Raw genomic sequence first — 56,105 nt, 5'->3', positions numbered from 1 at the left:
GTGTCGCCGATATGCAGGTCGTATACGGCCTTGATACCGGCATGGGGTTTGTCAACACCCATACGACTGTCGCACCGGCGACGCCTGATCTGATCAGGCAGCAGCTCAGGGAGATACGAGTTTACATTCTCGCCCAGGAGGGGACGAAGGATCTCTTCTTTACCTATCCCTCCCAAACCGTTGATGTGGGAGAATCGTTTGACGGCGGAGCAACGATCATGGGCAGAAGGTTCGATCTGCAGGCTCGGATCGGCGCGGGCTGGCAGAATTACCGGTGGAAAGTCTACACCATAGTCGTTCGCCCCAAGAACCTGATTCAATAACCGGCAGGCGGTGATCTATGAAACATCTGCGGAATCAAAACGGAATAGCGCTGCTTACGGCATTGATGTTTACCATGCTTATCCTCGGGATCATAATGACGCTCTTATACTACGTGCTGATCGGAACTAAAATGTCAGCGGCCCAGAAAGTCTATCGGAACTCGCTGGAAGCATCCTATGGGGGGGTCGAGGTCGTGACCAAGACAATTCTTCCTCTCTTAATGGCGAACTATTCGAGCAACCGGATTGTCCTCGCGAATAATCTTGGTGCGGCCGACAAACTCGGTTTGGTACTTGGGCCTAATCTCAGGGAAAAGCTTACCAAGCCCACTGCCGCTTGGGTCGATCCTGCCGGGAAAAGTGTCGACCCCAAGGTATCTCCTGATGCCGTTTTTACCTTGCAGGGAGCCAATCAGGGGGGGAATTTCAAGGTGTATAGCAAGATCGTCGATACTGTGCCTGGAGTAGGCCTCATTGACAGTAGTGGAATCGACTACCTTGATCCGGGAATTGGGGTAGCCGGGACGAATTCGAGTACGCAGACGCCAAGGACTCCAAGTCTCTTCACTATTGAGGTTCAGGGCGAGAAAGCCGTTAACCCGAATGTGAAGGCAGGGCTTTCGGTCCTTTATGCTTACTGATGTCATCTTGAGAATTGTCAAAGAACTTCAAATGGTTACAGCGGGCAAATTTAAATTGCTGAATTTGCCGTCACGGAGTCAGGTTATCGTCAGTTGCCCCAGCCGGAAAAAGCGAAACATCTTGATAGACCATGAGCACCTCCCGCATCTTCTGCTCGAACTCGGGATCACCTTTTTCAAGATAATAGCGAATCCGATGAGGTTTTATGTCGTGCTCATTCAAAATACGCCAGATGGTAGCCTTGACTGCACTCGTCAAGCGGGGAAATCCTGCTTCTGCGGCATGATTGGCCACATAGCGTGCAAGTGCAGATAGTGTCCATAACTCAGAAGCAAGCCCATGATCCTGGGCGTTGTGCATGCCAAGTTAACAACCCATGCTTTGGCGTCATCCAGAATTTCAGGCTCTTTGGGGCTGTGATATGTATCTTTCAACCCAGCTTGGGCTCCGGCAGCAAGAACCTTGTCAATGCATTTGTAAATAGCTGGTCTACTGATTCCGACATGGCGCTTAATGCTACTGATCTCAGCACCATTGGCATAATGGAGCAGCACTTTGGCACGAACTACTTCTCGTGCTGGTGCCGTCATAGAGCCTGAAAGCTCGGTAAGTAATTTTCTGCTTTCGTCAGAGAGTGTCAGTGGAGCCCGCATTGTTTTTTGTGCCATGATCGCCACCTCATGTGATTTGGGGCAATTATGGCAACATGGCATTATTTGTAAATAATTAGTGAAACGAACTACTCGCTATCCCGTCCAGCAATTGCCTCAGCCAGAAACTGAACAACTCAACCGCCCAGTGGACTGCGTGCACCGGGGCAGTTCTCAGCTCCGACCCGAAGCAGTCTCCTGACATTACCTTCACACTGGCAGGGGCCGGAGGCTCCGGTAATTACAAGGTCTACTCCAAGATTGTCGACGCGACACCGGGGAACTCCGATTCGTCGGGAATCGACTATCTCGAATCCGGGAGTGGAGTGACGGGAACCAGTTCAGGGGTCTCCCCCAAGCACATGCCCGGGATGTACCGGATAGAAGCGGCAGGAGAAAAAGAGGTTAACCCGAACGAGCGTGCTCTCCTCTCGGTTTTGTATGCGTACTGAAAAAAGTTACTTAAGTTCGGCCCAGACTTGACGAAGAAAAGCACATTAGATTTCTCATTCCAATTTTATTGATCAGGAGGTTCGGTAGCGCGTAATGCTCCAAAAGTATTACGTTTTTTTGTGTTAGTTAAATGTAGTTTTGCTTAATTTCTTGACAATATGTTTAATTACTGTAAATTTTGTGGAACTATCCAAAATTTCAATGGAAATTGCATGAAAACTAAGAATAGCCTAAAGAAAATCCGTGAGGCTAAGCTCATAAGCAAGGCTGAACTTGCCCGACTGGCCGGGGTTTCGGCTGTTACCATTGACCGGATTGAGCAGGGAGAAAATTGCCGGCTGGAAACCAAGCGGAAAATAATCCTTGCCCTCGGGTTCACCCTTGCCGAAAAGGAAAAAGTGTTTCAAGACCATTAACCAGGGACAGGGTCACACATGTTTTTTGCCAAGAAAAAAGAACTGGTTGGAATAGATGTGGGGTCTAGTTCGGTAAAGCTCGTCCAGTTGAAAGAGCAAAAAGGCAGCTATTCCCTGCAGAATGTCGGCATCTGGCGTTTGCCACCCGAGGCTATCGTCGACAACGCTTTGATGGACAGTTATACGGTGGTGGAGGCGGTGAAAGGACTTCTGAAGAGTCTCGCCGTCAAGGAAAAGGAGGCTTCAACATCGGTTTCCGGCAATTCCATTATCATTCGGAAGATAGCTCTCCCTGTAATGCAGCCGGAAGAGCTTGAAGAACAGATTCATTGGGAGGCGGAACAGTATATTCCCTTTGACATAAACGATGTTCATGTGGATTTCCAGGTTCTGGAAAGCGACGGGGTCGATCCTTCCAAGATGAGCGTCCTCCTTGTTGCAAGCAAGAAGGATATCATCAATGACTATCTATCGGTGTTCAATGAAGCAGGCATAAAGCTGGTGGTCATTGATGTCGACTCCTTTGCAGTTCAAAATGCTTTTGAACTCAACTATGAAGTGAATCCGGATGAAGTTTGTGCCCTTATTAATATAGGGGCAAGTATCATGAACCTGAACGTAGTTCATGCAGGGACATCGCTCTTTACCCGCGACGTTCAAATGGGAGGCAACCTTTTTACTGAAGAGATCCAGAAACAGTTTGGCTTGAGCGGGGAAGAGGCGGAGAGACAAAAGGTGACCGGTGATGCTGTCTCCGGGTCACGACTTCTGGATGTAATCGATAAGGTTAATGAAAATTTGGCGCTGGAAATTCGTCGATCCCTGGATTTCTACAATTCCAATGCTATTGAAGGAAAGATAAGTCGAGTGCTTATCAGTGGTGGTGCTGCAAAGACTCCACACCTGATTGACGCGGTAAGTCATAGACTCGGACTGCCTGTTGAAATCATGAACCCGTTCCAGAAGATAACGTTCAGCGAAAAGGAATTTGATCCCGAATACCTTGAGCAGATCGGGCCTCTGATGGCCGTGGCGGTTGGATTGGCGATAAGGAGGCTCGGCGATAAATGATCAGGATAAACCTTTTACCTGTCCGGGCTGCAAAAAAGAAAGAAACCGCCAGACAACAAACCACTATTGCCCTCATGTCGATAGCTGGCGTTCTCTTGATCTTCTTTGCCCTCTATTCAGTAACGCTTGGCAAAATCAGCGGCACCAAAAACGAAATAACCTCTGCGGAGAACGATATTCAGCAACTAAAGAAGAATATTGGTGAAATCGACAACATTAAAAAGCTTCAGGCTGAAGTGAAGAAAAAGCTCGATATTCTGGCCCAGCTCCGCCATGAAAAAACCGGCCCTGCGATACGGCTGGCGACCTTGAGTGGTGCTGTTCCGGAAAAACTTTGGTTGACCAAGTATTCTGAAGGGACCGGGACGGTATCTATCTCGGGAATTGCTTTCAGCGAGGAGCTCATAGCCGATTTCATGCGTCGTCTTCAGGCTTCTGCTGACTTCACGAACGTTGAATTGCAGGTTTCCGAGCAAGCTGAGGTAAGCGGCGTCAAGCTGAAAAGATTTGATATCACCTGCGTGTTGAAAAGTCAGAAGAAAGAGGACCCTCCCAAAAAGTAGTGAATTGGCACATTGCAGGACACCATTGAGGATATGGCATGGATCCACGTATTGATAAAATTCTGAAGTTGCCGACCCGACAAAAGGTCATGATCCTGGTTGCCGTGGTGCTACTGATTGGAGCGGCTCTTTACTTCAGTCTGCTGCAGCCCAAGATGCAGGAGTTGAAGGATCTGCAGACTAAGTTGGATGGGTTGCGGTCCGAGGTTCAGGAGAAGAAGCAGGTTGCCGACAATCTGCCAAAATTCAAGTCTGAGTACGATAAGTTGCAAAAGGAGTTAGATAGCGCTCTTACCGAGCTTCCCAACCAGAAGGAGATTCCGTCCCTGTTGACCAGCATCACGAGTGCCGGAAAAGGTGCAGGGCTCGACTTCTTACGATTTGCACCCAAACCGGAAGTGCCCAAGGATTTCTACGCTGAAGTGCCGGTGGATATCGTTGTGTTCGGTTCGTACCTTAGCCTTGCCAATTTCTTCACTACCGTTGGTAACCTGCCCCGGATCGTCAATATGCAGAATGTTACTTTTTCAGACATCAAGACGGATAGGGGGCGTACTCTGGCAAAGGTTACCTGTCTGGCGACGACCTTCCGCTTTCTCGACAAGAAAGAGATCAAGGATGACAAGAAGAAATAATGTTGCGGTATTCTTGCTGACCTGTTCCCTTGCGTTCACTCTGGTGTGTGGATGCAAGAAGGAAGTATCGTCTCCTCCTCCCCAGCAGGCGCAGCCCGCCAAAACTGCTGCGCCTGCGTCTGCCGTTCACAAGTCTATGACCAGCACCAAGTCGGGTGTCCAAAAAACGATATCGGCTGCTCGCATCGCAACCGTCGGCTCAATTGATTTCACAAGCAAAAAAGATCCTTTCAAGCCGGCAGTTACGGCTCCTTTGCCGACAGACAAAAATAGTGAACAGGTAGTAAAAAAATCCGGTGATCTGTTGCCGATTCTAAGTTATGAAACGGAGAAGTTCAAAGTCGTTGGAATCATAACCGGCATCAAGGAAAACAGGGCACTCCTGATTGATCCTGCGGGAAAGGCCTATGTCGTAAGGCAAGGGATGGCTGTTGGGAGTAACAATGGTGTCGTTGCAAAAGTCAACCTCAACTCTGTGGAGATTGTGGAGAAGTTTCGGAACGACGACGGCCGCGTACGAAAAAGGACCGTAAAACTTACCCTGACCAGGAAAAAGTAAGGAGATTTACAGATGAGAGTGCACTGGTCCAGAATACGTCAGGGGAGCATGCTCCTCATATTGCTGGCAGCGCTTACCGGTTGTGCCGAGCGCATGGCGGCCGTCAAGCCGTCGGTTGTTGCGGCGCCGGACGAACCGGCTGAAATCAAAGCCATCAAGGTTTCTGATGACGGCAAACAGGTGGAAATTACTGCCAGCAAGCCTCTGACCTATACATTTTACCGGACGGCAAATCCCGCCAAAGTGGTTGTTGATCTGGCCCAGACTATGCCCGGTGCTGCCAAGGGCATTCAGGAGGTCAACAAGGGGGAGGTTAATAAGGTAGACGTGACCAGTCACAGTTTTGGGACCGGCTCACTCAGCCGCGTTGAGATTTTCCTGGCCCGGGATGCCGAATTTACCGTATCCGCAGACCCGGTTGACAAGAGCAGGCTGGTTGTATCATTGTCGGCTCCGCCAGCAGCGACGTCGATAAAGACGGAACAGGTTTTGACTCCGACGGTAGCCCCAGAAAAGGTCGCAACAGGTACGGTCCCGGCTCCCCAGACGGAAGCCAAAGCGGAATCGGTCGCGCCTGCTGCGGCCAAGGCTGAGGTGCCGGCAGCGCAGCCCACTTCCGCCCCCGTAGCACAATCTACTCTGGTTCAATCGGTTGAAAAGCCGAGTGAACCGGTACACGCTGAAAAGGAGAAAACGCCGGCATCTGAGGGTAAATCGTTAACAGCCATAACAAAGGCCTCTGATGGCATTCTCGTTGAAGTAAATGGTGGTGTCGAAGCCTACAACTCGTTTAAACTGACCAAGCCGGACCGTTTAGTCATTGATATTCCCGGCGTGAAAAGTGGTCTGTCATCCAAGACAGTCGATATCAACGGTTTCGGACTCGGCAAGGCACGGCTGGGACCTTCTGCGGAAAAGGTCCGGATCGTATTCGATGCGTCGCAGGGAGTTCTGCCCCACTATCAGATCAGTAAGAGCGCTACGGGTTTGAAAATCGTTTTTGGCGACACGCCGGTTCCCAAAAAACAGGAAGCAACCGCGGCACCGGTGGCACCGACGGTCGAAGCACCAAAGGTTGCCGCGGCCGCTGCTGAACCATCTGCTGCTCCAGTGGCAGCCGAATCTGAAGCAACTCCGGCGCCGGTCAAGAAGTCCGTTCACCCCGGAGTTGCCACTGTAGAAGCGATCGACTTCTCGCAAAAGGACGGTAGCGCCCGTCTCGCCATCAGGGTCAGCGGAGATTGTGTCGTTGGCAAACCCTCAAAAGTTGCCAAAGGGGTTTCCCTTACACTGAAAAACTGCCAGCTCCCGAAAAAGCTGCAGCGATCACTTGATACAAGCGGGTTCACCAGCGTGGTTCAGGGCGTAACTCCCTATGCAGTCAGGGTCAAGGGGGGAACTGATGCACGGTTTCTGGTAAAGCTCCGTAGCGAGGCCCCTGCTACCGTAACGCGCGACAATGATCGTGTTATCCTGAGCATCAAGGATACGTATCAAGCCGAAGAGTCCCCCATGGCTAAGGCCGCTCCAAAGGCCAAAGAGGAGAAGGCAGCCGAGGAGATGTCGCTCCCGGACAAGACGGCACAGGATTCGGCACCTGCCGCTGGTGCGAAAAAATACACCGGGCGTCGCATCAGTCTTGAGTTTTCGGATGCCGACATCAGGAAGATTTTTCAACTGATTGCCGAAGTGAGCAACCTGAATATCCTGGTTTCCGACGATGTCAGCGGAACCATTAGCCTGAAGCTGGTGAACGTGCCATGGGACCAGGCCCTGGATGTAATCATGGAAAACAAGGCGTTGGCCATGCAGCGGGACGGTAACATCGTGCAGATCCGGCCAAAGTCCAAGATAAAGTCTCTGGATGAAGAAGAGAGGGATCGGATTCAGGCTGAAGTGCGGAAGATGGATCTCAAGACCGTCATCTTCGATGTCAATTTTGCCAACATCGCCGATATTGAAAAGCAGTTCAAGGCCATCTCATCCGCCAATTTTCGGACCGATGTGACTGTTTCTTCAGATGCCCGTACCAACAAGGTGATCGTTGTCGATGTGGAACCGGCCATCAAGAAAATGAAACTGCTGCTGGAATCCCTGGATGTGCCGGAGAAACAGGTAATGATCGAGGCGCGCATCGTTGAGGCCTCGTCCAACTTTACCCGGGATATCGGAGTGCAGTGGGGCTTGAGCTATAAGGACGGCTCGGCCAGTTTTGCCAACCTCAATTCGGTCACCACTTCCCTGGGCGGTGTTGTGTCGACGGTGCTGCCGACAGTCACTACCGGCGGGATGGCAACCGGCATGTCGTTCGGCAAGCTGACCAGCAATGTACAGCTGGACCTGCGTCTTTCGGCGGCGGCCACCATCGGTCAGGTGAAGATCATCTCCACGCCTAAGGTGCTCACAGTCAACAACAAGGCGGCCAAGATATCCCAGGGCCAGTCCGTTCCGTACCAGACCGTGTCGGCGGAAGGAACCAAGACCGAGTTCGTTGAAGCGGCCCTGACCCTGGAAGTAACCCCGCACATCACTGCCGATGGTAGTGTTTCCATGAAGATCAAGGCCTCCAACAACTCGGTGGGGAGCGGCACACCGCCGCCGATCAACAAGAAGGAGGCAACTACCGAACTGGTGGTGAAGAATGGTGAGACCACGGTCATTGGCGGTATCTATGTGGATTCGGATACGGAGACCGACACCGGCGTGCCGTTCCTTGCTGACATCCCGTTGTTCGGCTGGCTGTTCAAGTCGAATACTAAAACCAAGCTCAAAAATGAACTGTTGATCTTTATTACTCCGAAGATTGTATCTTAAGCGATTTAGCCGAGAGGATTAGGATGAAAATTTTCTTTAGCTTATTACGCGTACTCACGGTGGTAATAGTTTTTACCGTTCAGGGCTGTGGCTCAGGCGATGGCGACTTGATTGGCAGTCTAGACATGACTGCTACCAAGGTGGACGATTCAGGAGGTTATTCCCACGCTGAAAGTACGGTAACCTATAAGCATCCGACCAAAGACCCTACAGGTACAGAAATATCTTATTCAGAAAATATTTATACGCCGACAATTAGAATAAGTAGCTTTTCGCAAACAAAAAAAGTAAATAGCTCTGGTGCTATTACATTTATATCCAAATCTGTGCAGCAAGGCACCGAACCTATTTTTATTGATGTCTCAGCTCAAACAGGTTCATTGACGCAGTTTAAGCGAATAACTATTCCTGCCATAGCTTCGCTGAGTGCTACCCCTACTGCGGTTGCATTTCTTGTGACTGACGCAGTTGGAACAGCTAAGACGGTTGCAATTTCGGGGGGGATCTCTCCATACTCTGCGTCATCTAGCACTCCTAATATCGGTGTATCAGCAACTGGTGCATCAGTGAGTATTACGAACAATGTGCTCATTACTGGTTTGCGAACTGCTACTATTACAATTACGGACAGTGCGGGCAAGTCAGTAAACGTTTCGGTTGGCTATTGAAGCAGATTTAATGTAAATTGAAGATGATTAGAAATGCCAGGGTATCCCTGGCATTTCTTTAGAGTGGAGATATAATGCTTCGTTACCTTTGCGCCGGTGAATCCCACGGCCCCCAACTGACCGCCATCATCGAAGGGCTTCCGTCCAACCTGCCGGTTGCCGAAGAGACCATTAACGTTGACCTTGCACGCCGCCAGGGAGGCTACGGTCGCGGTGGGCGGATGCTTATTGAAAAGGATCAGGTGGAGATTCTCTCCGGCGTCCGCTGGGGCAAGACCATCGGTTCGCCGGTGACCCTGGCGGTGAAAAACCGCGACTGGGAGAACTGGCAGGAAAAGATGTCTCCCTACGAGCGGCACCAGAACGACAAGATCCGCGTTACCCGCTCACGGCCCGGCCACGCGGACCTTCCCGGAGCCATGAAATACGACCACCGGGACGTGAGGAATATCCTGGAGCGGGCGAGCGCCCGGGAAACAGCGGTACGGGTTGCGGTTGGCAGCGTTGCCAAGTCCCTTCTTGCCCAGTTCGGGATTACGGTCAACTGTTTTGTCGCCGAGTTGGGCGGCATTGTCGCCCAACGTCCCAATCTCCCGCTCCAGAATCTGGTGGAGATGGCCGCACGTTCGGAGCTTTACACCTATGATGCGGTTGCCGAAGCCGCAATGAAGGAACATATAGACCGGATGAAAGCGGCCGGCGACTCGGTGGGTGGCATTGTCCAGGTTGTGGTGAGCGGCATCCCGGCCGGTTTGGGCAGTCACGCCCATTGGGACCGGAAGCTCGACTCCCGCCTGGCCTGCGCAGTTATGGGGGTCCAGGCCATCAAAGGTGTGGAGATCGGCTGCGGCTTCGATGCCGCCCGTCTCCCCGGCTCCAAGGTGCATGACGAGATCTATTACGACTCGGCCAGGATCGTCAAAGGCAAGCGGACCGGGTTCTACCGCAAAACCAACAACGCCGGCGGTATCGAAGGCGGGATCAGCAATGGCGAGGATATCGTGCTCAGGGCCGCCATGAAGCCGATTCCCACCCTCTACAAGCCGCTGCGGTCGGTTGATATCGATACCAAGGAGTCATACGAGGCAACGGTTGAACGTTCGGACGTCTGCGCCGTGCCGGCGGCGGCGGTGGTGGTGGAGGCCGTGACGGCCTTTGCCCTGGCCGAAGCGATGATTGAGAAATTCGGTGGCGACAGTGTGGCGGAGATGCAGCGCAACTATGCTTCATATGTCGAGTACCTGAGCGAGTTTTGAATTGGGAGTTGTGATGGGGGAGATCGTTACCGTTGGTCTGGGCGACAGGAGTTACCGGGTTCAGGTGGGTACCGGGACGCTGCCTCAAATAGGTCCGCTCTGTCACGCTGTCGGGTTGGGAAAGCGGGCGGCGGTAGTCACCAATCCGACGGTGGGCGCATTGTACCTGCCCACCGTCAAGGCGTCCCTCGAAGCTGCTGGATTTGGCGTGCTGGAGGTGGAAATCGCCGATGGCGAGCAGTACAAGAACAGCGACACCCTCAACTCGATCTACGACCGGCTCATCGAAGGCGGCGTGACGCGTGACGGCTTTATCGTGGCTCTGGGCGGCGGCGTTGTCGGCGACATGGCCGGCTATGCTGCGGCGACCTTTCTTCGCGGCATTCCTTTCGTCCAGGTGCCGACGACCCTCCTTGCCCAGGTTGACAGCAGTGTCGGCGGCAAGACCGGCATCAACCATCCCCGTGGCAAGAATCTGATCGGCGCTTTTCACCAGCCCCGCCTGGTGCTGGTCGATACGGAAACCCTCAAGACCCTCCCGGAACGGGAATACCTGGCAGGACTCGCCGAAGTCGTCAAATATGGCGTGGCCCTGGACCGGACTTTTTACGAGCTACTCGAAGCCAACACCACTCCCCTGTTGCGACGGGATCAGGATATCCTCAGGACGATCATCGCCCGCTCCTGTGCCATCAAGGCCGGCATTGTCGAACAGGACGAACGGGAAGGGGGGCTCAGGGCGGTTCTCAACTATGGCCATACGCTCGGTCATGCTGTTGAAACTTTGACCGGTTACCGGCAATATCTTCACGGAGAGGCAGTCGCTATCGGCATGGCCCGGGCCGCGCAACTGTCCGTGGCCTTCGGTTATGCCTCCGAAGCTGACGCTGCCAGGGTCACGGCCCTTTTGACCGCCCTGAATCTGCCGGTTGTCTTGCCGGTATTTCCGTTAGCGCAGTACCTGGATGCGCTGCTCAAGGATAAGAAGAGTCGCGATCAGGGGCTCAACTTCGTCTTCAACCGGGGAATCGGCGGGTACACCATCGCCACCGTTTCAGATTTGCAGGATCTGCTGGCTCGTTGCGGGCTTGGGGGGTAGGCATGGGCGAAGACAAAACCTCATTCTGGACCGACATTAAACTGTACGAGGAGATTCTGGAGCGCAATCCCGATTCGTATGCCTTTATTCCCCTGGCAAAGCTCTACCGCAAGCTGGGGCTCCCGGATGATGCTCTGGCTGTGGCTAAGCGGGGAACCGGCCGCCATCCGAACCTGGTGGCCGGTCAGCTTGAACTTGGGCTTGCCTGCCACGAACTGGGGCTCAAAGGGGAGGGACGGACTGCACTTGAGTATGTGGCCCGCATTACGCCGGAAAACGTCCAGGCCCAGCGTATCCTGAGCGAGATCTACGCCGATGCCGGTGACTCTGCTGCTGCCGAGTCGGCGCTCAGGATCGTCCTCGACCTGGCGCCTAATGACCTTGAAAGCAGGGTGATTCTGGACTCCCTTGCACGAACGAAAGGCGTTTCAGACGCGGTGGCAATAGCTGAAACGACGGGATCGGGTGAGTTCGATATTTCCGGGGCAGATTCATTCGGTACAAACTTATCTGGTGAAGAGCTGTTTTTTGCCGAACAGATGCCCGCGGTTGCTACAGAGTCAAGTGAACTGGATGAAGAGATTCATGAGCTTACTGATGACTGCATCATTGAAGAACTGGAAGAGGTTGCTGAAAATGAGTGGGCACCGAACCAGGATGAGTCGGCTATCGGTCATGCTCCCGTTGTCTCTGCCACCATGGCCGAGCTTTATGTGAAACAGGGGTTCAACGATCTCGCCATCGGCGTTTATCGTCAACTCGTTGCTCAACATCCCATGGACACTGATCTCCTGGTTCGCCTGAACGAGTTGCTTTCCATGGAACGCAACAGTAGCGAAGTCCCCCACCCGGAAGTTCCCGCTCCGCCCTTTGTTGAACCGAGCCCGCTTCCCGAATTGGGCGTCGCCGGTGTGGGCGATGACGACGTGCAGGCCCGCCCAGCCCATCGGCGGCAGGCGCTGGTAGCGACTCTTGAGGGGTGGCTGGCAAGCATTGGGAGGATGAAAGAATGTCGTTCAAAGCTACACTGAAGGAGCTGGTGGAAAGTACAACCGGTGCAATCGGCGCTTCCATCATGGGGTACGACGGCATTCCCATCGATGACTACCTGTCTGACTCGGCTGATTTCGATGTGCAACTCCTGGTCGTTGAGTATGCAAACCTCATGAAGGAGGTTCGGCAGACCATTGAAGTGCTGAAAACCGGGGCAATGGAAGAGTTAAGCGTTACGACTGTCAAAGTGAAGGTATTGGTGAGAACCGTAAACGACGAGTTCTTTCTGCTCCTCCTGCTGGCTCCTGACGGGAACTCCGGCAAGGGGCGCTACCTGCTCCGGCAGGAAGCACCCCGGATATCTGAACTTCTTACCTGACCTGGGAGCATGTATGAAAATCCTCGTCCTGCATGGACCAAACCTGAACCTTCTGGGTACCCGTGAGCCGGGAGTATACGGCACCGTCACGCTGGCTAACATCAACTCCGCAATTGCCGAACTGGCCGTGCAACTTGGTGCCAGCATCGATTTTTTTCAATCAAACTCGGAAGGGGCGCTAATCGACGCCATCCAAGGCGCTGTTGCAAGTCATGACGGCATCCTCATGAACCCCGCAGCCTACACCCACACCAGCATTGCCATCCGGGATGCCATAGCGGCTATCGGTCTCCCGGTGGTCGAAGTGCACCTTTCAAACATTCATGCCCGTGAACCGTTCCGTCACAATAGTTTCATTGCACCGGTTGCCATAGGACAGATTGCCGGTTTTGGCCCTGACAGCTATCTCCTGGGGTTGGAGGCATTGGTCCGGCACATCCGGGGCAAGGCCCGCTGATAGTCCTCAATCCTCACCTGATTTGCATTTTTGCAAATACACGCTACGGATTTGCATCCATGCAATCCAGTTGCTCAGGTTACCCTTCACGCCAGTAAGGCGCTCTTCGCTGCTATTCCTTTGTAATTTTAAGCCAAATCTCTTCCGTGTCGCGACCCCATGGTTCAGCGCTATTTGCACATCTGCAAACCTTTTTAATTTAAACTCGTCCGTTGTCGCGCTGTTAGTGTGTAACTGGCTGTAATGTATAATTAATATTGGGGTTGACAAAGTTGGTACAGCGGTTGCTTAAGCTGTAAACATTGTTACTCCTATCTGCACGGATTCACCCTGGGGGCGGTGACGATCGCTCCCGGGTCCGTGCGAACTTAAGCGGCAATGGTGCTACGTTTATGGCGACGGATAAAATCTGTCCATTTTATGGCAAAAACGATGACTACTGTGATGTCGGCTGCGGGTATATCTCCAGTTACGATGTGAACATGATCATCCGCTATTGCAGCTGTCGCTACTGTGACTGCCCGAAATACAAGGAACTGGCCGACCGCTTTCCGGCCGATTCTCTCCAACCTCTGAACTGCTGAAAGGAATTGCCATGCTCTATCTTCTGACGCTCCACATGCACGATTTTGCTCTAGCTGCCTCACTGGCTGCGGCAACGGTTTTTGTTATCACTTCAACGATAAAGGAGAAAAGACATGAGCGAAAAAGAGCTTGAACTTCTGTCACGCATCGAGGAGCTGGAGCGTCACACCTGGCGGAACAGCGCGATTCTGCGGGCCGTGGCCATGGTTGCCTTCACGGCCATGGTCGGCATCATAGTCGCTTCCGGCGTGGTTGGTGGCGGACGCGGCAGTCACTGGTCCGGTCCTGCCTGGAACACGATGTGGCTCTATGGGCTGTTTGCGGCGAATGCCGTGTCCATGTTCTGGACCACCCACAAAGAATAGTTAACGTTCAAGGCCACTTGCCGGGTTCTCAACCTTGAACCTTGAACCAGATGTTAGTCAGGAGGATACAACAATGACCCCGATGAGTCTTAAAAACGCCATACTGCTCCTGGTCGTGGTGACGCTCTGTTCCACGTTTTCCATGCGGATCTTCCAGGGACTGGACGAGATGATGGGCGAGCAGTACTGGGTGGTGGACACAACCCAGGGAGACCATGGCTGGTACATGATGGGGCTGCTGCCCCACGTGAAAAAAATGCCCAAGGACGTGGTCAAGGCTGCTAACAGTGACCCGGCAGTCAAAGAGAAGCACATCATCTATGCCCAGTCTGGCGACTTTGCCGGCAACTCGGTGTACGGCATCTGTTTCGGCATTCCATTCATCATGTTTCTGATCTGGTTCGCGTTCATTCTCGGTTTTCCGGACCGGGTCGACCCATACCTGCTGCCGAGGCGAATATTCACCGTCACGGTCATCATGGTCTGCTCGGTGGTGGTAAACCTCTTTCTCATGCGCATTGCCGCAGACTTCGCCCGCGACCCCATGGCCCGTATCGCCAACGTAGCCGGTAACCATGCATCCCTCCTCTTCCACAATGCCGGCATCTGGTTTGCCATCCTTTTCTCGGCCCTCGGGACCCACAGCCACTCCTCGAAAGAGGTCACTGCCCCGGACAGCCGCAACTGGCAGAGCCAGGCAGACGAGAAGTTCTCCTGGATGTTCACCCTCCTGGGGGTTGTCACCGTACTTGAGGTCGTGCTGGTGAAGAACAAGCTGGCGCTTCCCGACGCGGCAGTGGATTACTCGGTCTGGATCATCTGGGTGGTGATCTTCATGCGGATGTTTGGCTTCTCCCCGAAGTACTGGGTCAAGCGTGGACGTGGTATCGCTTTGATGATCGGTGGTACGCTGGCGACCCTGGTAGTATTCTACTTCCTTGAGCGGGCCACCGGTACACTTGGGGCCGGGTTTGCCTCCCCGATACTGGCAAAAGCCCTCGGTGCCGAGAACCAGAATATCGGTCTCTCCCTCATGGTCTCCATTTACCTGATTTTCTGGATGGAGTTTGCGGCTGCCATCAGGATCAACGGTCCGGCAAGAAAGGCAGTAACGCAGAAAAAGTAACTCTGCTATATGGTAGCGTCTGAAAGGGGTGGCCTGTGCCGCCCCTTTTTTGTTGCCAAAATCCGGTTACCTGCCCTAAGCTGCGGCCTTCTACATTTATGATCTGCAGGGAGTGAAATCAAGCCGATGAGTACTGCGTTGAAAATCCTGATTGCCGCCTCCGAGGCGGTGCCGTTTGCAAAAGAAGGTGGGTTGGCCGATGTGGTGGGGGCGCTGCCCAAGCACCTTGCTGCTCTTGGGCACGACGTACGGGTCGTAATGCCCCGTTATTACCGGGTGGACCGGGAACGGTTCGGTCTCCGGCAGCTTCCCGGTGTGCTGACCGTGCCGATGGGGATTATCGGCAATCAGTACTGCGGGGTGTATGAGGGGCGGATGCCGGGTACCGATGTTCCCGTTTATTTTCTGGATCACGAGCAGTACTATGGCCGTTCCGCGCTCTACGACGAGCATAACGAGGCCTATCCTGATAACGACAACCGGTTCATTTTCCTTTCCAAGGGGGCTCTGGAGCTGTGCAAAATGATCGGGTTTCACCCGGATGTTGTCCATGCCCATGACTGGCACACGGCAGCTATTCCGTTGCTGCTCAACACGACCTACCGCAACGACCCGAATCTGTCCGGGGCAGCATCCCTTTTGACAGTGCACAATATGCAACATCAGGGGAGTTTTTATCCCGGTGCAATGGAAGTCCTCGGGGTGGGGTGGGAGCATTTTACCTTCCTCGGATTGGAGAAGGATAATCAGGTGAACCTTCTCAAAGGGGGGATGTACCATGCCACACTCCTGAACACGGTGAGCGAGGGGTATGCCCGTGAGATGCAGTCTCCGGAGTTCGGCTGGGACTTGGAGGGGGTGGTTCGGGAGAGGGCGGCTGATCTTGTCGGCATCCTCAATGGGGTCGACGATGACGAGTGGAATCCGGAGGCCGATCCCCTTATCCCGGCAAACTATTCAGCGGCAGATCTTTCCGGGAAACGGCTGTGCAAGGAGTCCCTCCAGCGGACCTTCGGTTTGCCGGTGCGACCGGAGGTGCCTTTGCTCGGGATGGTGGGGCGGCTGGTGAAGCAGAAAGGGATAGATGTCCTGGCAGAGGCGATCCCCAGTATCCTTGCGCTGGATCTGCAGTTTGTCATGCTTGGTGCCGGCGAGCCGTGGGCACATTTCTATTTTGGCGACATCATGGCTGCTTTTCCGGAGAAGTTCGGCTGTCGAATCGGCTACAGCAATCCTCTGGCCCATCAGATTGAAGCCGGGGCCGACTTTTTCATGATGCCGTCTGCTTTTGAGCCGTGTGGGCTGAATCAGATGTACAGTCTGCGTTACGGGACGTTGCCGATTGTCAGAGCTACCGGTGGATTGGATGACAGTGTGGAAAACTTCGATGAGAAGAATCTTGACGGCACCGGTTTCAAGTTTCAGGCGCTGACGGCCGGCGCGCTTTTCGATACTGTTGGCTGGGCGGTTCATACATGGTACAACTGCCCTGAGGCGATGGCCAGCCTTATACGCAACGCCATGGAGAAGCGGTTTACCTGGCAGGAAGCAGCCCTGAAGTACGAAGCTTTGTACCGCCGGGCCGTGAGACAGAGATGTTCGGGTAACTAACTGGCGACAACAGTGCCGTCAGGATGTGAGCGGGGCGGAACCTTTGTCGGCTTCTTCATCTTCTGCAATCTTGAAGTTGTGGAGAGCTGACTGGATGAGTTCGGTTTGCTGAGTCAGGCGCTTGGCCGCCTCCTCGGTCATTCGGTTCGCTTCCAGGTTGATTTCGGTTGACTGTTGGATTCCGGCCACGGCATGGACGATCTGGCCGCTGCCCCGGGTCTGCTCGTCGCAGGCCACCTTGATCTTCCTGATCATGGTCGTGATGTTTTCGGTCGATTTACCGATGAAATTTCCCACTTTGGTCTGTTCGCGGGTAGAGCTCCGCACCTGGGTGTTCAGTTCTTTCATTTTCTCCACGGCCGCCATGATCAGATCGGTACCGCGTCCCTGTTCGCTGGTGGCACCGGCAATCTGGTTGCTCATTTCGGCCACCCGGTCCATGGCCTTGCGGATCAGTTGACTTTCGTTTGCCTGATTCCCACTGGCGCGAGCGATTTCATCCATCTGGGCCGATGCCACCGTGATCCCTTCCACAATCTTGTTCAGCGCCTCCCCCGATTTCTGGGAGAGTATTTCCCCTTCCGCGATGCTCTTGTGCGCCTGGTTGATCGATTCAACGGCCCGTCGTACTTCCTGTTGGACACCGTCGATGACCTGGCCTATCTCCCGTGTGGAACTGCTGGTCCGTTCGGCCAGGTCTTTGATCTCCTCCGCCACTACACCAAAGCTTTTGCCGTGCTCGCCGGCCTGGGCGGCGATAATTGCGGCATTCAGGGCCAGAAGGTTTGTCTGCTCGGCAACTTCGTCGATGACCGAGAGGATGGCGCCGATGTCGGCGTTCTTTTCCGAGAGGGAGCTGATAACCTCGGACGTGATTATGGAGGAGCGCTTGATCTCGTTGATACCGGCGATGGTTGCTTCGACAGATGCCTTGCCGATTTCGGCATCCTTCAGAACTTCACCGGAGATGCGGGCGTTGGCCGCGGCATTCAGTTCGATCTGTTTGATTGAAGAGTCCATGGTGACCACGGACGTTGCCGTTGTCATGGACGCCTCTACCAGGCTGGCAACGCTTGCGTCGATCTGACGGATGGACGCGGCCATTTCGGTCATTGAGGAACTGACCTCTTCTTCTGCCTGCGACAGGGTCTCCACATTGAGTGCCACTTCCTCGATGCTCGCCACCAGTTCCATGGTTGAAGAGGAGCTTTCGGATGCCGACAGGGAAAGGCTGTCCATGGCCTGGGCCACACCATTGATGGAAGAGTTTATTTGCATGATGGCCGAAGAAGTCTGGAGTACTCCCTCTGACTGCACTTCCGCAGCATTCACCCCGCGTTTGGCTATATCCTTGAAGTTTCGCGCGATCAGGCTGAGTTCCGTAATGGAGCGGTTTACGTTGCTGACCATGGCGGACAACTTCTCCACCATGGAGTTGAAGTCGCGACCAAGCTGTCCGAGCTCGTCGGAGGAATCGACCGTTACCTGAACGGTCAGGTCTCCGTCTGCCCCTTTGGCAAGGCCGCGTCCCATCTGGGTGACTCTTCCGACGATAGTCCTGGTGGCAAAGGTTCCGAGGGCGAACGCGAGCAGAATGCCGCTGATGATAACGGCAACGAAGGTGACGGTAGCTTTCTGCTCGATACTGTCTGCATCCTTGTTGGCTTGGCTCATCAACCCCGTGACTGTTATCAACAGGTCGTCAACGGCCGACATGACCATCTCGCTCACTTCGGGGAGCTCTGAGCGGGTGAGCCGGTTCAGGTCCTCGTCCTGCATGGCCTTTATGACTGCCTGGCCGAATACTCCGGGTTTAATCTGTTTCAGCAGGAGGGCCTTGTGCTCCAAAAGGTGGTTCGCTGTAACGGAAAACGCCCCGAACTCTTTGAGGATGGCAGTTACCTGCACTTCCATGGTACTCCCTTTAGGGGAGGCTGGCAGCCCAATTTTGCTGCTTCCCTTAATGATCAGGTCGCAGTAGTTCATGAAACGGTCGCGTTTTGTCTCGTAATCTGCCTTGGAAGCTTCGAAGTCATCGAGATTGGCGCGGACCAGAGCCGCTTCCAGCAGGTGGACACGGCATTCGTTCAGGGTGGTTTTCATCAGTACCACCTGTTTTTCCTGGATGGCACGGCTTTTGACAACCTGCTGAATGTTTGTCCCTACCTTGCTGAGGCTCCAGATGCCGAACACCCCGGTGCCGAAGACGATCATCGCCATTACCAGAAATAATCCGACCAGTTTTTGACCCAGTCGCACGGGTTACTCCATTTCACGGGCCGCTCTTGGTGCAGGACGGACCCAGTTAAAGTGTTGAAGGTGCAAGAATTGTTCTATTGTCCGCTCTTGCCGTGACTTCTTGATAACAGATTTATAGCAAGTTTAGCTGATGCCGGCAAGATGATTGAGGTCTTCTCATGTGAAATAGGCCGTACAGTTGGGTATCGACTGATTCCGGAAATCCTTAAGTTGTTTGATTGCAGGGGGCAGTAGAAGGGGCGGCTGCCGTTTCAGGCAGAGAGGCGATGAAGTCGATATGACGATTAATGAACAGGAGGTTGTAACGGCTTTCATAGAGAAGAAGGGCGCTGGCAGCGAACAGGAACAGACCGCCACTCAGGGCGAGGAGAGATGATATCCAGCCGGTCCTGTCCGAGCCGTAGGCAGCGTTGAGCGCAACAGCCAGGCTGGAGCCGATGAAGAGGAGCGTGGCAGTATAGAGGGCGGCCAGTGACTTTCGGATCAGGACTGCCCTGATTTTCTGGACGGTTAATTGCTCCTGGATATGCATCAGCCGTAGTTCGGGAATGGAAATGGTGCCGCAGAGAATAGCCTCCAGTTCGGCTTTCATGGTGTTGACCCGGTCGAAGACCCTGCCGAGCCGGCCGGACGTGGAAAAGATCAAGGTGCCGCAGGCCGAAATGAGGACCGCCGGGGTGATCATGGCCGGCAGGATGTGGGTACTGGAAAGGGCATCCAGGAATTGCTTTTCCATAATAAACCATAGGTTCGTCGTTGTGGTGGTGGCGTTAAGCTCAATCGCGGTAGCGACGCATCAGGTCGCTGTATGCATCGATCCGCCGGTCCCGCAGGAACGGCCAGGTGCGTCGCACGGTTTCGCTTCTCGTGAGGTCGATGGCAACTACCCTGGTTTCTTCGCGGTCTGCCGGCAGCCGGTCCAGAAACTCCCCCTGGGGGCCGGCCACAAAGCTGTTTCCCCAGAAGCGCTGCCCCTGGTCACCTGCTCCGGGCGAGGCCTCGAATCCGACGCGGTTGACAGCCACCACCGGCAGGCCGTTGGCTACGGCATGGCCCCGCTGGACCGTTATCCAGGCCTCAAGCTGTCGCTCCTGCTCTTCCGGAGTGTCGGCCGGGTCCCAGCCGATGGCGGTGGGGTAGATGAGCAGATCTGCCCCGGCGAGGGCCATGAGACGGGCTCCTTCGGGATACCACTGGTCCCAGCAGACCAGCACTCCGAGCGAACCGACCGAGGTTTTCACCGGTGTGAACCCACGGTCGCCGGGGGTAAAATAAAACTTTTCATAATAGCCCGGATCGTCGGGGATGTGCATCTTGCGGTAGGTGCCGGCAATGGTGCCGTCCCGTTCCAGGATGACTGCCGTATTGTGGTAAAGGCCCGGTGCGCGCCGCTCGAAAAGGGAGGTGACGATGACGATCCCCAGTTCCCTGGCGATGGCGCCGAAGAGCTCCGATGACGGGCCGGGAATCGGTTCCGCAAGGTCGAACAGGGCGGCATCCTCGGTCTGACAGAAATAGGGGGTGGTATGCAGTTCCTGCAGCACCACCAGTTGGGCACCGGCTGCTGCGGCCTCGCGGATGCCGGCCACGCTCTTGGCGACAGTGGCGCTGCGATCGTCGGAACAGCTCTGCTGGACCAGTCCTGTGAGCAGGGTTTTCATGACAGGGTGCCTCTTGGCAGCTGCATGGTGACGCAGTGCAGCGAGCCGTGCTGAAGAATGAGCGGGCGACAATCGATGCCGATTATCTCCCGATCAGGAAAGGCCAGGCGGACTGCTGCGAGAGCCTCTTCGTCCCGTGCGTCGGCGTAGGTCGGAACCAGAACGGCACCGTTGACGATCAGAAAGTTGGCATAGGTGGCCGGCAGCCGTTCGCCGTCCGTGTCGAAGCTCGGAGCGGGCCAGGGGAGCGGGATAAGGCGGTACGGCTTTCCTTTGCGCGTGCGAAAGGTGGCCAACTCCTCTGACATGGCAGCCAGGGCCGGGTAGTGTTCGTCGCCGGGGTCGTCGCAGGCGGCGTACAGGATCGTGTCGTCCGGGCAGAGGCGGGCCAGGGTGTCGATGTGGGAGTCGGTATCGTCACCTGCCAGGTAGCCGTTTTCCAGCCAGAGAACGTGGTCGGCGCCGAACTCCTCTTCCAGTGTCTGCTCGATCCCTTTCCGGGTCAGATGGGGGTTCCGGTTCGCGTTCAGGAGGCACTCGGCCGTTGTCAGGATGGTCCCGCAGCCATCGCTCTCGATACTCCCACCCTCAAGGATCATGCCGACGGTGCGCCGCTCTGGCCTGAAAGCACCGGCTTCCGCCAGGAGACGGGTCACCTGGTTATCCAGGTTTGCGGCGAATTTTAGCCCCCAGCCATTGAAGCCGAAATCGAGAAGGAGCGGCGTGCCATTCTCTTGGACGGTAATAGGACCGAAGTCCCGGCTCCAGGTGTCATTGGTGGGAATCTCGACGATTCTGACCCGTTCCATTGTTGCCCCGGCATTCTTGAGCAGGGCATGGACTCCGGCCTGGTCGGGTGCGACGATGAGAACTGTTTCAAACCGGCTTATGGCGGTGGCGATGGTACAGAATACCGGTTCAACGGCGTCCAGGCACGGTGCCCAGTCGCTCTCCCGGTGAGGCCAGGCCAGGAGAACGCCGTCCTGTTCCGCCCACTCGGCTGGCAAACAACGTGTGGTCATCGATTCCTACGGCTCCTGCAAAGAGTAATAAGGCATGGTTAGCATACCTCCAGCAAATCTTGCAATAACAATTATCCGGGTATCCACGGTGAAAATATCGGACTATTTCGGTAGGTGGCGGGGCCAGTGGCCGCCCGGTTTGGTCGGGTTATTTGCCCAGTTTCCCCTTGATCGCCGTCATTACGTGGTAGGCATCGTTGATGGCGGTGTAGATCAGGTTGGGGTGCCGTTCTTCCTGAATCGTTCCCTCGCTGATTTTCATGAAAGACGGCGAAATCGCTCCGCCGACGACATATACCCCCTTGCGGGTCGACTCGAATTCAGAAGTGAGGAGTACCAGCCGATCCCCTTCCTTGGCGATCTTGCAGACCCCGGCGGTACAGGCGATGGTCTGGATGCCGAGCTTGTCGAAGATCGGCACCGGCCCCTGGGAGCCGATGCAGGCGATGACATGTTTCATCGGAAAGCTCATGGCATGGTAGATCTCGATGCCGTCCTCCTGTTTGAACTCGTTGATCCGGATTACCAGGCGGTCGACACCTTCTTCGTCCACTTCGCCGATGCGCGGGGTGGCTCCCGGCAGTAACCGGATGTTGCCTCCCAGGAGGATCTCTTCGCCCAGTCGCTGGGCCGTTTCCTTGTTGACGTCAAAGGTCTCGGCCATATGGGCCCAGTAGACCGGATGCGTGTCGTTTGCCTGACGCTTGGCCTTGAGAATGGCGATGATAACGTCTGCCGCCGTGTTGCCGCCACCGATCACCACAGTTCTGACCCCGACATACTTGGCGGCGTCTTCCAGGGACTTGGCCACCATCTTGGCATCCCCGTAGACCGAGAGCTCGCGGGGGATGTTGCTGCCAAAGGCCAGGACAACCTTTTTCCCTTTGAAGGTGCCGTGGCTGGTGATGACGGCCAGGCAGTCGCGTTCGTCCCTCATATCCTCGAACGCCACATCGGTCCGGACGTTCAGGTTTTCATGCTGTACGAAGTGCTGCACGTACTGGATGTAGCTTTCGACTGTCACCGGTTTGTCGGGTGGCCGCAACTCATCGACCAGGAAGGGTTCCGGCGCATCTTTCGGTTTCGAGGCGTAGACGTGCTTTCCTTCCGGGTAGGTATTGGCGATTCCCTGGAAAACCGTCTTGCCTGATTCGAGTACCAGGTAGGACAGGCCGTATTTGTGGCACAGGTAGGCGGCAGCCACCCCGGCCGGGCCGCCGCCGACAATCAGTACATCGTGGATCTTTGACATGGATTACTCCTCGCGATACTGGACAATGGCGATGTAGCTACTATACTCCGTTGGTTAATTAAGGCAATAATGCCGTTTATCAGGCAAGACAGATTGCAATCCGGCTGTTTACACCCGGGGAATTTCCGGTACAATCTCACCAGAACAGTTGACAGGAGGATGCGACCATGGAAGATAGGAACAATAACGTTGCGGTTGTCGGTGCTCTCATGCTTGTGGCGGGCGGTATCATCGGTGCCGGCGTGGCGCTGCTCTATGCCCCCCAGTCCGGCAGGAAAACCCGGCGGGACATTGCCCGCTATACCAACAAGGTCAAGCGCCGTGCCGGTGATGTGATCGACGATTTTTCCGGCAGTGTGCACGATATGGTGGAAAGCGTGGGGGAAAAGGCCGAGGAGATCCTGGACAAGGGGAAGGACCTGGCCTACGACGCCAAGCGGGAACTGCTCAACGTCATCGAGGACGGACAGCAGAAACTGGAAAAACAGAAGAGCCGCTTGGCCAAGCTGATCGGTTAATGTTGGTTGTTCGGAACGGGGCGCTCGTGGGGCGCCCCGTTTTGTTTGCCGTGCATGGTGATGTCGCCGTACCAGGCCGTAGCCTCCTCGCCCGTGTCGTCGGTGTCGGTCATGACCGCCACCCCGCCAACAGCAGGAGGTTCGGCGCCGAAGAGTTGCCGATAGTCATCATAGACGTTTCGTTCCTCGCTCACCCAGGTTCCCGCCTTGTCGCTTCCCGATTCGGTCGCCAGAATCATGATGTTCTTCGTGTAGGGGCTCGGCGCCGAGCTCCCCTTGGGCATCCTGGCCGACCAGACATAGTTGATGGCCCGTGTTCGCCAGAAAAAGGTGCGGGGAAACGCCACGTAGACCCTGGCCACGAAGTCGTCACCCTTCTTTACCGTCACATCTTCACCCTTCAGCGGGGCCTGTATCTTCCACGACCAGCGGAGGATCGGTAATTTCTTCAGATCGATGGTCATCTTGCGGACAAGCCCTGACGCGGCTTTCTTGCTCTGGGCCTGCAGGACGGTCCGGCCGTTTTCCGGCACCAGGGTGTACACGGTATTCCCTTTGAACACCTTCTCTTCCCAGCCGCTCAGGTCGTTTTCGGAAAAGGTGCCGATCTTCAATTCGGATGCTGCGGCACCGGCCGCAACTGCCAGGAACGTCAGGAACGTCAGTATACGGAACGGAGATATACACTGCATGAATAGGTATCCTCGGGGTAAGATTGGTTGGGCAAGCATAGCACAACCTGGGTAAATTGAAATCGCCTCTTTCAAGTCGCACCGACTGTTGGTATCCTAATGAAACTTTGAATTCACCGGAGGTTCCCATGTATCCCGACTCGGTCAATCTGCCGTTCAATCATACGATTATCGCCAAAGATTTTGTCCCTGCCATGCCCGGTGCCGTGCCGCCGTCCGGCGACGGTTTCTGGCTGCTGATTCAGGGGAATGGGCTGGTCCTGGTTCCCGGAGAACACGGCCCGGCGCTCCCGGCCGGCCGCGGAGCCGCCACTGTTGGTGATGCACCACCCGTCCCACTGGGGACCTGGCAGGGAGCGCCCCTCTTTGCCCGCGCCATAAGCCGCGATGTCCAACTGCCGGCGGGATGGCTCTGCGAGCCGTTCAACGCGTTTGAAGAGCGGATACCCGACACCCTCCTCACCCTGGGCGGCTTTGCCAAGCAGGTGCTCCATTGGCAGCAGCAGAGCCGTCACTGCTCCAGGTGCGGCGCCATTCTTTCCGCGAATTCCGGCAACTGGGGGATGCGGTGCGATGGCTGCGGTCACGAGCATTTTCCCGCGATTCACCCCTGCATCATCGTCCTTATCCGGCGTCATGACGAATTTCTCCTGACGCGGAAGGCCGAGTGGCCGCCGGGCCGCTACGGCCTGGTTGCCGGCTTTCTCGATATGGGCGAATCGCTGGAGGAGTGCGTGCATCGGGAGGTGCGGGAGGAGACCGGGATCGAGGTGACCGGGGTACGCTATGTGGGGAGTCAGAACTGGCCATTTCCCAGCCAGCTGATGGCAGGGTTTGTCGCCGATTATGCCGGTGGCGAGCTGAGGGTTGACCATAAGGAACTGGAGGATGCCCGCTGGTTCTGCCCGACGGAGATGCCCGAACATATTCCCCCCAAAAGGAGCATTGCCCGCTGGATCATCGACAGATATGCATTTCATAGTGAAAGCTAGCTTGTTAACCGTATTGTTCGGCAAGGTTGACGAATGCGGCTGATTGTGCTACAAGCGGACTATCATGACCGATGCATCATTTCACACATTCGCCGCTGAACTGGCCGACCTGAAGGAGCGCGGGCTCCATCGCCGCGAGCGCCTGGTGGCGGGAAGCCAGGGAAGCCATGTCTCCCTTGACGGCCGCGAGGTCCTGCTGCTCTGTTCCAACAACTACCTGGGGCTGGCGGATCATCCGCGCCTCAAGGAGGCCGCCATCAGTGCCGTGGAACGCTTTGGGGTATCCAGCGGTGCGGCCCGCCTGGTCTCCGGCACCATGGAACTCCACCGTGCACTGGAGGAGCGGCTGGCCCGCTTCAAGGGAACCGAAGGGGCCATTGCCTTCAACGGCGGCTATCCGGCCAATGTGGGTATTATCCAGGCCCTGGTGGGGCGGGGTGATACGGTCTATTCGGACCGGTTGAACCATGCCAGCATCGTGGACGGTTGTCTTTTGTCCCGGGCCGAGGTGGTCCGTTACACCCACAACGACATGGCCGCGCTGCGCCGGTTGATGGAAAAGAATCGGGGGCGGGGCCGGCAACTGATCGTCACCGACGGCGTCTTCAGCATGGACGGCGATCTGGCGCCGCTCAAGGAACTGGCAACCATAAAGCGGGAGTTCGGCGCCCTGCTCATGGTGGACGACGCCCATGGCACCGGCGTTCTCGGCGCCGGCGGGCGGGGAAGCGTTGAGCTGTGCGGCGTGGCCGGCGACGTGGATGTTCAGATGGGAACCCTGGGCAAGGGGCTGGGGAGCTTCGGCGCCTATGCCGCCGCCTCTGCCGAGATTGTCGATTACCTGCGCAACAAGGCCCGAAGCTACATTTTCTCCACCTCGCTGCCGCCGGCAGTCCTGGCGGCGTCCCTGGCCGCCATCGATCTGGTGGACAGCCCGGAAGGCGCCATGCTGAGGGAGCGTCTGGCGCGGCATGCCGGACAGTTCCGGGTAACCCTTGCCGGGGCCGGTTTTGATACCATGGGGAGTGCCACCCAGATCGTGCCGGTCCTGGTGGGGGAACCTGCCCCTACCATGGAGTTTTCCCGCCTCCTGCTGGAGGAAGGTTTCTTTGTCCAGGGGATTCGTCCCCCCACGGTGCCGGCCGGCAGCTGCCGGCTCCGCTGCACCCTGATGGCCACCCACAGCGACGAAGAGCTCTCCGCCGCCCTTGCTGCAATCATCCGCATCGGTCGGCAGTTGGCCGTCATCGGCTGACCTTCCCGGACCGGTCCATGCCCGTTATTACTGCTGCAGACAACACACAACTCTTTTATGAGACCGCCGGCCGCGGCCGGCCGCTGGTCTTCATCCATGGCTGGGCCATGAGCGGCCGGGTCTGGCATTTCCAGGCCGAAACCTTTGCCCATGACTGGCAGGTAATTGTTCCTGACCTGCGGGGTCACGGCCGTTCCGGTCAGGGATCGGCACCGTCACTCGGCATGGCCGATTTTGCCGCTGATCTGGTTGCACTCTTCACTGCCTTGGACCTGGAGGGGGCGACCCTGGTGGGCTGGTCCATGGGGGCGCAGGTGGTGCTGGAGGCGTTCCCGGCACTGCGGGAACGGGTCGCGGCTCTGGTCCTGGTGGGGGGAACTCCCCGCTTTACCGCTACCGACGATTACCCGTTCGGCCTGCCGCCGGTCGAGGCGAGGGGAATGGCGCTCAGGTTGAAGCGCGACTATTCCCGGACCATGGGGGATTTTTTCAAGGCGATGTTCGCCGAAGGGGAACTGGTGGGTGAGCAGTACCAGCGGGTGGTGCGGGAGATCGTCATTCCCGGCCGCCGGCCTGAACCGGAGGCGGCGGTGAAGGCGCTGGCAGCCCTCACCGGGGCCGACCAGCGTCACCAACTGGCCGGAATAGATCGGCCTGCTCTTCTCGTGCACGGGACTGCCGACAGCATCTGTCTCCCCGGTGCATCCCACTTCATGGCCGGGCAGTTGTCCGATGCCACCCTGGTACTGCTGGAGGGATACGGCCATGCCCCGTTCATCTCAAGTCCCGCCTTGTTCGATCCGTTTCTCGTCCGCTTCCTGGAGAGGGTCTATGCAGGTGATTGACCGCAGGAGGGTCCGCAGTTCGTTCCATGCCCGGGCCGGTGACTATGACCGCCATGCCGTGGTCCAGAAGCGGGTGCTGGAGCGTTTTACCCCCCTCCTGCCGGCAGGGAGCGGAATCGCCCGGGTACTGGACATCGGCTCCGGCACCGGCGTTTTGCTGCAGCAACTGGCGGACCGCTATCCCATGGCTCGGCTGACCGGGCTCGACCTCGCCCCGGGGATGGCGATGACCGCCCGGGAGCGGCTTGCGGGGAACGACCGGGTGGACTTTGTTACGGCCGATGCCGAAGCGCTTCCCCTCGGCGATGCCTGTCTCGATCTGGTAGTGTCGACCTCCACCATGCAGTGGCTGGAGAGCCTGGAGCAGGCCTTTGACGAGGTGCGGCGCGTACTCCGGCCGGGCGGACGGTTCTGCTTTGCCCTGTTCGGCGAACAGACCCTGTTCGAGCTGCGCGCCTCCTACCGGGCCGCGGTGGCGGCAGTCGGCAGGGGAGCCGTTGACCGGACCCAGCGCTTCAGCAGCATGGCCGACGTCTCATCCGCTCTGAGCGCTACCGGCTTTACACGGGAATCCCTCGTTTCGGAACTGGAGATAGAGATCCACCCGGACGTTGCACACCTGGTACGGGCCATCAGGAACATAGGGGCGGGGAATGCCGTGCAGGCTCCCGGCCGTGGCCTGGCGGAGCGGCGGGTGATGCTGGCCATGATGGACCACTACCAGCGCGAGTATGCCGTGGAAGGAGCCATTCCGGCTACCTACGAGGTTATCTACGGAGTGGCGCGGATTGGGGAGTAGGTCGCCTGGCGCGGCAGGCTACAGAGCCTGCAGCACCACGCACTTCAGGTACTCGGTTTCCGGTACGGCCAGCAGCACCGGATGGTCCGCAGCCTGGCTGTGCACCCCGAGCAGCCGCATGCTGCGGCCGGCCTGGCGAGCCGCCTGTCCCAGGATCTCCCGGAACTGTTCCCGCTGCATATGGAATGAACAGGAGCAGGTGATCAGGCAGCCGCCCTCGTCCAGGAGCTCCATGGCACGGCGGTTGACGGTCAGGTACCCCTTTTCCGCCTCTTTCAGCTGCTTCTTGTTTTTCACAAATGCCGGCGGGTCCATGACGATCACCCCGAAGCGGCGGCCTTCGTGCTTCAGGCTCCGCAGCCGCTCAAAGGCGTCGACCGTCTCGACGGTCACCCTGTCGCCGACACCGTTCAGGGCGGCGTTCTGCGCGGCCAGGGCTGTGGCCTTGGCCGAGATGTCCAGGCAGGTCACCGATCGGGCGCCGAAGGCCGCACCGTGCACCCCCCAGCTGCCGGCGTAGCAGAAGCAGTCCAGCATCTCTTTCCCTGCCACCAGCGGCTTCAGGAGCAGGTGGTTTTCCTTCTGGTCCAGAAAATGGCCGGTCTTCTGGCCGCCGAGCAGGTCGACGCTGAAGCGAAGGCCGTTTTCGGTAATCTCCACCATCTCCGGGATCTCCCCAGTAATCACCTCCACCGTTTCCCGCAACCCTTCCAGGTTCCGCACGGCCACGTCGTTCCGGGCCACAATCCCCTTTGGCCTCAGCAGGTCGGTGAGCGCGGTGCAGATCAGCTCCCGGCGGGTCTCCATTCCCCAAGTCAGGAACTGCATTGACAGGAAGTCGCCGTACTTGTCCACCACCAGGCCGGGAAGCAGATCCCCCTCGCCGTGCACCAGGCGAAAGGTTTCCAACATTGGGTAGCGGGCGTGCCGATAGTCGAGGGCAGCAGTCAAGCGCTGCCGGAAGAAGCCGACCGTGTCGATGTCGTCACGCGTACGGGTGAGAATCCTGCCGGCAATCAGGGAGTGGGGGTTGTAGTAGCCGATGCCGATGAAGTCGCCGCCGGCTGAGAGGAATTCGGCAGCCGCTCCCGGTTGCCGGTCGCCTCGCATCTCGCGGATTTCGTTGCTGAACACCCAGGGGTGGCCTCCCCTGACGCGCCGCTCTTCGCCGCGGCCAAGGATAATGGTGGTTGTGACGGGCATGGGTTGCTCCTGAAAATAAAAATCCCCTTGGCGGGGATTTTGGGTGCGTGGCGGTGAGGGAGGAGGCTAGATGATGTCGACGATCTTGCGGGCCAGGGGGTGGACAACGGTATAGAAGACCTCAACCCCGTCCCGCTTCCCCTCGATGATCCCCTTGTTCTTCAGGAGCGCCAGGTGCTGGGACACGGTTGCCTGGGGAAGGTTGAGACATTCCCAGATATGCTTGACGTTGCACTCCTGGGTGCAGAGCCCGGCCACGATCTTCAGCCTGATCGGGTGTCCGAGCACCTTGAGTATTTCGGCTTCCTGCTCGAATGTCCTGCTGATGGTAAAGTCCATGGCTACAATGCCCCATTGCTGAACGAAAATAAAAAAAGTTCGCAGCTTCTATATATGAGAAAACGCTTAGTTGTCAACAGAAAGCTCTTTTGCTGAATAGATTTCGCCGCTGAAGTGGCAGGCGGCCAGATGCCCGCCACCCTTGTCCTCCAGGGGCGGGATCTCCCGTCGGCACAGGTCGCGGGCATAAGGGCAGCGGGGGTGGAGCGGGCAGCCGGCAGGTGGCGCCAGGGGGGAGGGTATGTCGCCACGCAGGATCGGACCGGTCGGGCGATCAGTCGGCGTGATGTGGGGTACGGCCGCCAGCAGCGCCTCCGTGTACGGGTGGCAATTGTGGGCGAAGACGGCATCGCGCGTGCCGATTTCGACGATCCTGCCCAGATACATCACGGCAATCCGGTCGCTCATGTGGCGGACCACGGACAGGTCATGGGCGATGAAGAGAAAGGACAGCGAACGCTCCCGCTTCAGTTCCAGGAGGAGGTTGAGGATCTGGGCCTGGATGGAGAGGTCCAGGGCAGAGACCGGTTCGTCGGCGACGATCAGGCGGGGGGATACTGCCAGAGCCCGGGCGATGCCGATCCGCTGGCGCTGCCCGCCGGAGAATTCATGTGGGTACCGGTGGAACTGTTCCTCGGTCAACCCCACCCGTGCCATCAGGGTCAGCACCATCTCCTGCCGGCGGTTGCCGGCGGCAATGCCATGGATGGCCAACGGCTCGCCGATGATGTCGCCGATCCGCTGTCTGGGGTTGAGGGAAGAAAAAGGGTCCTGGAAGATCATCTGGACGTTGCGCCGGAATGTTGCCAGCCCGGTTTTCCCCATGTTGGGAAGTGGACTGCCTTCAAAGCGGACTTCGCCATCGGTTGGCGGAATGAGTCCCATGAGGAGCCGGGCAATGGTGGACTTGCCACACCCCGATTCGCCGGCCAGACCCAGGGTTTCGCCGGGGGCCAGATGAAACGAGACCCCGTCGACGGCCCGTGCCAGCTGCCGTGGTGCCAGCGGTCCTGCCGTGACCGGAAAATGCTTGGTAAGGTTGACAGCTTCCAGGAGTGGAGCGTTCATAGACATTTCCAGCAGCTTACCCGGTGTCCGGGAGTCGGTTCCAGCACAGGCGGGCGCTCGACCCGGCACTGGCCTGTCGGGTCGGGGCACCGGTCGCAAAAGCCGCAGCCGGGAAGTTCCATCGACAGCGACGGTACCTGGCCGGCAATGGTGGCGAGTGGCTCACCGGGGCGTCCTCCTTGGGGGAGCGAGGCCAGGAGCCCCCTGGTGTAAGGGTGCAGGGGATTGGTGAGGATCTCTTTGGTGCTCCCCTGTTCGACGATTCTGCCGGCGTACATGATCGCCGTTGCATGGGCCCGTTCGGCAACGATCCCCAGATCGTGGGTGATCAGGAGCAGGCTCATGCCGGTCTGCTGTTTCAGCTGATCGATCAGTTCCAGGATCTGGGCCTGGATCGTGACATCCAGGGCGGTGGTCGGCTCGTCGGCAATGAGCAGCCGGGGCCGGCAGGCCAGCGCCATGGCGATCATCACCCGTTGCTTCATGCCGCCGCTCATCTGGTGGGGATAGGCGTTGTAGCGTTCTACCGGCGCCGGAATGCCCACCTGGTCCAGCAGGCGCACCGCTTCTCCCCGTGCTTCCTTGGCCGAAAGGCCACGGTGGAGTCTCAGCCCTTCGGCGATCTGAAAACCGGTGGTGAGTACCGGGTTGAGCGAGGTCATCGGCTCCTGGAAGATCATGGCCAGGCGGTCTCCCCTGAGCTGGCGCAGCTCTTCCGGTGAGATGGTACAGAGGTCGGTTCCCTGGAACAGGATTTCACCGGCAACGATTCTCCCGGGAGGGGAAACCAGCCCCATGATCGAATAGGCGGTGGCACTCTTGCCGCACCCCGATTCTCCGACCAGGGCCAGTGTCTCACCCTCATTCAGGGAAAAATCAATCCGGTCCACCGCCTTGACTACACTGCGGGGAAGAATGTAGTGGGTTGCCAGCTGTTTGACTTCCAGAAGAGAGCTCAACGTTGGCCGCACTTTCAGTCTCAATGTGATGGTGTGAGCATCATCCCTGGCGGTACCGCGCGGGGAGTCTGCGGGTCCCCGGGACTGATGGGAGGTTATAGCACTATTTGGTGAGAGGGGCAAACAGGTTGTACGTCAGGCAGTGATCCCGTCAGGCGTGGGCTACGGACATCAGGGGGCGGTCATCTTCGGTATGCAGGATCTGAATCTCTCCTTGTTGCACGATTTCGATAAAGTGAGGGACCAGCGCAGGATCGAATTGGCTGCCGGCATTATCCTGCAACTCCTTGATTGCCTGTTCGGGGGGGAGTGCTTTCCGGTAAGGCCGGTCGCTGGTCATGGCATCGAATGAGTCGGCGATGGCGAGAATCCGCGATTCCAGGAGCAACTGTTCCGAGGGAATATTATTGGGATAGCCCTGTCCGTCGAAGCGTTCGTGGTGCTGGCCGATGCAGAGGCGGACGTCGGTGAGGAACTCTATCGGTTCGAGAATCTTCATGCCGATGACCGGATGCTGCTGGAGGTCAATGATATCCTCGGCGGTCAGCCTTCCCTGCTTGTGGAGGAGCGTCAGGTCGACCCCGATCTTGCCGATGTCGTGCAGGATGGCGGCGCGCTCGATGATCTTCAGCCGTTCCTGGGGGAGACCCAGCTTTTTCGCCAGCGCAACGCTGTAGCGGGTGACCCGTTCCGAGTGACCACGTGTGTAGCTGTCGCTCGCTTCGATGGCCGATACCAGGGCGTGAATCGTGTTCATGTAGGTTCTCTGTTGTTCTTCGTAGAGCCGGGCATTCTTGATGGCAATGCTCGCCTGGGCCGCGATGGTTGTCAGCAACTCCAGTTCTTCGTTGGTGTAGACCGAATTGTCCTTCTTGTTGACGACCGTAATGGTGCCGACCATTTCGTCCTTGGTGGCCAGCGGGACACAGATGAGGGTCTTCCGTTCATAGCCGAGGGAGCTGAAACGGTCGAACTGGGGGGCGTCGTTGATGTCGGAGATGAGCAGTGGCTTGCCGTTTTCGATGACCCACGCCGAGACGCTGGATGGTTTCATCGGAATATAGGTTTTCCCTTCGCCAATGGTCCTGTGCCCGAACAGGGAGGATACGAGCAGTTGCTCCCCCTGCTGGTCATAGATGACGATGTAGCCGATCTGGGCGTTCAGTGTTTCCATGGTGGTGTTGACGATGAGATCGAAGAGCTTTGCCGGTTCCATGGTGGAGTTGATTCCCAAACCTACCTTGTACAGGGTGGAGAGTTTGGAGACGGTCTTTTCCAGGACCGTGTTCTTGTCTTCCAGTTCGCCGGCCAGGTCGGCAATTTTATAGTTTGCCTCTTCGATTTCTTCGATCCGCTCTTCCAGGGCGACGTTCAGGTTTTCGATCTCCAGAATCTGTTCTTCCAGTTTCTGGTTCATCTGGTGAATGTCCCGATGATGGGAGAGCTTGCTCTGGGCGAGGGCCAGTTCCCGCTCGTGGGAGATGGCGGTGTCCATGAGACCTTTCAGGCGGACCACCATATGGTTGAAATTGTCGGAGAGCAGTCGCATTTCCGTGCTGCTGTGAAGGGAAGTCTGGCTGGAAAAATCACCTTTTTCCACTAATTGCATGGAGCGGATGAGTTGACGGAGTGGTCGGTCTACATAATAAATCAGCGCGACCGAGATCGTGATGATGATGAGCAGGATGATGCTGGCGGTGGTGATGAGCGAGCTCTGTCTAACGCTGGTCAGATAGGATTCCAGGTAGTTGAGGGACACATCCACCTGAAGTATGCCGAGCGTGTCGGCATTGGAGTCATGGCAGGTGTGACAGGTGGGGCCGTTGTGTATGAGAGCGGACGCGGTAAATGCGTTGGGACGCTGCAACGCACTGGTGTTCCCGGATTTGAGATGGTCCAATTCGGCAGGGGAGATCGGGTGACCGATCTCTTCGGTGTTTGCCGAGTTGAGAATCTTGCCGTCGGGACCGACGATGCGTATCGAGGTGATGTTTTCCTGGGACCTGATCCGGGACAATATGGTGCGAACGTCGTCGGAGCGGCCGCTGCGCATGGCATCGGCAACACTGTTCTTGATGGTTTCCGTGAGAAGGAGGGTGTTCCGTTCCGTAATGCCGTTGACCAGATCCTTTTGCAGGCTGTAAGCGAACAGGCCCGCAACGGCGATAATGGCTACCACGATCGAGCAGGTCAATCCGAGGATTTTTATTTTTAATGAGTTCATGGATTCCGTATGCTAAGAAAAAAATCTCACTTTGACTAGTAATTTTAGCGCGTTAGCGGTTAAAATCAATTAATGGCGATGTCGGTTGGTTGACTGTAATGAGTTGGTTGTCATATGGGTGTGCAATTGGCCCGGTAAACTTGTTGTTGTGTTACATCTTAGTTTTGTTGCTTCAGTGTGTTACGAGTGTTACTGGTTGCTTTTTCACTGTTCGGTGCGGGCCTGCAAACTATGTTCTCAGGGGATCTGATCGCTTCTGTTCACAACAGATTAAGCAAGCAGCTTGCCAAAGGTCGCTGGAATTCGGATGGTCATAGATATCGAAAATACCTATCGTTAGATTTGTTTGAAAAACATTGACGCCACGGGCTGTTTGTGATTTTATCAGCAAGTTTCAGGGATGGGATGGTAGTGTGAGGTACCATTTATGCATATTGGCGGCACTGTTGTTGTGTGTCGTGCACCCGGCGACAGCTGCCCCTTTACGGCCGGAAACCGTGCGGGTTGCCATTCTCAAAGGTGCTGACGTCATTCGCCTGGATGGCAATGGCGTTTTGGTCACCGATGAGCAGCGGATGCCCCTCAGGATCACCCTGCCTGCCCAGATGCGGTTTGTGAAGGGGGGGGTGACGGTGCAGGGAAAGACCGTGCGGGGGGTAACCCTGGCTTCTCCCGCCACCATGCTCGTGAACGGTAAAAAGTACCGTGGCTTGGTGGAACTGATTCCCGCTGACAAGGGGGGGGTGGTCGTCAACGAACTCCCCCTGGAAGAGTATCTGATCGGCCTCATCAACTGCGAGATATCGTCCCAATGGCCGATTGACGCGATAAAGGCCCAGGCGGTGATCGCCCGTTCATATGCCCTGTACCAGATGGAGGCCCGCAGGTATGCCTTGTATCATCTGGAGTCCAGCGTTCTCGATCAGGTCTACGACGGCGCTGGTATTGAGGACAGTCGGGCGGCCCGTGGGGTCCAGGAAACAACGGGAGAGGTCCTGACGTATAACAATAAAGTGATCCAGGCGTTTTACCATTCCAGTTGCGGCGGACATACCGAATCCGCTGCCAATGTCTGGGGTGGTTCTTTTCCTTATCTCCAGGGTGTTGCCTGTGCCTACTGCACCGAAGCCACTGCAGCGCGCTGGGACGCAACCTTGCCGCTGAAAAAGGTGGAGGGGCTCCTCAAGGTTGCCGGCATTCAGGCCTCCGGTCTGAAGGAGATCAGGGCCGGCAGCAGCAACCCGAGTGGCAGACTGGAGCAGGTTGTGCTGGTGACTGCGCGCGGCAATCTGCCGGTTCCGGCAGTGATGTTTCGCAAGGCGGTTGGTTATGGTGTCATCAAGAGCACCAGGTTTCGGATCGACTCCCGGGCTGACGAACTGATCTTCAGCGGTGTCGGCAACGGTCACGGCGTAGGTTTGTGCCAATGGGGGGCCAAGCAGCGGGCCAGCGACGGTTTCGACTACCGGGAGATCCTGAGTTACTACTATCCCGGCACCAAGCTGGTAAAGCTTTACAGCGACTGACCGATGCGGCTTGACGACTTCGATTACGAGCTCCCTGCGGAGCTGATTGCCCAGGAGCCCCTGGCCAGGCGGGACACGGCCCGGCTCATGCTGCTCGACCGGGCGTCCGGAGCGCTCGACGAAAGAACCGTCTCGGCCTTTCCCGATCTGCTCAACAGTGGCGATCTCCTGGTCCTGAACGATACCAGGGTCATTCCGGCACGGCTGTTGGGCCGGAAGGAGAGTGGCGGCCGGGTGGAGATCTTCCTGGTGCGCAGAACTCCGGAAGAGGGGGAGTGCTGGCTCTGTCTGCTCCGTTCTTCCAAACCGTCCCGGCCGGGCACGTGCATCCTGCTCGCCGACGGGATGACCGCCACCGTGACGGCGCAGGTTGACGAAGGGACATGGACCGTTTCCTTTGCACCGGCAGAGGCCTTTTCCGACTGGCTGGAACGGCACGGCCAGATGCCGCTCCCCCCGTACATCAGGCGGGGGGCCGGGGCGCATGACCGGCAGCGGTATCAGACCGTTTTTGCCCGCCAGGCCGGGGCCGTGGCCGCACCTACTGCAGGGCTGCACTTTACCCCGGAGCTCCTGGATGCAGTCCGATCCCGCGGGGTAACGGTCGCCACCCTTACGCTTCATGTGGGGCTCGGTACCTTTCAGCCGGTCCGCGTCGACAATATCCTGGAGCACCGGATGCATCGGGAATTCTACCGGATTCCCGAGGAGACGGCCCGGGAGGTGGCGCGACGCAAGAGAGAAGGCGGGCGGATTGTCACGGTCGGCACCACCACGACCCGGGCGCTGGAACATGCCTCCCGCGAGGATGGGACCGTTCGGGCCGGCGCCGGGGAAGCGGATATATTCATCTACCCCGGTTACCGGTTTCGGGTGGTGGATGCGCTGCTGACCAACTTTCACCTGCCGAAGTCGACGCTCCTCATGCTGGTGTCGGCCTTCGCCGGTAAAGATATGGTCTTTGCGGCGTATGAGGAGGCGATCAGGCGCCGCTTCCGGTTTTTCAGCTACGGCGACGCCATGTTCATCTATTGACGTTGATTCGTAGGGGCGCGGTTCCCGCGACCAGGGCGGGGAAACACCAGGGCGGGGAGACCCCGCCCCTACGGAACCATAAGAGAAAGACAGTCTTTGTCAGCCATACAGTTCACGCTCATCAGGCAGGACGGCAACGCCCGGCTCGGCTCTTTGACAACCCCCCACGGGACCATCGAAACTCCCATCTTCATGCCGGTGGGAACCCAGGGAACCGTGAAGGCAATGACCCCGGACGAACTGCGCCAGGTCGGGTCACAGATCATCCTGGGCAACACCTATCACCTGTATCTTCGGCCCGGCCACGAGCTGGTGGCGCGTCTGGGCGGGCTTCACCGCTTCATGGCCTGGGACGGTCCGATCCTGACCGACAGCGGCGGCTTCCAGGTGTTCAGCCTGGGAGAGCTGCGCAAGATAACGGAGGAGGGGGTCCGGTTCCAGTCCCACCTGGACGGTTCGTACCACCTGCTGACGCCGGAACGTTCCATTGCCGTGCAGGAGGCGCTGGGTGCCGACATCATCATGTGTTTTGACGAATGCCCGCCGGAGCCGGGCGACTTCGCCTATGTGAGCCGGTCCCTGGAGCTCACCACCCGTTGGGCACGGCGCTGCAGGGAGGCGCACCATCGGAGTGACCAGGCCCTGTTCGGCATCGTGCAGGGGGGGCTTTTTCCCGAGCTGCGGGAGCGGAGCGTTCAGGAGCTCCGGGAGATCGGTTTCGACGGGTACGCCCTGGGGGGGGTGTCGGTCGGAGAGGAAAAGGCGCGGATGCGCGAGGTGATGGCCTTCTCGGCGCCGTTTTTCCCGCAGGACCAGCCCCGCTACGTCATGGGGATCGGGACGCCCGAAGATCTGGTGGAGGCGGTTGCTGCAGGGTATGATATGTTCGATTGTGTCATGCCGACCAGAAACGCCAGAAACGGCATGCTCTTCACCTCGTTCGGCCGGGTCAGCATCAAGCGGGGGGAGTATGCGGCCGATGAGGGGCCGCTGGACCCGGAGTGCGACTGCTATGTCTGCCGCACCTTCAGCCGGGCCTATCTGCGCCACCTGTACCGTGCCGGGGAGATTCTGGCTTCACGGCTGAACACCTGGCATAATCTGCACTACTATTTGAACCTGATGTCACAGATGCGCCAGGCCATCGGGGATGGCCGTTTTGCCGAGTTCCGCCGGGAGTTCTACGCGAAGCGGCAGGACGCTAAAGGCTCAGGGCTCAGGGCAGACAGCTTGTAACACTACATACAACGGAGGTTTCATCTATGCTCGGTTTGGCATTCGCAATGGGGACCCCCCCGGGTGGCGCATCAGGAGGGGGGCAGTCGGCACTTCTCAATATCGTGCCGCTGATCTTCATGTTCGGCATCTTCTATTTTCTGCTCATCCGGCCCCAGCAGAAGCGGGCCAAGGAGCACCGGGTCCTGCTTGACGCCCTGAAAAAGGGTGACCAGGTAGTCACAGCCGGCGGTGTCCATGGCAAGGTTTCTGCCATCGACGAGGCGGTCGTCACCCTGGAAGTGGCCACTGGTGTGAATATCAAGGTGGACAAGGGGCATATCGCCCGGGTGGTCATCAAGTAGTTTTCATTCGGCACTGACTGCCGGCAGCTGTTACTACCGGGATGCGGGCGTGTCGTGCCCGTATTCCTTCTGAAAGGAGTACCCAGCATGGCGAAAGGATTTACGTGGCGCGCCAGCCTGATAATCCTCTTCCTTTTCCTGTCGGTTCTCTACATGGTGCCGACCCTGGTTCCCAAACTGCCATCATGGTGGAGCGGACTGCTTCCCAAGGACAAGATCCACCTGGGTCTCGACCTTCAGGGGGGGACCCACCTGGTGATGGAAGTGGACACGCCGAAGGCGGTCGATGGGGCACTGGACCTGATTGCCACCGATCTCGAGGATTCCCTCACTGCCCAAAATCTGCGGTTCAAGCGGATCGGTCGGGTTGCCGGCGACCGGATTCAGCTCTCGCTGTATGACAAGGGGTCGAGCGAAGAGGTCCAGAAACTGGTGAAGAAGAAGTACCCGGAAATGGAACTGCTGCCGCAGACCGAGGAGGGGGGCTTCATCAACCTCCAGCTGCGGATGAACGAAAAGGTGATCCAGGACCGGAAGGACAAGGCCGTTGCCCAGGCCCTGGAGACGATCCGTAACCGGATCGACCAGTTCGGGGTCTCGGAGCCGGTCATCCAGCGTGAAGGGATCAACCACGTGGTGGTCCAACTTCCCGGCATCAAGGATCCCAAGCGGGCCATCGAGCTGATCGGCAAGACGGCGCGCCTTGAATTCAAGCTGGTGGACGAGAACGTAAACGCTGCCACGGCCACCCCGGGCACTATCCCAGAGGACGAAGAACTCCTGACGGAGAAGAGAACCGACCAGACCACCGGCGCGGTGACCGAGATCCCGCTGGTGGTCAAGCGGAAGGCGATGATCACCGGTGAATTGCTGACCGACGCCCAGGTCAGGATCGACTCCCAGTTCAACCAGCCGTACGTGGCCATCGAGTTCAACTCCACCGGGGCCCGGCTGTTCGATCAGGTAACCGCCGCCAACGTGGGCAAGCGGTTTGCCATTGTCCTGGATAATACCGTCTACTCCGCCCCGGTCATCAGGGAGCGGATCTCCGGCGGTAGCGCCCAGATCTCCGGCTCCTTCACCGAAAAGGACGCCGCCGACCTGGCCATCGTCCTGCGGGCCGGCTCGCTGCCCGCGCCGGTCAAGATCATCCAGAACGTGACCGTCGGTCCGTCCCTGGGGCAGGACTCCATCAGCAAGGGGTTGATCGCCGGCGCCATCGGCGTGGCCCTGGTGGTGATCTTCATGACCATCTACTACAAACTGTCCGGTCTGGTCGCCAACCTGGGGATGATCCTCAACATCGTCTACCTGATGGGTTCCCTGTCGGCCCTCGGCGCTACCCTCACCCTGCCGGGCATTGCCGCCATCGTGCTCCTGATCGGTATGTCGGTGGACTCCAACGTCCTTATCTTCGAGAGGATCAGGGAGGAGCTGAGACTCGGCAAGACACCGCAGGCCGGGGTCGACTCCGGGTATGACAAGGCGTTTCTGACCATCATGGACTCCCACGTCACCACCCTGATCACCGCCGCGGTCCTCTTCCAGTTCGGTACCGGACCGGTCAAGGGCTTTGCCGTGTCGCTGAGCCTCGGTATCATCATCAACCTCTTCACCTCCCTGCTGGCAACCAAAGTGGTCTTCGACTTCTTCCTTGGCCGCGGCCGGGTACGGAAGCTGAGCATTTAGAGGGGGCCATTCATGGAACTGATCAAGAAAACCAACATAGATTTCATCGGCAAGCGGAAGATCTCGTTCGTCATCTCCAGCATCATCGCCATTGCCGGGCTCATCGGCATCATCCAGGTGGCGCTGGGCACGGCCAACATGGGGATCGACTTTTCCGGCGGGACCTCGGTCCAGCTCAAGTTCACCCAGCCGGTCCACATCGACCAGGCCCGGGCTGCCCTGGCCAGGCACAACCTGAAAGAGGCCAACCTCCAGGATATCAAGGAGGGGAACAAACTGCTCATCAAGGTGGGCAAGACGACCCTGGCGACCGGCAAGGCTGCTGATACCATTGAGGACGTCTTCCGGAAGGAATTTCCCGGCAACGCCTTTGTGGTTGAGAGCTCCACCGAGATCGGTCCCTCCATCGGCGACAAGCTCCGCAAGGACACGCTGGTGGCCGTGGCCATCTCCATGCTGGGGATCATCATCTACATAGCCTGGCGTTTCGACTTCAAGTTCGGGGTTGGCGCCACCATCGCCACACTTCACGACGTGCTGGCCATGTTTGCCGTCTTCTTTGTCATGCACAAGGAGATCAACCTCCTGTTCATCACCGCGGTCCTGACCATTGCCGGCTATTCCCTGACCGACACGGTCGTCGTGTTCGACCGGATACGGGAAAACCTGCACAAGAACCTGAAGGGGTCAATGTTCACGATATTCAACCAGAGCATCAACGAGGTCCTTTCCCGGACCATCGTCACCTCCCTTACCACATTTCTGGCTGCGTGCTCACTGTTCCTCTTCGGCGGCGAGGTGATTCACGACTTCGCCTTTGCCCTGGTCATCGGCATCGTGGTCGGGACCTATTCATCCGTTTTTGTTGCGAGCCCGATCGTCTCCCTCTGGGAAGAGCGGGCAGTAAGGGCAAAAGCTTAAGGGGGAGCAATCCGTGAGCAAAGAGAATATCCTGTATGCGGTGATAGCCTTGCTGATCGGCATCCTGGGGACCGTCCTGGTCCTGGGGGTCGTGAACAAGAACAAGACCGCCGTGCCTGCCGGTGGCGGTGTCCCCATGGGGGCCGGTTCCCCCACCGATTACCAGGCGCGTATTGCCGAGGCGGAAAAAATCGTGGCCGGAGACCCAAAGAACTACCAGGTCTGGCTCCAGTTAGGGAACGACTACTTCGACACCGAACAGTCCCAGAAGGCGGTCAATGCCTATGGCAAGGCACTGGAGCTGGAGCCGAACAACCCGAATGTCCCCAATATCCTGACCGACCAGGGGGTCATGTACCGGAAGATGGGGCTGTTCGACAAGGCGATCGCCAACTTCGAGAAAGCCGGGGAGATCGATCCCAAGCATCTGCAGAGCCTGTACAACCTGGGTGTTGTCTATGCAAACGACCTGAAACAGCCTGCCAAGGCGATTGAGATCTGGGAGCGCTACGTAAAGATGGACCCCCTGAGTCCCCAGGGGCAGCAGGTCAAGACCATGATAGAGCAGCTGAAGGCCGGCGGTGGCCCACCGCAGGGAGGCTGGAAGTAACGGAAGAAAAAATCCTCGCCCAGGCGGGGATTTTTTCTTTGCGACCTTTGCTGATCTGCACGAGCCACGAGTCCCGAAAGAGGAGTCAATCACCTGTGCATCCGGTCATAGAGCGGCGCTGGACACTTAAAAATGCTGGAGAAACCGTAGTCGGACAACTCTGCCGCGAACTTGGCGTAGGGCGGAGCGTGGCGACGGTACTGGCAAACCGGGGATATGCCGAGCCGGCTGCTGCCGGATCGTTTCTCGAGCCGGCCCTTGCCGGTCTGCACGACCCGTTTCTCCTTGCAGGCATGTCCGAGGCGGTCGATCGTCTGGTCACTGCCCGCAAAGAGCGGGAACAGGTCTGCATTTACGGCGACTACGACGTTGATGGTGTATCCTCGACCGTACTTTTGATGGACTTCTTCCGCCGGGTCGGCATCCCGTGCAGCTACCATATTCCGCACCGGATGGACGAGGGGTATGGTCTCTCCCGCGACGGCCTGGTCATGGTGGCGAAAAGCGGGGCACGGGTGGTGGTAAGCGTCGACTGCGGCATAACGGCAGTCGATGAGGCGCGCTGGTGTGCCGAGAACGGTCTTGACCTGATCATCACCGACCACCATATGCCCGGACCGGAAATCCCGTCTGCCGTGGCCGTGGTCAACCCGCTCCAGCCGGGGTGCGGCGCGCCGTTTCGGCAACTGGCCGGTGTGGGGCTCGCCTTCAAGCTGGTTGTGGCCCTGCGTGCCAGGCTGAGGGCAGAGGGGGTCTATGCCGGCGGCGGGGAGCCGAACCTGCGGCAATACCTGGACCTGGTGGCGCTCGGCACCATCGCCGATCTGGTCCCCCTGGTGGGCGAGAACCGGATCATCGCCCGGTACGGCCTGCAGGAGCTGACCAATTCCCACCGGGTGGGGATCACGGCCCTGAAGGAGGTTGCGGGAGTCAATGGTCAGGTCACCTGCGGGGCGGTCGGTTTTCGTCTCGCCCCACGGTTGAACGCTGCTGGCAGGCTGGATGATGCGGCCCGGGGAGTGGAACTGCTCTTGACGGACGACCCGATCAGGGCGAGGGAGTTGGCCGTCGAACTGGATGCCGGCAATCGCGAACGGCAGGAACTGGAACAGGAGATCCTGCGGGACGCCTTGGCCTTGGTGCGGGAAGACGCGGCCATGCACGGGCGCCGCAGCATTGTACTCGCTTCGCCCGACTGGCACCCCGGTGTGATCGGCATAGTTGCCTCCCGGATCGTCGAACTCTACCACCGGCCAACGGTGCTGATCGCGCTCCAGGACGGGAACGGGAAGGGGTCGGGGAGGAGCATCCCGGCGTTTCATCTGCGCGACGCCCTTGCCGCTTGTAGCGATCATCTGCTCAAGTTCGGCGGGCATCGGCAGGCAGCCGGGCTGGCTATCGACGAATCGACCCTGGCCGCCTTTGTGGAGCGTTTTGACGAGGTTGCTGCCGGCCTGCTCACTCCTGACGACCTGATGCCGGAGTTGACGCTGGAAGGGGTGCTGGAGCCGGCGGAGATTACAACGGAACTGGTCCGGGAACTGGAGCGGTTGGCGCCGTTCGGCATCGGCAATTCCGAACCGCTGTTCCTTGTGCGGGGCGCCCGGGTCGAGAACCGCCGCGAGCTCAAAGGCGGGCATCTGCGCCTGACGCTCAGCTACGGTGGCTATTCTCTGTCGGCCATCGCCTTCAATATGTCCGGTCATCCTGCCACTGCGGAAACGCTGGATCTGGTCTGCTCCCCGCAGCTCAACGAATGGAACGGCAGGACAGCGGTCCAACTGAAGATCAGGGATATGAAGAATCCGTGACTCGTTACCGGTCATTCGTGACTGGTGACGTCGTAAAGGAATACCTCATGCAACGACAGGAACGTTTCGGTCGGGCAGACAAGGCGATGCAGATTGGCTTCTGGGTCAATGCCGTCCTGATGGTGGTCAAGCTGTGTGCCGGCCATTTCGGTCGCTCCGAGGCCGTATTCGCCGACGGCGTGGAGAGTGCCTGCGATTTCGTGGCCATTTTCGCCACCATGGTGGCCCTCAGGATCGGCCGCAAGCCGTTCGACGAGCAGCACCCGTACGGCCACGGCAAGGCAGAGAGCATTGCCGCCATCGTCGTCTCCCTCGTCATCTTTGTTACCGGCGCCGGGATACTGGTCCAGGCGGTGCATACCGTCGTCGATGCCACCTACCAGACCCCGCAGCTTCTGGCAGTGGCTGCCGCCTTCGTGACCATCGGGATTAAAGAGGCGCTGTATCGTTATTCGGTCCGGGTCGGGCGGGATCTGGAGAGTCCGGCGCTGCTGGCCATTGCCAAGGATCACCGCAAGGATGCCCTGACCTCCATCGCTACCCTGATCGGCGTTACCGGCGCCTTTTTCGGTTTTCAGGTGATGGACCCGGTTGCTGCCGGGCTTACCTCCTTGTTCATCTTCCATATCGGCTGGGAAACCTTCAGCAATGCGGCCCACGACCTGATGGACGCCCAGCCGCCTGAAGAGATGCTGGTGACCGTCACGCGGCTGGCCGAAGGGGTTGCCGGCGTAGAGCACGTGCACGAGATTCGGGGGCGCCGCTCCGGCCAGTACTTGATCATCGACCTGAAGCTGGAGATGGACCCCGATATGACCGTCAAGGAGTCCCACTGCATAGCTACGGAGGTGAAACGAACCATTTTCGAGCGGTTTCCCAATGTGGGTGACGTGATGATCCACATCAACCCCCATGACGATCCTGAGCATGAGGATCTGATCAGACTGTAAAAGGCAGTGAGGGGCGGTGCAGGCGATTTTGCCCCCATCAGCCTTGACTGTTGGCAAAAAACGGGTATCCTGCAACAAAATATCATTCAGAGGAGGAGTCCCGATGGGAGAACGATCCACACAGAACCTGAAAGAAGCCTTTGCCGGTGAGTCACAAGCCAACCGCAAATATCTGGCGTTTGCCAAGCAGGCCGACAAAGAGGGTTTTGCCCAGGCGGCCAGGCTCTTCCGGGCTGCTGCCGAGGCGGAGACCATACACGCTCACAGCCATCTGCGGGCGCTGGACGGGGTCAAATCCACAAGGGAGAATCTCCAGGAGGCCATTGCCGGCGAAACCCATGAGTTCAAGAGCATGTATCCGGCCATGATCGCCGAGGCCCAGGCCGAGGACGACAAGCAGGCTCTTCGCTCCTTCCAGTATGCCAACGAAGTGGAAAAGGTCCATGCCGGCCTGTACCAGAAGGCCCTGGAGTCGCTGGATGCCAAAGGCGAGCCGTACGATTACTATCTCTGTCCGGTCTGCGGCCACACCGTCGAGAGGCAAGCGCCGGAATCCTGCGTCGTCTGCGGTGCCAAGGGGAGTGTGTTCTTCAAGGTTTCGTAGCCGTCAGTAGCACATTTTGGTTGGAAGGAAAAGCCGCCCATGTCGTTTGACTGGGCGGTTTTTCCTTTTTCAATAATCGGTTTTTGTTATGACATATTCTGACACAGAGCTGTGTTTGTATGAAAATTATTTTCGAGATGGTTAATTTGGGTCGGTAAATGTGGTAGAATTTCTGGTGTGTAATGTGCTGAGCTAGCAATTTTGCTAGCTTTGTCGGGATGGTTGCTTGTTGGCCGGAAATCTGTGGCCTTTGATGGAGATGGTGGCGGGTGGCAGAAGGATGGGCGGGTGCATGGCTTGGACAAGCATGCTTGCAGGACAGAAACAGGATAAAGGGCACCACAGGGCAGCATGGGATACGTTCCGGGAATTCATCATCGCCGCTCCATTCGTCTGCGGGATTACGATTATGCCGCGGCCGGCGCGTATTTCGTGACGGTGTGCGCACAGGGGCGGGAATGTCTGTTCGGCGGGATCGTCGACGGCGCCATAGTGTTGAACGACGCGGGTAGGATGGTGGCGGAGTGGTGGTGGCGGAAGGTGCCAGAGCATTTTCCGGAGGTGACATTGGACGTATTCACGGTCATGCCGAACCATTTCCATGGGCTCATTTTTATCGACAACGTAGTAGGGGCGGGGTTTCCCCGCCCGGTTTTGAATATGGCAATCACACGGAGGGCGACCCTTGGGCAGGTTGTCGGGTATTTCAAATACCAGACGACGAAGCAGGTTAACCAGATGCGTGACAACCCGGGTGTTCCGGTCTGGCAGCGCAATTATTACGAACGGATCGTCCGGAATGATGCGGAGTTGGCCGCCATCCGGGAATACATCGCCACCAACCCGCAACAATGGGCCGATGACGAGGAAAACCCGGAGCATCCGAGTTCGACCGGTTGATAACATAGGGCGATTCCCCGTGTCCGACCGTTTCGGGGCCTGGTGTAGGGGCGGGGTTCCCCCGCTCGATGTTGATGTTGATTTCGTAGGGGCGAACCCATGTGTTCGCCCGATTGTGGGGGGATGATGGATAAACAGATTGCCCATCTTTCGGAAGAAGGCCGGGTTCATGGGCTTGAAGAGCATCTGAGAGGAACGGCTGAGCTTGCAGCCGGTTTTGCTGCTGAGTTTGGGTGTGCCGAATGGGGGCGATTGGCTGCCATATGGCACGATCTCGGGAAGTATTCAGCTGAATTCCAGCAGTATATCCGTGCGGCCGGGGGTAGAACTGATCACTCCAGTGTTGGCGCACAGTACTCCATTGCCCAGCTTGGCAAAATGGGGAGGGTTCTTGCCTACCTCATTGCCGGCCACCATGCCGGACTGCCCGATTGGATGAGCGATGAGGAAGCCGGTGCTGCGTTGGCACAGCGGCTTGCCAGAACTGAACTGCTGGAGCGTCTGCAGAATGTCGCTGTTCCTTACGGTGTACTTCGTCAGACACTGCCGACAGAACGGCCCAAACCTCCGGTGACCGAGCTTGCCGCTTCACTCTGGATTCGGATGCTGTTCTCCTGTCTGGTTGATGCGGACTTTCTTGACACGGAAGCCTTTTTCGATGAACAGCAGACTACGGTACGGAGCGGTTTCCCCGGCATTGACGAACTTCTCCCGCTTTTTGATTCGTTCATGAAAACCAAAGAAGCTGTGGCTCCCACCACGCCGGTCAACACGAGACGAAAGGCAATTCTTCACCACTGCATCGATGCCGCAGTATTGCCAGCAGGCTTCTTTTCGCTCACCGTGCCGACCGGTGGCGGCAAAACGCTTTCTTCGCTGGCCTTTGCCCTGCACCATACCAGTGTTCACGGCAAACGGCGCATTATTTACGTCATCCCCTACACCAGCATCATTGAACAGACTGCTGACCAGTTCCGGCAGATTTTTGGTGATGCCGTAGTGGAGCACCACAGCAATGTCGCCTGTCAGGACAATGAGGAGGAATCCTCCCGATTGCGCCTGGCAGCTGAAAACTGGGATGCTCCGCTCATCGTGACCACGACTGTGCAATTTTTCGAATCGCTCTTTGCCAGCCGCACAAGCCGGTGCCGCAAACTGCATAATATCGTTAACAGTGTTGTCATTCTGGATGAAGCCCAGCTGTTGCCTCCCGATTTTCTCACTCCGATTCTCGAAGCGCTCAAGGAGCTTCAGAAGAACTATGGTGTTACAGTTCTTTTCTGTACGGCCACCCAGCCGGCCCTTGGACCGCACAGGTCCGGAGATTTTGACTTCAAGGGGATTCCGGGCATCACAGAAATCATGCCCGACCCGCAGGGGCTGCAGACCGCGCTGCAGCGAACGAGCATTCACCCTTTACGCAACTTTGCACCCATATCTTGGGAAGAGTTGACCGGCGAGCTTATTCAGCATGATTCCGCTCTCTGCATCGTCAACCGGCGTAACGATGCGCGAACCTTGTGGGAGATGATGCCGGAAGGAACAATTCACCTGTCGGCGCTAATGTGCGGTGCTCACCGGGCAGAGCGGATCAGGGAGATCAAGGCGCGGCTGCGTTCGGGGCGACCGACCCGTGTCATCAGCACCCAACTGGTTGAGGCCGGTGTAGATGTTGACTTTCCGGTGGTCTACCGGGCCGCCGCCGGGCTTGACTCCATTGCCCAAGCCGCCGGGCGTTGTAACCGGGAAGGGCTACGGGAGAGGGGTGACGTCTTCGTTTTTATGCCACCATCCAGAATCCCGGCGGGACATCTGCGCCAGGCGGCGGAGATCGGCATGCGGCTGCTGGCTGACAGCGACGGCGATCCGTTGGCCGTCCAGCAGTTCGAAGCGTTCTTCCGCGAGTTTTACTGGATGCAGGGGAGTCGTCTCGACAAGGAAAACATCATGGGGCTGTTGCGCAACGATCCGGAACTCAGGTTCAGCTTCCGTTCTGCGGCTCGCAAGTTTCAGCTGATAGACGAAACTGCCCAGGCGCCGGTAATCGTTCAGTTCGAGAATGACGAACTGCTGGCCCTGCTGGAGCACCAGGGGCCGGAACGCTGGTTGCTCCGCAAACTCCAACGGTCCGTGGTCAACCTGCCACGCTGGCTGCACCGGCGGCTGGTGTCCGAGGGGGCGATCAGGGAACCGCACCCCGGTATCTTCGTGCAGGGGCATGGGGCGCTGTATCACCGGGAATTGGGCTTCTGCCCGGATAAATCTATCGTGTACGAACCTGATGAGCTGATGTGCTGAATACTGGGAAAGGAGGAAAGGTATGGATCTGACATCCACCAAAAGCCGGGTGATGCGGCTCAAGGTCTGGGGAGACAACGCTTGTTTTACCCGGCCTGAAATGAAGGTGGAACGGGTTTCCTACGACGTTATGACGCCGTCGGCGGCCTGGGGGGTACTGGAGGCGATTCTCTGGAAGCCGGCCATCCGCTGGCATTTGGAGCGGATTGACGTGCTAAAGCCGATTCGCTGGGAATCGGTAAGGCGTAATGAGGTAGGAAGCGTCATGTCACCGCGCAGCAACGGCCTGTTTATCGAAGATCAGCGCCAGCAGCGGGCCGGCCTGTTTTTGCGGGACGTCGCCTACACCATCCACGCCTGGTTCGAGATGACCGTACCGCCTGATGAGCGAAACAATGTGATCAAGTTCCAGGAGATGTTCATCTGCCGGGCATCAAAAGGGAAATGCTTCAACCAGCCATATCTGGGGACACGGGAGTTTTCCGCCGGCTTTGCGCTGGTCCCCCATGACCAGCCTATCCCCGCGCCGATTGGCGAGACGCGTGATCTCGGCTTCATGCTCTACGATCTGTGCCACGATAACAGCAGGGATCCCGGCCATGTCCACTCCTGCACCGACGGCTGCCGCCCCTCGTTTTTTAGGGCGGAACTGAAGGAGGGTCGGATGATGATTCCGGCCCATGACAGCGAGGGGGTGCGGCGATGATTCTACAGGCGCTGGCCGGATACTACCGACGCATGGCCGAAGAAGGAAGCAGTGATGTTGCTCCGGAAGGCTTTGAGAAGAAAGAGATTCCCTTTCTCATTGTGATTGATAAGTCTGGTAACTTTGTAGGCCTGAGCGATACCAGGGATGGAACCGGCAAGAAGAAGCAAGGGAGAATCTTCACTGTTCCCAAAGGGGTCAAGAAAACGAGCGGCATTGCCGCAAACCTCTTGTGGGATACGCCCAATTACGTTCTGGGCATACCTAAAATTGATGCGAAAAAGGAAGCGAAGAAAGACCCTTGGGAAACTGCTCGCCAGCAGAAGGACGCCTTTGCCAGGAAGATAGCAGAAGAACTGCCTGACGCATTGACGGACGATGGGATCAAGGCTGTCCTGGATTTTCTGGCACATTCTGAGTACCCAAAACTCCAGGAACACCCATCATGGCAAGATATTGCTGAAGGTGGGGTGGTGCTGACATTCAAGCTCAGTGACGATGCTGGCCTGATCTGCGAACGATCAGCAGTTATGGCGGCCCTGACTGCAGAAAGGAACGATGGAGATATCCCTTGCTCCAGGCAGGTCTGTCTTGTTTCAGGGGTAGAAGATGAGCCGGTTCGATTGCATACGTCAATCAAGGGAGTTTGGGGGGCGCAGAGTTCCGGCGCCAATATCGTTTCATTCAATCTTGATGCGTTTCGTTCCTTCGGCAAAGAGCAGGGGCTGAACGCTCCGGTTGGTAAACAGGCAGAATTTGCCTATACGACAGCCCTGAATACGTTGTTGCTGAAAGGCTCGCGGCAAAGAATCCAAGTTGGAGACAGCAGTACCATTTTCTGGGCCAGCGAAAAGCACCATATCGAAGATATCTTTGCCGACCTGTTTGGTGAACCGGCCAAGGAAAACCCCGATCAGTTGACCCAGGCGGTCCGTTCGCTTTATGCTTCGCCCCGTGCCGGTACGCCGCCGCTGGATGATGACCTTACCCCGTTTTACGTCCTTGGATTGGCTCCAAACGCGGCCCGCATCGCCATCCGCTTCTGGCACGCCGGCACGGTTGGCGAAACTGCCCGCCACATTTGTCAACATTTCGACGATTGCGCTGTTGTTCACGGCCCCAATCAGCCCGAACACCTTTCCCTTTTTCGTTTACTGGTCGCTACGGCTCTACAGGGAAAGTCCGAGAATATTCCGCCAAATCTGTCCGGCGATCTTATGAAGGCGATTCTGGCCGGCACTCCCTATCCCCAGACCTTGCTCTCTGCAGCGATTCGTCGTTGCAGGGCGGAAAGGGAAATAACCTACCCTCGCGTGGCGCTCATCAAAGCCGTATTGGCGCGGGGGGCACGATACTACCAATCAAACGAACAGGAGGTCGGCATGGCACTCGATGTAACCAATCCCAATCCGGGCTATCGCCTCGGGCGGCTCTTCGCGGTACTGGAGAAGATTCAGGAGGAGGCGAGCCCTGGTATCAACGCAACAATCCGGGACCGGTTCTATGGCTCGGCGTCGGGAACGCCGGTGGCGGCGTTCCCACACCTGATGAAACTGAAAAATCACCATCTCTCGAAACTCGAAAACCGCGGGAGGGCGGTTAATCTTGAGAAGATCGTCGGTGAGATTATGGATGGCCTCGATGATTTCCCTACCCATCTGAACCTGCAGGATCAAGGGCGCTTTGCCGTAGGCTACTATCACCAGCGCCAGGATTTTTTCAAAAAGAACGAAGCCACTACTAACGTGAACCCATAGGAGGAGATACCGATGACTATTCAAAACCGTTATGACTTTGTCCTGTTTTTCGACGTGAAAGACGGTAACCCCAACGGCGACCCGGATGCCGGGAACTTGCCCCGTATCGACCCGGAAACCGGCCATGGGTTGGTGACGGACGTCTGTCTGAAGCGGAAGGTGCGGAACTTTGTCCAGTTGGATAAAGACCTGACGCAGGGGTATGACATCTTTGTCAAAGAGAAGGCTATCCTTAACAACCTTATCGACGAGGCTCATGAGCAGGAGAATGTGAAGGCAAAGGAAAAGGGCGAGAAAACTGAGGCTGCCAGGCAGTTTATGTGTGGCAAATACTATGACGTCCGGACCTTTGGTGCTGTCATGTCAACTGGTAAAAACGCTGGACAGGTGCGTGGTCCGGTTCAGTTGACCTTTGCCCGCAGCGTCGACCAGATCGTGCCGCTGGAGCACAGCATCACCCGCATGGCAGTAGCAACCCCTGCCGAAGCTGAAAAGCAGGACGGGGATAACCGCACCATGGGGCGCAAATTCACTGTCCCCTATGCCCTTTACCGTTGCCATGGCTTCATCTCTGCACCCTTGGCGGGTCAGACCGGTTTTAGTGAGGACGACCTTGAACTGTTCTGGCAGTCGCTGGTCAATATGTTCGAGCATGACCGCTCGGCCGCCCGTGGCCAGATGTCGGCCCGGAAGCTGATCATCTTCAAGCATGACTCGAAAATGGGAAACGCCCCGGCCCATCACCTGTTCGATCTGGTGACTGCCGAGGCGTCGGAGTCGCCGGTTCGCAGTTTCAATCACTATGATATTTGCGTGCCGACTCAGGAGAATGTGCCGCAGGGTGTGACGGTCATTGAGAGGTTATGAGGTACTATTGGCAATAAACCCAGGGCGGCCACCCAGGGCCGTTCCTACGGAATTTTGATTATCGGGCGGGATGACCCCGCCCCTACAAGGCAATTGATATGAAAAAACCGAAAGACCTTATCCCGCCCACTGGCGACTTCCTCCTCTACCAGACCGAGGACGGCACTACGCGCATCGAAGTCCGGATGCAGGATGAAACCGTCTGGTTGAGCCAGAAACAGATGGCGGACCTGTTCCGGAAGGATGTGCGGACGGTCAATGAGCATATCAAGAACATCTTCGCCGAGGGGGAGCTATCGGCTGACTCAGTTATCCGGAAATTCCGGATAACTGCCTCTGACGGTAAAACCTATGACACTGCTCACTATAACCTCGACGTCATCATCTCCGTCGGCTACCGGGTCAAGTCCCATCGCGGTACTCAGTTCCGCATCTGGGCCACCCAGCGGTTACGGGAGTACATCATCAAGGGGTTCGCCATGGATGACGAACGCCTGAAAAACCCGCCGGGCAAGGGCCAGAAAGATTACTTCGACGAACAGCTGGAGCGGATACGGGATATCCGTTCTTCTGAGCGACGCTTTTACCAGAAAGTACTCGATATCTACGCGACCAGTGTTGACTATTCGCCGAACACGGAGATATCACAGCAATTCTTTGCCACCATGCAGAACAAGATGCACTGGGCCTGCCACGGCCACACGGCGGCGGAGGTGATCCATCAGCGGGCGGATGCCACCAAGCCGCACATGGGACTTGTCACGACCCGTCCCGGCGGCATCGTCCGCAAGGATGATGTCACGATTGCCAAGAACTACCTGACGGAAGAAGAGCTCCACGCGCTGAACCGCATTGTAAGTGCATATATCGATTTCGCCGAACTCCAGGCATTGCGGCGCAAGCCGATGACCATGCGTGACTGGATTGTAAAGCTGGATGATTTCCTGAAGCTCTCGGAACATGAACTGCTGGATCATGCCGGTTCGATTTCCACTGAAACAGCGAAGGCAAAGGCAGAAGTGGAATATGAACGGTACCGGGTCCTGATTGACGCCCGGCCGCGCCAGGTAGATCGGGATTTTCTGGAAGCGATAAAGACGATTGAGTCCAAGCGGAAGGGTAGCCAGAAATGACCAGAGCGGCTCTACCCCACGATCTCGTTCAACCCGTCGATCACCCGGACCAGTTCTTCCGGGCTGGCCTCGGCGATCTTCTTGCCGATCCGCTCGACCGAGAGGGTGCGGATCTGGCTGATCTTGATCCAGGACTGTTTGGGGAGGCCGGGCGAGGCGAGTTCCAGGGTGAGGGGGAAGCCGGCCCGTTGCGGCTGGCTGGTGATGGCGACGGCGATGACCGTGCCGGAACGGGCGTTGAACACGTCATGGCTCAGGATGAGCACCGGCCGCAGGCCGGCCTGCTCGTTGCCGCGCACCGGGTTGAGGTCGGCCCAGCGGATGTCGCCCCTCAGTATTCGGGCCATTCGCTTAACTCCTCTCCCATCCCCTCCTCGGCCATGGCCTTTTCAAAGGTTGGGTCGAGCAGGGCGCACTCGGCTGCCAGCCGGTTCTTGCCGAGGCGGGCCAGCTTTTCCTGTACCGCCATCTCGATTACCCGGCTGCGGTTGGGGAACAGGTGGCGCCTTACGAGGCTGTCGACCTCGGCCAGAGTCTTTTCGTCGAGCGTTACGGCCAGCTTTGCTTTTGCCATGGAACACCTCCCTCTCGCTGGTATGATGTTATGTCATACCAGTGCGTGAGTCAAGGTCCCATCGCTGCGAGGAGTTATGGAAGATACTCAAGCTGATCCGATCATGCTTTCAGCCCTGGAGCACTACAGCTACTGTCCGCGCCAGTGCGCCTTGATCCATGTCGAACGGGTCTGGGACGAAAACCTCTACACCATGCGGGGTCGCGACGTACATGAGCATGTGGACGAGGTTTCGTCCAGCGAGTCGACCGGTGTCCGCTTCGAGCGGGCGCTTCCCATCTGGTGCCGCAGGTTGAACCTGACCGGCAAGGCCGATCTGGTGGAGTTTCACGGTGATGTTCCCTATCCGGTGGAGTACAAGTCCGGCCGGCAGCGAAAGGGCCATCACGAAGCTCTGCAGCTCTGCGCCCAGGCCATTTGCCTCGAAGAGATGTTCGGCGTACCGGTTGAAAAGGGGGCACTCTACTGGCACGGCTCACGGGAACGACGGGAGGTCGTCTTTACCGATGCCATGCGGGCCGAGGTGGAGCGGGTGGCTGATGCCGTGGGTAACATGTTGTTAAACGGCCTCGTGCCGCCGCCGGTGAATGATAAGCGGTGCGAGGGGTGCTCGTTGAATGAATCGTGCCTGCCGGCAGTCGTTGCCGAAAAGGAGCGGAGCCGCCGGGCGGCGCGGGAACTGTTTGTCGTCTGAGGAGGGTAAATGGAAACCAAGCTGGTGGTGTTTCAAAACAAGGAAATCCGTAGGACACTTCACAATGGCGAATGGTGGTTTTCTGTTGTGGATGTCTGCGGCGTTTTGACTGAAAGTGCGGATGCAGGGGCTTACTGGAGGAAACTGAAACAGCGACTCAATGCGGAAGGAAGTGAGGTCGTGACAAATTGTCACGGACTGAAGTTGGTAGCAGCGGATGGGAAGAAATACCTAACCGACTGCGCCAACACAGAAGGCCTCTTCCGCATCATCCAGTCTATCCCCTCTCCCAAGGCCGAACCGTTCAAGCGCTGGCTGGCAAAGGTGGGGTACGAGCGGGTACAGGAGATTGAAGACCCGGAGCTGTCGACGGCCAGGACGCGGGAACTGTACCGGGCCAAGGGGTATTCCGAAGCCTGGATCGAGAAGCGGATGCGCGGCATTGCCGTGCGGGCCGAACTTACCGAGGAGTGGAAGAACCGTGGCGTGGGGGAAGCGCCCGAGTATGCCATACTGACCGCCGAGATCAGCAAGGCCGCCTTCGGCATGACACCGGCCGAATACAAGGAGTTCAAGGGGCTGGAGCGGGAGAATCTGCGGGACCACATGAACGACCTGGAGCTGATCTTTTCCATGCTGGGGGAGGCGGCCACGACCGAAATCGCCCGAAAGCAGGATGCGCAAGGCTTTCAGAAAAACAGGGTAGCCGCTCACAAGGGCGGGCGGATTGCCGGCGAGGCGCGGGAAAAGCTGGAGATCGAGACCGGGGAAAAGGTGGTTACGCCGGAAAACTACCTTGACGAGCCGGAGAGCAGGAAGCGGCTGAGAAATCCCCCCCGGCCCCCCTTTCCTAAAGGGGGGAGCAAGCCATGAAACAACTACTCAACACCCTCTACGTCATGACCCAGGGGGCCTATCTCTCGCTCGATCATGAAACTGTGCGGGTGGAGGTGAATGGCGCGTTGCAGCTTCAGGTGCCGCTGCACCACCTGGGCTCCATCGTCACCATGGGGAATGTGATGATCAGCCCGTTTTTTCTCGGCAAGTGCGCCGATGACGGGCGGACTGTGGTGATCCTCGACCGCAACGGCCGCTTCAAGTGCCGGATGGTGGGGAAGACCAGCGGGAACGTGCTGCTCCGGCAGGCCCAGCACGACGCGGTGCGTGATCCGCAGCGCGTAACGTCGCTTGCCGCCGCCATGACCGCCGGCAAGGTGAAGAATGCCCGCAATGTGTTGATGCGCAGCGCCCGCGAGACGGAACGGGCGGACGAAGAAATGCGCCTGCGCAAGTCTGCCGATATTCAGGCCGATGCCCTGTTCCATCTGAAGACGCCCCGCGATCCCGATCATGTACGCGGGCTGGAAGGTGAGGCGGCAGCTGCCTATTTCGAAGTGTTTCCACTTATGTTCAAACCGGAAGAGCGGGAAGCCCTGCCGATGAACGGTCGCAATCGCCGCCCGCCGCTCGATCCGGTGAACGCCCTTATTTCGTTCCTGTATACCCTGCTGCTGAACGACTGCATCAGCGCCCTGGAAGGTGTCGGCCTCGATCCGCAGATCGGTTTCCTGCATGTACCCCGTCCCGGCAGGCCATCGCTGGGGCTCGACCTCATGGAGGAGTTCCGGGCATTCATGGCCGATCGGCTGGCAATCACCCTGATCAACCGCAAACAGATAACGGTCGACCATTTCGAGCCACGCCCTGGTGGGGCGGTCTACCTGAACGAAAAGGGGCGCCGGGAGGTGGTGGCTGCCTGGCAGAAGCGAAAACAGGAAGAAGCCGACCATCCGCTGCTGGCGGAAAAGTCGCCCATCGGCCTCCTGCCGTTTCTTCAGGCAAGGCTGCTGGCGCGCCATCTCCGCGGGGACCTGGAGTCCTACGTGCCGTATGTTCATGGGTAAATCTCCCCTGGCCCCCCTTTTGTAAAGGGGGGAATATATGACCAATTCTTGCCGCAGCGGATGATGTGCAGTTTTATCGGCAGAAGCCCATTGGGCCATACATAGTGGATTTCTTCGCACCTGAAGCAGGGTTGATCGTTGAGGTCGACGGCAGCCAGCACGGCGAGCCGGACAATCTCGAACAAGATCGGGTGCGTGATCTATGTCTGAAGGACGAAGGACTGCTGGTGTTGCGTTTTCATAACCGGGAAGTATTGCTGGAAATTGATGCGGTGCTTGAGCGGATTCTGGAAGTGATTCTGCGGAGATAATCCCCTCATGGAGGGGGGAGGGGATTAGAGAGGGGATGTGATGTGGATTGTTGTCTGTTATGACGTGAACACCGAGACCAAAGAGGGGCGCCGTCGCCTGCGCCGTGTCGCCCAGGTCTGCAAGAACTACGGTCAGCGGGTGCAGAAATCGGTGTTCGAGTGCCAGGTGGACGAGATGAAGTATGAACAATTACGGCGAAAGTTGCTGAAGGAGGTCAAGCTTGAGTTGGACAACCTGCGGCTCTATCGTCTGACCGAGCCGCGGGAAACGAGGGTCGAGGAGTATGGCATGACCAGAACCGTCTTTTTTGACGAGGAAACGTTGGTGGTATGATTGCGCGAACCTGGTGCTGACCCAGGAATGCGGGGATGTTCGCGATGTTTGAAATTATGGTAAAAAACGGAGGATTGTTGAGTCTGGAGGGCCTTGCTCAGGCGCGATACATGCCGGTTCGCAGAATTGGCAAAGTAACATGCTGAAA

General features: G+C 57.6%; 57 protein-coding genes and 1 pseudogene (1 of these 58 only partly in view). 44 read left to right on the top strand and 14 right to left on the bottom strand.

The window, feature by feature from the left end:
• Positions 1–323 carry the end of a prepilin-type N-terminal cleavage/methylation domain-containing protein gene (locus JN12_RS03810; protein ID WP_246125740.1) on the top strand. 850 nt of this gene lie to the left of the window's left edge, so the window shows 323 of its 1,173 coding nt (coding positions 851–1,173); its start codon lies beyond the left edge, outside the window; it ends in the stop codon at positions 321–323.
• Positions 324–340: 17 nt separating this feature from the next.
• Complete coding sequence (locus tag JN12_RS03805; RefSeq protein WP_145018395.1) at positions 341–964, top strand: pilus assembly protein PilX; 624 nt, start codon at positions 341–343, stop codon at positions 962–964.
• An 85-nt stretch (positions 965–1,049) separates the two neighbouring features.
• Here JN12_RS03805 and JN12_RS03795 read toward each other — a convergent pair.
• A pseudogene (locus tag JN12_RS03795) lies at positions 1,050–1,633 on the bottom strand (helix-turn-helix domain-containing protein); the annotation flags it as partial.
• Positions 1,634–2,280: 647 nt separating this feature from the next.
• Between JN12_RS03795 and JN12_RS03790 the strand changes: the two are divergent.
• From JN12_RS03790 to glgA, 16 genes are all read left to right on the top strand, one after another.
• Positions 2,281–2,484, top strand: coding sequence for a helix-turn-helix transcriptional regulator (locus tag JN12_RS03790; RefSeq protein ID WP_145018387.1), 204 nt, complete (start codon positions 2,281–2,283; stop codon positions 2,482–2,484).
• Positions 2,485–2,502: 18 nt separating this feature from the next.
• Positions 2,503–3,555: a type IV pilus assembly protein PilM gene (pilM, locus tag JN12_RS03785; RefSeq protein ID WP_145018384.1), complete on the top strand. Its 1,053-nt coding sequence runs from the start codon at positions 2,503–2,505 to the stop codon at positions 3,553–3,555.
• A complete protein-coding gene (locus tag JN12_RS03780) occupies positions 3,552–4,118 on the top strand; it encodes a PilN domain-containing protein (RefSeq protein WP_145018381.1) in 567 nt (188 codons plus the stop codon). The genes pilM and JN12_RS03780 overlap by 4 nt, the downstream gene beginning before the upstream one ends.
• 38 nt (positions 4,119–4,156) lie before the next feature.
• Positions 4,157–4,753 carry a type IV pilus inner membrane component PilO gene (locus JN12_RS03775; RefSeq protein ID WP_145018380.1) on the top strand — a complete coding sequence of 199 codons (597 nt, stop codon included), beginning with the start codon at positions 4,157–4,159 and terminating at the stop codon, positions 4,751–4,753.
• Complete coding sequence (locus JN12_RS03770; RefSeq protein ID WP_170241830.1) at positions 4,737–5,312, top strand: pilus assembly protein PilP; 576 nt, start codon at positions 4,737–4,739, stop codon at positions 5,310–5,312. The genes JN12_RS03775 and JN12_RS03770 overlap by 17 nt, the downstream gene beginning before the upstream one ends.
• Before the next feature lie 12 nt (positions 5,313–5,324).
• Positions 5,325–8,126, top strand: a complete 2,802-nt coding sequence (gene pilQ / locus JN12_RS03765; protein WP_145018374.1) for a type IV pilus secretin family protein — start codon at positions 5,325–5,327, stop codon at positions 8,124–8,126.
• A 23-nt stretch (positions 8,127–8,149) separates the two neighbouring features.
• Positions 8,150–8,794 carry a hypothetical protein gene (locus tag JN12_RS03760; protein ID WP_145018371.1) on the top strand — a complete coding sequence of 215 codons (645 nt, stop codon included), beginning with the start codon at positions 8,150–8,152 and terminating at the stop codon, positions 8,792–8,794.
• Between the two features lie 74 nt (positions 8,795–8,868).
• On the top strand, positions 8,869–10,050 hold the full coding sequence (gene aroC / locus JN12_RS03755; RefSeq protein ID WP_145018368.1) for a chorismate synthase: 1,182 nt from the start codon (positions 8,869–8,871) through the stop codon (positions 10,048–10,050).
• A gap of 13 nt (positions 10,051–10,063) precedes the next feature.
• The gene (aroB, locus tag JN12_RS03750; protein WP_145018365.1) at positions 10,064–11,149 is read left to right on the top strand and encodes a 3-dehydroquinate synthase; all 1,086 of its coding nucleotides are present in this window, start codon (positions 10,064–10,066) and stop codon (positions 11,147–11,149) included.
• A gap of 2 nt (positions 11,150–11,151) precedes the next feature.
• Positions 11,152–12,180, top strand: a complete 1,029-nt coding sequence (locus JN12_RS03745; RefSeq protein ID WP_145018362.1) for a tetratricopeptide repeat protein — start codon at positions 11,152–11,154, stop codon at positions 12,178–12,180.
• Positions 12,159–12,521 carry a roadblock/LC7 domain-containing protein gene (locus tag JN12_RS03740; protein ID WP_145018359.1) on the top strand — a complete coding sequence of 121 codons (363 nt, stop codon included), beginning with the start codon at positions 12,159–12,161 and terminating at the stop codon, positions 12,519–12,521. The genes JN12_RS03745 and JN12_RS03740 overlap by 22 nt, the downstream gene beginning before the upstream one ends.
• A gap of 13 nt (positions 12,522–12,534) precedes the next feature.
• The gene (aroQ, locus tag JN12_RS03735) at positions 12,535–12,978 is read left to right on the top strand and encodes a type II 3-dehydroquinate dehydratase (RefSeq protein ID WP_145018356.1); all 444 of its coding nucleotides are present in this window, start codon (positions 12,535–12,537) and stop codon (positions 12,976–12,978) included.
• 392 nt (positions 12,979–13,370) lie between these two features.
• Positions 13,371–13,562, top strand: coding sequence for a hypothetical protein (locus tag JN12_RS03730; protein WP_145018353.1), 192 nt, complete (start codon positions 13,371–13,373; stop codon positions 13,560–13,562).
• Positions 13,563–13,676: 114 nt separating this feature from the next.
• Positions 13,677–13,928: a hypothetical protein gene (locus JN12_RS03725; protein ID WP_145018350.1), complete on the top strand. Its 252-nt coding sequence runs from the start codon at positions 13,677–13,679 to the stop codon at positions 13,926–13,928.
• Positions 13,929–14,001: 73 nt separating this feature from the next.
• Positions 14,002–15,054, top strand: a complete 1,053-nt coding sequence (locus JN12_RS03720) for a hypothetical protein (RefSeq protein WP_145018347.1) — start codon at positions 14,002–14,004, stop codon at positions 15,052–15,054.
• A gap of 126 nt (positions 15,055–15,180) precedes the next feature.
• A complete protein-coding gene (gene glgA, locus JN12_RS03715; protein WP_145018344.1) occupies positions 15,181–16,665 on the top strand; it encodes a glycogen synthase GlgA in 1,485 nt (494 codons plus the stop codon).
• Positions 16,666–16,683: 18 nt separating this feature from the next.
• Here glgA and JN12_RS03710 read toward each other — a convergent pair whose 3' ends face one another.
• The 5 genes from JN12_RS03710 to JN12_RS03690 all read right to left on the bottom strand — a co-directional run bounded on the left by JN12_RS03710 (position 16,684) and on the right by JN12_RS03690 (position 22,859).
• Entirely contained in the window at positions 16,684–18,924 is a 2,241-nt protein-coding gene (locus JN12_RS03710) for a HAMP domain-containing methyl-accepting chemotaxis protein (RefSeq protein WP_246125739.1), read from the bottom strand.
• 205 nt (positions 18,925–19,129) lie between these two features.
• On the bottom strand, positions 19,130–19,660 hold the full coding sequence (locus tag JN12_RS03705) for a DUF2721 domain-containing protein (protein WP_145018342.1): 531 nt from the start codon (positions 19,658–19,660) through the stop codon (positions 19,130–19,132).
• 40 nt (positions 19,661–19,700) lie between these two features.
• Positions 19,701–20,585 (bottom strand): carbon-nitrogen hydrolase, encoded by an 885-nt coding sequence (locus tag JN12_RS03700; RefSeq protein ID WP_145018340.1) that lies wholly within the window; start codon positions 20,583–20,585, stop codon positions 19,701–19,703.
• Positions 20,582–21,607, bottom strand: a complete 1,026-nt coding sequence (locus tag JN12_RS03695; protein ID WP_145018338.1) for an agmatine deiminase family protein — start codon at positions 21,605–21,607, stop codon at positions 20,582–20,584. Before JN12_RS03695 ends, JN12_RS03700 begins: the two co-directional genes overlap by 4 nt.
• A gap of 148 nt (positions 21,608–21,755) precedes the next feature.
• Positions 21,756–22,859 (bottom strand): NAD(P)-binding domain-containing protein, encoded by a 1,104-nt coding sequence (locus JN12_RS03690; RefSeq protein WP_145018336.1) that lies wholly within the window; start codon positions 22,857–22,859, stop codon positions 21,756–21,758.
• Positions 22,860–23,026: 167 nt separating this feature from the next.
• Between JN12_RS03690 and JN12_RS03685 the strand changes: the two genes are divergently transcribed.
• Positions 23,027–23,377 carry a YtxH domain-containing protein gene (locus JN12_RS03685; RefSeq protein ID WP_145018334.1) on the top strand — a complete coding sequence of 117 codons (351 nt, stop codon included), beginning with the start codon at positions 23,027–23,029 and terminating at the stop codon, positions 23,375–23,377.
• On the opposite strand, the gene JN12_RS03680 is transcribed toward JN12_RS03685, so the two are convergent.
• On the bottom strand, positions 23,374–24,069 hold the full coding sequence (locus tag JN12_RS03680; RefSeq protein WP_145018332.1) for a DUF3047 domain-containing protein: 696 nt from the start codon (positions 24,067–24,069) through the stop codon (positions 23,374–23,376). The genes JN12_RS03685 and JN12_RS03680 overlap by 4 nt on opposite strands.
• 128 nt (positions 24,070–24,197) lie before the next feature.
• Between JN12_RS03680 and nudC the strand changes: the two genes are divergently transcribed.
• The 4 genes from nudC (at position 24,198) to JN12_RS03660 (ending at position 27,960) form a co-directional block, all read left to right on the top strand.
• Positions 24,198–25,061, top strand: coding sequence for an NAD(+) diphosphatase (gene nudC / locus JN12_RS03675; RefSeq protein WP_145018330.1), 864 nt, complete (start codon positions 24,198–24,200; stop codon positions 25,059–25,061).
• Between the two features lie 64 nt (positions 25,062–25,125).
• Complete coding sequence (gene bioF / locus JN12_RS03670) at positions 25,126–26,316, top strand: 8-amino-7-oxononanoate synthase (protein ID WP_145018328.1); 1,191 nt, start codon at positions 25,126–25,128, stop codon at positions 26,314–26,316.
• Positions 26,317–26,333: 17 nt separating this feature from the next.
• Positions 26,334–27,161 carry an alpha/beta fold hydrolase gene (locus JN12_RS03665; RefSeq protein WP_145018326.1) on the top strand — a complete coding sequence of 276 codons (828 nt, stop codon included), beginning with the start codon at positions 26,334–26,336 and terminating at the stop codon, positions 27,159–27,161.
• Positions 27,154–27,960, top strand: a complete 807-nt coding sequence (locus JN12_RS03660) for a methyltransferase domain-containing protein (RefSeq protein WP_145018576.1) — start codon at positions 27,154–27,156, stop codon at positions 27,958–27,960. Before JN12_RS03665 ends, JN12_RS03660 begins: the two co-directional genes overlap by 8 nt.
• Before the next feature lie 18 nt (positions 27,961–27,978).
• On the opposite strand, the gene JN12_RS03655 is transcribed toward JN12_RS03660, so the two are convergent.
• The 5 genes from JN12_RS03655 to JN12_RS03635 form a co-directional block, all read right to left on the bottom strand.
• Positions 27,979–29,163, bottom strand: coding sequence for a class I SAM-dependent rRNA methyltransferase (locus JN12_RS03655; RefSeq protein WP_145018324.1), 1,185 nt, complete (start codon positions 29,161–29,163; stop codon positions 27,979–27,981).
• Between the two features lie 66 nt (positions 29,164–29,229).
• Positions 29,230–29,502, bottom strand: a complete 273-nt coding sequence (locus JN12_RS03650) for an ArsR/SmtB family transcription factor (RefSeq protein ID WP_145018322.1) — start codon at positions 29,500–29,502, stop codon at positions 29,230–29,232.
• 66 nt (positions 29,503–29,568) lie between these two features.
• Entirely contained in the window at positions 29,569–30,570 is a 1,002-nt protein-coding gene (locus JN12_RS03645) for an ABC transporter ATP-binding protein (RefSeq protein WP_145018319.1), read from the bottom strand.
• The gene (locus JN12_RS03640) at positions 30,567–31,529 is read right to left on the bottom strand and encodes an ABC transporter ATP-binding protein (RefSeq protein WP_145018573.1); all 963 of its coding nucleotides are present in this window, start codon (positions 31,527–31,529) and stop codon (positions 30,567–30,569) included. Before JN12_RS03640 ends, JN12_RS03645 begins: the two co-directional genes overlap by 4 nt.
• 151 nt (positions 31,530–31,680) lie before the next feature.
• A complete protein-coding gene (locus JN12_RS03635) occupies positions 31,681–33,753 on the bottom strand; it encodes an HD domain-containing phosphohydrolase (protein WP_145018316.1) in 2,073 nt (690 codons plus the stop codon).
• Between the two features lie 413 nt (positions 33,754–34,166).
• Between JN12_RS03635 and JN12_RS03630 the strand changes: the two genes are divergently transcribed.
• From JN12_RS03630 to JN12_RS03555, 16 genes are all read left to right on the top strand, one after another.
• Complete coding sequence (locus JN12_RS03630) at positions 34,167–35,279, top strand: SpoIID/LytB domain-containing protein (protein WP_145018313.1); 1,113 nt, start codon at positions 34,167–34,169, stop codon at positions 35,277–35,279.
• Between the two features lie 3 nt (positions 35,280–35,282).
• Positions 35,283–36,314 carry a tRNA preQ1(34) S-adenosylmethionine ribosyltransferase-isomerase QueA gene (gene queA / locus JN12_RS03625; RefSeq protein WP_145018310.1) on the top strand — a complete coding sequence of 344 codons (1,032 nt, stop codon included), beginning with the start codon at positions 35,283–35,285 and terminating at the stop codon, positions 36,312–36,314.
• Between the two features lie 96 nt (positions 36,315–36,410).
• On the top strand, positions 36,411–37,550 hold the full coding sequence (tgt, locus tag JN12_RS03620; RefSeq protein WP_145018307.1) for a tRNA guanosine(34) transglycosylase Tgt: 1,140 nt from the start codon (positions 36,411–36,413) through the stop codon (positions 37,548–37,550).
• Positions 37,551–37,576: 26 nt separating this feature from the next.
• The gene (yajC, locus tag JN12_RS03615; protein ID WP_145018304.1) at positions 37,577–37,894 is read left to right on the top strand and encodes a preprotein translocase subunit YajC; all 318 of its coding nucleotides are present in this window, start codon (positions 37,577–37,579) and stop codon (positions 37,892–37,894) included.
• A gap of 87 nt (positions 37,895–37,981) precedes the next feature.
• Positions 37,982–39,583: a protein translocase subunit SecD gene (secD, locus tag JN12_RS03610; protein ID WP_145018301.1), complete on the top strand. Its 1,602-nt coding sequence runs from the start codon at positions 37,982–37,984 to the stop codon at positions 39,581–39,583.
• 12 nt (positions 39,584–39,595) lie between these two features.
• Positions 39,596–40,504: a protein translocase subunit SecF gene (gene secF / locus JN12_RS03605; protein ID WP_145018298.1), complete on the top strand. Its 909-nt coding sequence runs from the start codon at positions 39,596–39,598 to the stop codon at positions 40,502–40,504.
• 13 nt (positions 40,505–40,517) lie between these two features.
• Positions 40,518–41,114 (top strand): tetratricopeptide repeat protein, encoded by a 597-nt coding sequence (locus JN12_RS03600; protein WP_145018295.1) that lies wholly within the window; start codon positions 40,518–40,520, stop codon positions 41,112–41,114.
• 95 nt (positions 41,115–41,209) lie between these two features.
• Positions 41,210–42,925 (top strand): single-stranded-DNA-specific exonuclease RecJ, encoded by a 1,716-nt coding sequence (gene recJ, locus JN12_RS03595; protein ID WP_145018292.1) that lies wholly within the window; start codon positions 41,210–41,212, stop codon positions 42,923–42,925.
• A 47-nt stretch (positions 42,926–42,972) separates the two neighbouring features.
• A complete protein-coding gene (locus JN12_RS03590; protein ID WP_145018289.1) occupies positions 42,973–43,875 on the top strand; it encodes a cation diffusion facilitator family transporter in 903 nt (300 codons plus the stop codon).
• Positions 43,876–43,978: 103 nt separating this feature from the next.
• A complete protein-coding gene (locus tag JN12_RS03585; RefSeq protein ID WP_145018286.1) occupies positions 43,979–44,479 on the top strand; it encodes a rubrerythrin family protein in 501 nt (166 codons plus the stop codon).
• Positions 44,480–44,830: 351 nt separating this feature from the next.
• Positions 44,831–45,379 (top strand): transposase, encoded by a 549-nt coding sequence (locus JN12_RS03580; protein ID WP_145018283.1) that lies wholly within the window; start codon positions 44,831–44,833, stop codon positions 45,377–45,379.
• A 126-nt stretch (positions 45,380–45,505) separates the two neighbouring features.
• Complete coding sequence (gene cas3, locus JN12_RS03575; protein WP_246125738.1) at positions 45,506–47,677, top strand: CRISPR-associated helicase Cas3'; 2,172 nt, start codon at positions 45,506–45,508, stop codon at positions 47,675–47,677.
• 22 nt (positions 47,678–47,699) lie between these two features.
• Positions 47,700–48,383: a type I-C CRISPR-associated protein Cas5c gene (gene cas5c / locus JN12_RS03570; RefSeq protein ID WP_145018280.1), complete on the top strand. Its 684-nt coding sequence runs from the start codon at positions 47,700–47,702 to the stop codon at positions 48,381–48,383.
• Positions 48,380–50,140: a type I-C CRISPR-associated protein Cas8c/Csd1 gene (cas8c, locus tag JN12_RS03565; protein WP_145018277.1), complete on the top strand. Its 1,761-nt coding sequence runs from the start codon at positions 48,380–48,382 to the stop codon at positions 50,138–50,140. Before cas5c ends, cas8c begins: the two co-directional genes overlap by 4 nt.
• 12 nt (positions 50,141–50,152) lie before the next feature.
• Positions 50,153–51,007: a type I-C CRISPR-associated protein Cas7/Csd2 gene (gene cas7c, locus JN12_RS03560; protein ID WP_145018274.1), complete on the top strand. Its 855-nt coding sequence runs from the start codon at positions 50,153–50,155 to the stop codon at positions 51,005–51,007.
• A 98-nt stretch (positions 51,008–51,105) separates the two neighbouring features.
• Positions 51,106–52,140 (top strand): virulence RhuM family protein, encoded by a 1,035-nt coding sequence (locus JN12_RS03555; protein WP_145018271.1) that lies wholly within the window; start codon positions 51,106–51,108, stop codon positions 52,138–52,140.
• Positions 52,141–52,151: 11 nt separating this feature from the next.
• On the opposite strand, the gene JN12_RS03550 is transcribed toward JN12_RS03555, so the two are convergent.
• Both JN12_RS03550 and JN12_RS03545 read right to left on the bottom strand, forming a co-directional pair.
• Positions 52,152–52,487, bottom strand: coding sequence for a type II toxin-antitoxin system PemK/MazF family toxin (locus JN12_RS03550; protein WP_145018268.1), 336 nt, complete (start codon positions 52,485–52,487; stop codon positions 52,152–52,154).
• Positions 52,472–52,714, bottom strand: a complete 243-nt coding sequence (locus JN12_RS03545) for a ribbon-helix-helix domain-containing protein (RefSeq protein ID WP_145018265.1) — start codon at positions 52,712–52,714, stop codon at positions 52,472–52,474. Before JN12_RS03545 ends, JN12_RS03550 begins: the two co-directional genes overlap by 16 nt.
• 76 nt (positions 52,715–52,790) lie before the next feature.
• On the opposite strand from JN12_RS03545, the gene cas4 reads away from it, so the two are divergent.
• The 5 genes from cas4 (at position 52,791) to cas2 (ending at position 55,957) form a co-directional block, all read left to right on the top strand.
• Positions 52,791–53,408 carry a CRISPR-associated protein Cas4 gene (gene cas4, locus JN12_RS03540; RefSeq protein ID WP_145018262.1) on the top strand — a complete coding sequence of 206 codons (618 nt, stop codon included), beginning with the start codon at positions 52,791–52,793 and terminating at the stop codon, positions 53,406–53,408.
• Positions 53,409–53,417: 9 nt separating this feature from the next.
• Positions 53,418–54,281 carry a BRO-N domain-containing protein gene (locus JN12_RS03535; RefSeq protein ID WP_145018259.1) on the top strand — a complete coding sequence of 288 codons (864 nt, stop codon included), beginning with the start codon at positions 53,418–53,420 and terminating at the stop codon, positions 54,279–54,281.
• Positions 54,278–55,312, top strand: coding sequence for a type I-C CRISPR-associated endonuclease Cas1c (gene cas1c / locus JN12_RS03530; RefSeq protein ID WP_145018256.1), 1,035 nt, complete (start codon positions 54,278–54,280; stop codon positions 55,310–55,312). Before JN12_RS03535 ends, cas1c begins: the two co-directional genes overlap by 4 nt.
• A gap of 65 nt (positions 55,313–55,377) precedes the next feature.
• Complete coding sequence (locus JN12_RS03525) at positions 55,378–55,623, top strand: endonuclease domain-containing protein (protein WP_281287708.1); 246 nt, start codon at positions 55,378–55,380, stop codon at positions 55,621–55,623.
• A 40-nt stretch (positions 55,624–55,663) separates the two neighbouring features.
• Positions 55,664–55,957: a CRISPR-associated endonuclease Cas2 gene (gene cas2, locus JN12_RS03520; protein WP_145018249.1), complete on the top strand. Its 294-nt coding sequence runs from the start codon at positions 55,664–55,666 to the stop codon at positions 55,955–55,957.
• The last annotated feature ends 148 nt before the right edge of the window (positions 55,958–56,105 follow it).

The organism is Geobacter argillaceus (genome assembly GCF_007830735.1).
In the GTDB taxonomy this organism is placed as follows: Bacteria; Desulfobacterota; Desulfuromonadia; order Geobacterales; family DSM-12255; genus Geomobilibacter; species Geomobilibacter argillaceus.
The sequence above is the reverse complement of the archived record's forward strand: the minus strand, read 5'-3'. Positions and strand labels throughout refer to the sequence as shown.

What these genes read in the sequence shown, in the direction of transcription:
- JN12_RS03805 (WP_145018395.1), top strand. Translation starts at nt 341, where the DNA reads ATGAAACATCTGCGGAATCAAAACGGAATAGCGCTGCTTACGGCATTG.
- JN12_RS03790 (WP_145018387.1), top strand. Translation starts at nt 2,281, where the DNA reads ATGAAAACTAAGAATAGCCTAAAGAAAATCCGTGAGGCTAAGCTCATA.
- pilM (WP_145018384.1), top strand. Translation starts at nt 2,503, where the DNA reads ATGTTTTTTGCCAAGAAAAAAGAACTGGTTGGAATAGATGTGGGGTCT.
- JN12_RS03780 (WP_145018381.1), top strand. Translation starts at nt 3,552, where the DNA reads ATGATCAGGATAAACCTTTTACCTGTCCGGGCTGCAAAAAAGAAAGAA.
- JN12_RS03775 (WP_145018380.1), top strand. Translation starts at nt 4,157, where the DNA reads ATGGATCCACGTATTGATAAAATTCTGAAGTTGCCGACCCGACAAAAG.
- JN12_RS03770 (WP_170241830.1), top strand. Translation starts at nt 4,737, where the DNA reads ATGACAAGAAGAAATAATGTTGCGGTATTCTTGCTGACCTGTTCCCTT.
- pilQ (WP_145018374.1), top strand. Translation starts at nt 5,325, where the DNA reads ATGAGAGTGCACTGGTCCAGAATACGTCAGGGGAGCATGCTCCTCATA.
- JN12_RS03760 (WP_145018371.1), top strand. Translation starts at nt 8,150, where the DNA reads ATGAAAATTTTCTTTAGCTTATTACGCGTACTCACGGTGGTAATAGTT.
- aroC (WP_145018368.1), top strand. Translation starts at nt 8,869, where the DNA reads ATGCTTCGTTACCTTTGCGCCGGTGAATCCCACGGCCCCCAACTGACC.
- aroB (WP_145018365.1), top strand. Translation starts at nt 10,064, where the DNA reads ATGGGGGAGATCGTTACCGTTGGTCTGGGCGACAGGAGTTACCGGGTT.
- JN12_RS03745 (WP_145018362.1), top strand. Translation starts at nt 11,152, where the DNA reads ATGGGCGAAGACAAAACCTCATTCTGGACCGACATTAAACTGTACGAG.
- JN12_RS03740 (WP_145018359.1), top strand. Translation starts at nt 12,159, where the DNA reads ATGTCGTTCAAAGCTACACTGAAGGAGCTGGTGGAAAGTACAACCGGT.
- aroQ (WP_145018356.1), top strand. Translation starts at nt 12,535, where the DNA reads ATGAAAATCCTCGTCCTGCATGGACCAAACCTGAACCTTCTGGGTACC.
- JN12_RS03730 (WP_145018353.1), top strand. Translation starts at nt 13,371, where the DNA reads ATGGCGACGGATAAAATCTGTCCATTTTATGGCAAAAACGATGACTAC.
- JN12_RS03725 (WP_145018350.1), top strand. Translation starts at nt 13,677, where the DNA reads ATGAGCGAAAAAGAGCTTGAACTTCTGTCACGCATCGAGGAGCTGGAG.
- JN12_RS03720 (WP_145018347.1), top strand. Translation starts at nt 14,002, where the DNA reads ATGACCCCGATGAGTCTTAAAAACGCCATACTGCTCCTGGTCGTGGTG.
- glgA (WP_145018344.1), top strand. Translation starts at nt 15,181, where the DNA reads ATGAGTACTGCGTTGAAAATCCTGATTGCCGCCTCCGAGGCGGTGCCG.
- JN12_RS03705 (WP_145018342.1), bottom strand. Translation starts at nt 19,660, where the DNA reads ATGGAAAAGCAATTCCTGGATGCCCTTTCCAGTACCCACATCCTGCCG.
- JN12_RS03700 (WP_145018340.1), bottom strand. Translation starts at nt 20,585, where the DNA reads ATGAAAACCCTGCTCACAGGACTGGTCCAGCAGAGCTGTTCCGACGAT.
- JN12_RS03695 (WP_145018338.1), bottom strand. Translation starts at nt 21,607, where the DNA reads ATGACCACACGTTGTTTGCCAGCCGAGTGGGCGGAACAGGACGGCGTT.
- JN12_RS03690 (WP_145018336.1), bottom strand. Translation starts at nt 22,859, where the DNA reads ATGTCAAAGATCCACGATGTACTGATTGTCGGCGGCGGCCCGGCCGGG.
- JN12_RS03685 (WP_145018334.1), top strand. Translation starts at nt 23,027, where the DNA reads ATGGAAGATAGGAACAATAACGTTGCGGTTGTCGGTGCTCTCATGCTT.
- JN12_RS03680 (WP_145018332.1), bottom strand. Translation starts at nt 24,069, where the DNA reads ATGCAGTGTATATCTCCGTTCCGTATACTGACGTTCCTGACGTTCCTG.
- nudC (WP_145018330.1), top strand. Translation starts at nt 24,198, where the DNA reads ATGTATCCCGACTCGGTCAATCTGCCGTTCAATCATACGATTATCGCC.
- bioF (WP_145018328.1), top strand. Translation starts at nt 25,126, where the DNA reads ATGACCGATGCATCATTTCACACATTCGCCGCTGAACTGGCCGACCTG.
- JN12_RS03665 (WP_145018326.1), top strand. Translation starts at nt 26,334, where the DNA reads ATGCCCGTTATTACTGCTGCAGACAACACACAACTCTTTTATGAGACC.
- JN12_RS03655 (WP_145018324.1), bottom strand. Translation starts at nt 29,163, where the DNA reads ATGCCCGTCACAACCACCATTATCCTTGGCCGCGGCGAAGAGCGGCGC.
- JN12_RS03650 (WP_145018322.1), bottom strand. Translation starts at nt 29,502, where the DNA reads ATGGACTTTACCATCAGCAGGACATTCGAGCAGGAAGCCGAAATACTC.
- JN12_RS03645 (WP_145018319.1), bottom strand. Translation starts at nt 30,570, where the DNA reads ATGAACGCTCCACTCCTGGAAGCTGTCAACCTTACCAAGCATTTTCCG.
- JN12_RS03635 (WP_145018316.1), bottom strand. Translation starts at nt 33,753, where the DNA reads ATGAACTCATTAAAAATAAAAATCCTCGGATTGACCTGCTCGATCGTG.
- queA (WP_145018310.1), top strand. Translation starts at nt 35,283, where the DNA reads ATGCGGCTTGACGACTTCGATTACGAGCTCCCTGCGGAGCTGATTGCC.
- yajC (WP_145018304.1), top strand. Translation starts at nt 37,577, where the DNA reads ATGCTCGGTTTGGCATTCGCAATGGGGACCCCCCCGGGTGGCGCATCA.
- secD (WP_145018301.1), top strand. Translation starts at nt 37,982, where the DNA reads ATGGCGAAAGGATTTACGTGGCGCGCCAGCCTGATAATCCTCTTCCTT.
- secF (WP_145018298.1), top strand. Translation starts at nt 39,596, where the DNA reads ATGGAACTGATCAAGAAAACCAACATAGATTTCATCGGCAAGCGGAAG.
- JN12_RS03590 (WP_145018289.1), top strand. Translation starts at nt 42,973, where the DNA reads ATGCAACGACAGGAACGTTTCGGTCGGGCAGACAAGGCGATGCAGATT.
- JN12_RS03585 (WP_145018286.1), top strand. Translation starts at nt 43,979, where the DNA reads ATGGGAGAACGATCCACACAGAACCTGAAAGAAGCCTTTGCCGGTGAG.
- JN12_RS03580 (WP_145018283.1), top strand. Translation starts at nt 44,831, where the DNA reads ATGGGATACGTTCCGGGAATTCATCATCGCCGCTCCATTCGTCTGCGG.
- cas3 (WP_246125738.1), top strand. Translation starts at nt 45,506, where the DNA reads ATGGATAAACAGATTGCCCATCTTTCGGAAGAAGGCCGGGTTCATGGG.
- cas5c (WP_145018280.1), top strand. Translation starts at nt 47,700, where the DNA reads ATGGATCTGACATCCACCAAAAGCCGGGTGATGCGGCTCAAGGTCTGG.
- cas8c (WP_145018277.1), top strand. Translation starts at nt 48,380, where the DNA reads ATGATTCTACAGGCGCTGGCCGGATACTACCGACGCATGGCCGAAGAA.
- cas7c (WP_145018274.1), top strand. Translation starts at nt 50,153, where the DNA reads ATGACTATTCAAAACCGTTATGACTTTGTCCTGTTTTTCGACGTGAAA.
- JN12_RS03555 (WP_145018271.1), top strand. Translation starts at nt 51,106, where the DNA reads ATGAAAAAACCGAAAGACCTTATCCCGCCCACTGGCGACTTCCTCCTC.
- JN12_RS03550 (WP_145018268.1), bottom strand. Translation starts at nt 52,487, where the DNA reads ATGGCCCGAATACTGAGGGGCGACATCCGCTGGGCCGACCTCAACCCG.
- JN12_RS03545 (WP_145018265.1), bottom strand. Translation starts at nt 52,714, where the DNA reads ATGGCAAAAGCAAAGCTGGCCGTAACGCTCGACGAAAAGACTCTGGCC.
- cas4 (WP_145018262.1), top strand. Translation starts at nt 52,791, where the DNA reads ATGGAAGATACTCAAGCTGATCCGATCATGCTTTCAGCCCTGGAGCAC.
- JN12_RS03535 (WP_145018259.1), top strand. Translation starts at nt 53,418, where the DNA reads ATGGAAACCAAGCTGGTGGTGTTTCAAAACAAGGAAATCCGTAGGACA.
- cas1c (WP_145018256.1), top strand. Translation starts at nt 54,278, where the DNA reads ATGAAACAACTACTCAACACCCTCTACGTCATGACCCAGGGGGCCTAT.
- cas2 (WP_145018249.1), top strand. Translation starts at nt 55,664, where the DNA reads ATGTGGATTGTTGTCTGTTATGACGTGAACACCGAGACCAAAGAGGGG.